The organism is Sphingobacterium thalpophilum (assembly GCF_038396785.1).
GTDB lineage: Bacteria > Bacteroidota > Bacteroidia > Sphingobacteriales > Sphingobacteriaceae > Sphingobacterium > Sphingobacterium thalpophilum_A.
Genome location: NZ_CP151087.1, coordinates 115,344 through 173,014 on the forward strand (window position 1 = coordinate 115,344; position 57,671 = coordinate 173,014).

Sequence of the window (57,671 nt, forward strand, 5' to 3'; positions counted from 1 at the left end):
ATGAAGCTTGGCGAAAGCTTCGCCATAGAAAAGCTTATTTGGTTGCCGGTGGGGTTCAAGAGCTTGCTGCGATGAATGTCGAATCAGCAATCCCCGAGATAACAGCCAAGCTTAATGATTCCCGCACTGCGGTATATCAAGAAGCACAATATGCAATCGTAACTTTTAAAGGGTATGAGGGGCTTGGTTTTTTGGATCATTTCGATCGTCCCTTATCAGACTGGCAACAATTACGTTTATTGTTTTCTATTCATGAAATACCGGAACTTTCAGAGTTACACGTTGATACCTGGCTTAAGAGTTCAAATGATTCTGTTGTCATATTTACGTTGCGCTTAATCCGAAAATTTAGATTGATGACTTTTTATACGGAAGTTTTTAACCTATTGGATCATCCATCTACGAAGGTGCGTATACAAGCCATACGAACATTGCAGGCCATTGAGAACAGTGGGACAATTCAGCAATTTATACAGAATTTTGATCTGCAACCCATCGAAGTCCAGATTGAAATCCTTAAAGCGATGAAAATTGCCAAAAGTAGAGAAAGTGAGCATTTTCTAAAGGATCAACTTTGGAACCATAGCGAAGTGTCAATTAAAATTTCTGCTGCAGAAGTACTTGTTGTGCTGGGAGAAGAACATTATCTCCGCGAAATTTCACAACGTGAAGATACATACGACGAACTTACACAAATTATTAAACACGCATTGCAAGAGAAAAAATGTTAGAGTTTTCCCATATCGTATACGAAATTATAGTTTGGTTATTTTTGCTTTATTCGGCAGCAGTATTCATTATCTATACGTGGATAGGGCTATACGCTTATGGAGCGGTGTTTCGTTACAAACACAATAATACGTTTACGGATTATAGTATTATTGCGACCAACCCCAACGCGCCTACATTCAGTCTGATTGCTCCAGCCTACAACGAGGGGATGACCATCGTTGAAAATGTACGTTCTTTATTGTCGCTATATTATCATAATCTGGAAATTATCATCGTCAATGATGGTAGTAAAGACGACTCAATTTTGAAATTGATCGCCTCTTATGAACTTGAACCAACGTCTTTTTTTGTTCAGGGAAATATTGAGACCAAGGATATAAGGGGAATCTATAAGAGCAAAAATCCAGCATTTAAGAAGCTGACTGTTGTTGACAAGGAAAATGGCGGTAAGGCTGATGCGCTCAACGTCGGCGTTAATATTTCTTCTGGAGATTATATCGTCTGTATTGATGTAGATTGTATTTTGGAACAGGATGCTATTCTAAAATTAGCAAAGCCATTTTTGGAACAGACCGACAAACGCGTTATAGCCTGCGGCGGAGTTATACGTTTGGCCAATAACTGTAATGTCGTGAATGGTTCTGTCGTGGACGTTAATCTTCCAAAATCACGGTTGGGGCGTACGCAGGCCTTAGAGTACATCCGTGCTTTTATTTTAGGTCGAATGGCTTGGTCAAGGGCTTCGGGTTTAATTCTTATTTCCGGGGCATTTGGCGCTTTTGACCGGGAGATCGTATTGGCTTGTGGGGGGTATGACCGAAATACGGTAGGAGAAGATATGGAGCTTGTTGTTCGTATGCGCCGTTATATGGAGGAGCAAAAGCAAGCCTACGAGGTGGTCAACATTCCTGATCCATTGTGCTGGACCGAAGTACCCGAGTCAAAAGAAGTATTACGTAAACAGCGTAATCGTTGGATGCGGGGCACAATGGAGACCTTATGGAAACATCGGAAGCTCATGTTCAATCCGAAATATGGCCGTTTTGGTATGGTCAGTATGCCTTATTGGTTTTTCTTTGAATTCCTGGGGCCCATTGTCGAATTTACCGGCTATATAGTTTTTATAATCTTCTTTATTCTGGGCATCATCAACTGGCCATTTTTCTTTGCGCTATTTGCATTGGTGATTGCTTCCGGAATTTTATATTCGATCTATGCAATCTTGGTTGATCTTGTTAGCCATCAGGTTTATTCTAAGAAAAGAGATCTCTCCACGCTAATTACTACGGCGATATTAGAACCTTTATACTTTCATCCCATTGTTGTTAAAGCTGGAGTACAGGGGGTTGTTGATTATTTTCGGAAGCAGCATGGCTGGGGAGAAATGACGCGACAAGGCTTTCAACAAAAAGATGCGAATGAGTCGGTTTGGAAATACCTCGGTCAGCGATTAAATCTGTCGTTACAGAGCTTAGGGCCTGTTATGTTGGTGGTCTTTGCGCTGTATATGTTATCCGTTGGAGTAGAATGGTGGTGGTACGGTCGTCGATTTGTTCAGCTTTCGGAGTCACATGCCGGGAAGTACCTGTTTTTGGATAACACCCTGTTCATCTTTCAAGCCTTGGCCTGTTTGGGAATCGGCTATTTATTGCTTCAGTTCATAAGCAGTTTTTGGACGAGACTTCTTATGGTCATATCGTTCTCGTTTATTGTCGTTATGCAATTCATCTTGTTTCTGTATTTTGGCGAATCCAGAAATTTGCTTGGAGCTGATATGTTCTATTATAGTTCGGAAGAGATGAAGCAAATTTTGGAGGCTAGCGGTATGTTGAGTTTTACCAATATTGCTTTACTTTTATTATTGATCGTAATTTCTTGGGTTCCCCTTTGGATTGCCAATAAACAGACATTCAAAAAGCCCTATGCTAGTATTGCACTGTTATCTTTGGGGATCATATCGTTTTTCATCTCCTCGGCTTCGCTTTTGGGAGGTCGCGCCGAAAAAGATGAATTCGTAGCCAATGCAAGCCGGAGTAAATGGCGTTATTTTTTCGACTCCAATTTATCCAATTACGTGGATGAACACCCGGGGATGCTCGCGATGTTCAGTAAAGACGGCGATGATGCAAAAGTATTAGATACTAAATTTCCTTTTTTGAAAAAAGAGGACACGAAAGATTTCCTGGGGACATACATGCAAAAAACAGCGAAAGTACCCAATTTGGTCATTCTTGTTATCGAGGGTTTAGGACATGCCTATAGTGCTGAAAATGGTTATATTGGCAACTTTACACCTTTTATAGGTACATTGAAGCAACAGTCTTTGTATTGGGATAATAATATGAGTTCCTCAGGTCGGACATTTTCCGTTTTACCGACCATAACAGGTTCGTTGCCTTTTGCGACACATGGATTCCTGGAACAAGACACCTTGCCAGACAACTTCAATCTCTTTAATATTCTGAAGAGCAATGGATTCAATACTGGATTTTTCTATGGTGGTCATTCTAATTTTGATTTCATGAAAAAGTTCATGGATTATAATAAAATAGATATGCTCATGGACCAAGCGGCATTTGGACCTCCCTATAAAAAATTGCCCGAAAAGGGTGGGGAGAGCTGGGGATATGAAGATCAAGCTGTCTTTAGCAAACTTCTTGAAGTGCAGAAAGTACAGGAACACCCTTATTTCCATGTGCTTTTAACGCTATCAACCCATAATCCGTTTTTGATCAATAATGCGGCTCATTATGAGCAATTGTGTGATCAACGTATAGCAACATTGAACCTTACACCGGAACAAAAAAAGTGGGCTTTGGAAAACCGTACCCAACTTGTTTCGGTACTGAATTTGGATGATGCGATGGAGCAGTTCTTTAAAGAATATAAAAAGAGACCAGATTTTGCAAATACTATTTTTGTCATAACTGGAGACCACGCGATGCCTGAGATACCCTTACAAAGCAAAATCGATCGTTATCATGTTCCCTTGTTGATTTATTCACCACTTTTAAAAGAGCCAAAGACTTTTCATAATTTTGTTAGCCATTTTGATGTCGCGCCTTCTATATTGGCCTACTATCGCGAGAATTTTGGGCTTAAAACGCCTACCCAGGTTACATGGATCGGTCAGGGGCTCGATAAGGGTGCATCGGCACAGGGTGATGGTATAGCCATGATGCAGAGTAAAAATCAATTGAATGATTTTGTGAAAGGCAGTTACCATCTTTCCGATGGACAACTGTATAAACTGGATGGTGTGCTCAATGAAGATGCCGCCGCGGATAATGCGAAAGAAGAATTGTCCAAGCGCTTTGAATTATTTAAGCGCAAGAACAAACTTTTTTATACGCAAAAGCGACTTCTTCCGGATAGTGTTTATACAAATTACTTTAGTCGAACAAAGAAGAACTAGAATTTTCGAATATAACCAAGGATGATGTCCAATTGATTTCCTCTTTCTTTTGGCCTGAATTCTTGGTTATAATAGGTGCCCGAAATTGAAAATAGGTTACTTTGCTTAACGGAGAAATTATACTCGGCACCTACTTTGAATGTTTTTAATTTATAGGAAGCGTTGTCCAATAGATTATTTCGGTTTTCCTCGGGGCTCAGACCCGTTCCGGCACTAAATCCGAAGTAATCATTTGCTCCTTTTGTATAATAGCGGACTGTTCCGGTATAGGATTGGGAAATATTCTTTTCGCCCGGTGTAAGGTAAGTCCTCAGATTGAACCAAAAGTTTTGGTAATATTTTCCGACTGAAGCCGTGTACATCCAGATGTTGTCACTAAAATAAAGCTGACGATATCCGATTTCCCCCTCAAAGCTGTTCGGAAGATTGGCATAGACAGAAACACCAGTTCTATATTTCGCAAAAATGCCCACATTATTGGAGTATCCAGCACCGACATATAGGTAGAATATCTTTGAAAGCCGCGGATAAGCCTCCATCTCAAATTGGACGCCATTTTCTGCAAATTTATTCGCATAGTTCGTTCTGAAAATAACGGATCCTATTGGTGTTGCCCGTTTATAACTTAATCCAACAATGTGCCAATTATGATCAAACTGTTTGTCAAAGTAGACAAAATTGTACGTTAGACCGATTGCATTTTTAGCCGTATATTCTTCAATATTTTTTGCCAGCGCTCTTGCTTCCGTATTTTTAGGATTTATTGCCAATAAACTATTAATTGCCTTTTCGGCAGCCTCATAATGATCATTGCCATAACTTATTTTGCCTTTTAACAGCAGTAGATCCTGAGACTGCGGATGTATACTAAGCCCTTTGTCCGTAATTGCAATAGCTTTGTCGGTCTGATCATTCCAGTATTCCAATGAGGCGTAGGCCAAAAAGAAATCTTCATCACTTGTATTCTTTTTATCCAGTTCTGTAAAGATGGTTCGTGCCGAATCAATCTTATCCGACCAGGTATAAAGGCGTCCGAGAAAAATGCTAATATCTGTGTAATCTGGTGCTTGAAGTAGGGCCTGTTTAGATAATTGAATGGCTTGCGGATAATCTTTTGAATCAAAAGCTACCTTTCGTGCTTTTACAAAGAGATCATCAGCGGTGAGTTTCGTCTCTTGCGCGATAGAAAATAAGGGTAATAAAGAGAGGGAGAGTAATGGATAAATTACTTTTTTCATTCCAGATCGTAAATTTGACATTTAAGCTTGCTAATATATAAACTAAAATTAGGAAATTTTGTTTGTCACTAGTTGTTTTAAAATAAATTTTTGAGCTCTTTTAAAGCGTTCGATCTCATTTTGTGGGACGTCTTTCGAAATCATCCTTAGAATAGGAGTTTCGAAAAACGCCAATGAAATGTGTCAACAACCGTTAACTGGTTGCTATCTACGGGTAATCCGGTTACTATTTTAAGTACCTGCATCGCCATCATGCTGCCGATAATACCGGGCAAGGGGCCCAGCACACCATTTTTATCGCAATTTGGAACCTGCTCCGGATCGGGGGGCGTTGGAAAGATATCCAATAGGTTTTTACTACCCTGATAGTTAAAGACAGCCAGCTGCCCTTCAAAACCATAGATGCTGCCGTATACCAAAGGTTTATCGAGTTGTAGGCAGGTCTGATTAAGCAGGTATCGCGTCGTAAAGTTATCACAGCAATCGACAATAATATGATAGGGAGCGAGCATTGCTAGCGCGTTGTCAGCATCTATTTTTACCTGAATGGGTTCAAAATCAATTGTGCTATTGTGCTGTCGTATATAGGCTGCGGCACTTTCTGTTTTTGCTTGGTTTATATTATTTTCGGAATGAATGATCTGTCTATTAAGATTGTGGATTTCAACCCGGTCAAAATCAACCAACCCAAGTTTGCCTATACCGGCCGCGGCTAAATATTGAACGACAGGGCTCCCGAGTCCGCCTGCACCGACGACCAATACCTTGGCATCCATAATCTTCCGTTGTCCGGCAACGCCAATCTCTTCGATAAAAATCTGTCTGCTATAGCGATCAAAAATGTTATCTTTTTTCATGTATTTAACGTACAATACCCGCGTAATTGCTTTCCCAGTCTTTCATCACTGGAGAATAGCCCATTTTTCGGATTTGATTTTTTATTGTTTCCATATCTCTTTCATCACTTACTTCAAATTGTTCCAAAGCTTGCAGATCGACAACATAGCCTCCAGGATTGGTTTTTGAAGCTGCACTCATGGTGGTTACGCCAATGGGTATGATATGATCCCTGAAGGTTTGGTTTTCTCTGGTTGAAATCGAGATTTCTAAATTTTCATTCCACAGACGATATGCACAGATCAACTGCAGCAGATCACGATCTGCCAAATGGAAATTTGGCTCAACAGAACCTGCGGCTGGTCGTAAGCGTGGAAAGGAAATGGAATAGCGTGTCTGCCAATATTGTTTTTGCAAATAGGCAATGTGTGCCGCGGTGAAAAAGCTGTCCACCCGCCAGTCCTCTAGCCCAAGTAATACCCCCAGACCGATTTTATGGATTCCGGCCCGGCCTATACGGTCAGGCGTATCTAAACGATAGTCAAAATTGGACTTCTTTCCTTTCGGATGATATTGTTTGTAAACTTCTCGATGGTAGGTTTCCTGATAGACCAAAATTGCATAAACCCCTGCGGCTTGTAGTAGTCGGTATTCGGATTCTTCCAGGGGCTGTACCTCAATGGATATCTGTGAAAAATGAGGTTTTAAAAGCCGAATAGCGTTTAGGAAATAATTGATCTCGACAGTTTTGTTGGCTTCTCCGCTAACGAGTAAAATATGGTTGATTCCCATGGATTTAAGTGCCATCGCCTCCAGTAATAGTTCGGTGTTGCTGAGGGTTTTGCGTTTAATTTTATTGTCCATGCTAAAACCGCAATATGTACAGATATTTTGGCACTCATTGCTCAGGTAAAGAGGGGCATAGAGCTGTATGGTTTTACCGAAGCGACGTTGCGTGATTTGTTGTGTTTTTTGTGCCATTTGTTCCAGATACGGTGCTGCAGCCGGTGAGATGAGCGCCCTAAAGTCAGCGAGCGTTAAATGGTCTTTTTCTAACGCATGTTGTACATCCTGATTGGTAGCGTCATAAATCTGCGTGTGGACGTCATTCCAGGAGTATTCATCGAGTATCGTTTTGAAATCTGTCATAAGTGAATCATCAATCAAATAAAAATGAAGTTAAGGGACTCGAACCGACTGCTTGTGATCCGATCTTTCCTAAACCGGCCTCATAAGCCTTTCGTCCAGCGATAACGGTCTCTTTGAATGCTTCGGCCATACGTATCGGATTATTTGAGACCGCAATTGCCGTATTGACCAAGACTGCATCCGCTCCGATTTCCATGGCTTTGGCAGCATCGGATGGAGCTCCGATCCCAGCATCTATAACCACAGGGACATTACTCTCCTCAATAATAATTTCGAGAAAGTCCAGTGTGCGAAGCCCTTTATTACTACCAATAGGAGCACCTAAAGGCATAACAACTGCTGTACCTGCATTTTCCAATCTTTTACAAAGTACTGGATCTGCGTGAATATAGGGCATGACAACGAAACCCAGTTTGGCCAGCGATTCAGTTGCACGCAGGGTTTCAATAGGATCGGGCAGTAAATAACGGGGGTCGGGATGAATTTCCAGCTTTACCCAGTTGGTTTCCAATGCCTCCCGTGCAAGTTGGGCTGCGAGCACAGCTTCTTCAGCAGTTCGTGCTCCCGAAGTATTGGGAAGCAAATGGATTGCCGCCAGATCGAGCGCACTGATGAGACTGTCGTCTGCGTTGGTCTGGTCGATTCGTTTGAGGGCAACAGTGACCAATTGGGAGGCCGAAGCCACAATGGCATCGCTCATTTCTGTGAGATTACCGAATTTGCCCGTACCCAGAAATAATCTGGATTCAAATACGCGATCGGCTATATGTAGGTTGCTCATAATAAAATTTTATTGATGGATGAAACAATGTTTGGAGTCTTGGTTACGATTCCGGAGAGTGCTACACCGTAAACTCCAATTTCTAATAGCTGTTGGATATCTTCAAGTTGGCTTATACCGCCAATTGCGAATATTGGAATAGGGGGCAAGCCTGCTAGGCGGACTTGTTGGATGATGTTCTCATATCCTGCAATCCCCAATAGGGGACTTAGTTTTTGTTTTGTTGTGGTATAGTTGAATGGTCCGAGTCCGATATAGTCACAGTTTTCACTTATTCTACGTTTTACATCCGCAAAGCTATTGGCAGTACCGCCGATTATTTTTCCTGCACCCAATAGGTGCCGGGCAGCTGTGACGCTGCAGTCATCCAATCCCAAATGTACGCCATCAGCGTCTACCGCTGCTGCAAGTGAAGGATGGTCATTGATGATACAGCTGGCACCAAATTCGGAACAGGTTTGCTTGATCTGTTCTGCAAGCGTGTAGCGGCTCTTTTCATCGGCTTCCTTCCATCGGATCTGTATCCATTTGGCCCCCGCATCCAGCGCTTTCAGTATGTTATTTTTTTGTTCAGTTAATGTTTGTCCCTGCGATATATATTGGAGTTTTTCCATAGTTTTTGTTTGCATGCTATAAAATTTTGAACTGGATCAGGGTGCTTCCATAAAGTACCATATAAGGCAATTCCATTTGCGCCTTGCTGCATCGGAATAAGGCAGTTGCCTTGGTTTATCCCTCCAAGACCGATGAGACCAACAGTAAAGTTGGAGCGTGACGGGAGCTGATCCAACCTTGCATTATACACTCCATACCCGACTTTTGAGATGCTCGGAAATAATGGACTTAGAAAAGCATAGGCCCAACATTCATCAAGGCTATTGAATTGATCGATATCATGCACAGATGTCGAACAGATTGTTGTAGAAAGCATTTGATTTGTTGATCTATCCTTTCTATTCTTTTCGTTCATATGAATACGTGCGATTCCGAGCTCAGCCGATAGGTGAGGGTGGGAATGTAGGACCAATCTGTCCAGGTACGTTGAATCTATAGATTCAACGTACCTGGACATTTGTAGGTCCGTAAAATGATACTTGCGCAAATGCAGGATATCAAGTCCTTCTTTGAACAAAGCATCTATAATCCCTTTTTCAGAAGGGATCGTTTCTGCTGCTGTCAAAGCGATGATCATAAATAAATCTCTTTTCCTTTGGCGATGAATTCCTGCGATTTTTCCCGCATCCCTTGAGCGGCACTATCTCTGATTTCCTGCGTAATTTTCATCGAGCAAAATTTGGGACCGCACATGGAGCAGAAGTGAGCCACTTTGGCCGCATCCGCAGGCAACGTTTCGTCATGATATTCCCGTGCGGTATCTGGATCCAGGGAAAGGTTGAATTGATCTTCCCATCTAAATTCAAATCTCGCTTTACTCAAGGCATTATCACGGTATTGTGCACCCGGATGTCCTTTGGCCAAATCGGCCGCATGGGCAGCTAGTTTATAGGTGATTACACCGTCTTTAACGTCTTTTTTATTTGGTAAGCCCAGATGTTCTTTTGGGGTCACATAGCAAAGCATCGCACATCCAAACCATCCGATCATAGCAGCTCCAATGGCTGATGTGATGTGGTCATAACCTGGAGCAATATCAGTTGTTAAGGGTCCTAAGGTATAAAATGGTGCTTCGTCACAACAAGCCAATTGCTTGTCCATATTCTCTTTGATCAATTGCATAGGAACATGGCCCGGACCTTCGATCATCACCTGAACATCGTGTTTCCAGGCGATCTTGGTGAGCTCGCCCAGTGTTTCTAGCTCCGCAAATTGAGCAGCATCGTTTGCATCTGCAATGGCTCCTGGACGGAGACCATCGCCAAGTGAAAAAGCAACATCATATCGCTTCATAATCTCACAGATCTCCTCAAAATGGGTATAGAGAAAGTTCTCTTTGTGGTGGAAAAGACACCATTTGGCCATGATAGACCCTCCTCTGGAGACAATTCCCGTTACTCGAGAAGCGGTGAGATGGATATAACGAAGCAGTACGCCGGCGTGTATGGTAAAGTACGAAACACCCTGTTCGGCCTGTTCAATCAAGGTATCTTTGAATATTTCCCAGGTAAGGTCCTCGGCCACCCCCTTCACTTTTTCGAGCGCCTGATAGATCGGTACTGTACCGATTGGAACGGGCGAGTTACGGATAATCCATTCGCGGGTTTCGTGAATATTTTTGCCAGTGGATAGGTCCATGATGGTATCGGCTCCCCAACGACAGGCCCATACTGCTTTCTCAACTTCTTCCTCTATACTTGAGCTTACAGCACTATTGCCAATATTGGCATTAATTTTAACAAGAAAGTTGCGCCCGATAATCATGGGTTCACTTTCAGGGTGATTGATATTATTGGGGATGATTGCTCTTCCGGCAGCGATTTCCTCACGGACAAATTCTGGTGTAATTGCTTTATCATGTGTTCTGGCACCAAAATTCTGTCCTTTATGCTGATGATCCATTCCGGGGGTACTGGTCGTGAGCTGCTCGATACGTTGGTTTTCACGGATAGCAACGTACTCCATTTCTGGGGTAATGATGCCTTGCTTAGCATAATGTAATTGGGTAACATTACTACCTGGAGAGGCTACTTTCGGTTTATGGCTATACGCGAATCGGAGTTCATCCAACGTTGAATCAGAAAGGCGTTTTTGTCCATATTCAGAGCTGATGCCAGGCAGCTGTATGACATCCTGACGATCTAAGATCCACTGTTCGCGAAGGCGCGGGAGGCCTTTTCGGATATCGATATGGATGGTGTCATCGGTATATGGTCCAGAAGTATCATAGACTGTTACCGGGGGATTAATTTCTACTTCTCCATTCGTTAATTTGGTTGGACTCAAGGAGATTTGACGCATAGCGACTTGAATAGGAAATAGTTTTCCGGATACAAAAATTTTCTTTGCATTTGGAAAGGGCGATTGCGTAATTTTTTCAGCTGTCATTTTTTTCTTATTGGGGTGAATTACTCGGTTCGATTGATTTTTGGGGAATAGCTATCCGCCCTGGGACGCGGTGATTAAAATAATCTGATCGTGCGGTTTTAGTGGTGTCGTAGCCCAGTCCTTTTTGGGTATGACTTTGTTGTTAATAGCTACAGCCACGCCCTGAGTTTGGCCGGATAATTCCAAAAGCAACAAGCCTTCCAATGAAGTAAGCGAGGGGTCGAAAAATCGAATCTGATGGTTTATTGTAAGTTCCATTCCTTAATTTTTTTGGTAAAACTTTAGGAATGGCTACACAAAGGCACAGCAATGCACCTTGTAGACAGCTCACTTTTCCCTACGCCAGTATGATCCGGATCAGGTTCTAAGGGTAAAATCTCAGCCTGCACGAGCAGACACCCCTAAAGTTGTGACTAAGATAAGGTTATTTTTATGAAAGTTGCAAGAATTTTATTTTGCAGACTTGGGTTTATTGTACAGGAAAGTACAGGTCAGTATGTGGGAAATATTTGATATATTAGTTTTTTGAATCAGCTAAAACAATTTAACAACCACCAAGAATAGTATCTTTTAATGCGTAGGATTTTATTGACAACATTGTTGTGTATCGCTAGCAACACTTATGCCCAACCTAAAAACAACTGCAGCGCCGTGCAGTTGACATGCGAACATTTGGTCAATCCATTGGGTATTGATGCAATTCACCCAAGACTTAGCTGGCGACTTGAGGACCAACGTAAAGGTGCGGTACAACAGGCTTATCAGATCTTTTTAGGGCAAGATTCGCTGGCACTGCTGCGAGAGACCAAAGATAACTGGGATAGTGGCAAACAGTTCAGCTCGGCTATGTTAGTGTCCTATAATGGCGCACAGTTAAAGCCACAGACCAAGTACTTCTGGAAGGTTAAAGTATGGGATAAGGATGGTGTATCAACACGTTCAGAAATAGCATCGTTCGAAACGGGCATGATGGGAATGGACCTTTGGAAAGGAAAATGGATCAGCGACAATAAGGATATTCATGCGCGAGAAACGCCTTATTTTAGAACAGAATTTAAGGCAAATAAGCAGATAAAATCTGCCCGCGCATATATTGCCGCAGCAGGATTATATGAACTTTCCATTAATGGCCAGCGCGTTGGCGACCATCGTCTGGATCCAATGTATACTCGATTTGACCGACGGACATTGTATGTCGTGACGGACGTAACCCAGCAGCTTCAAAAAGGAGAGAACGCCATTGGCGTTGTTTTGGGGAATGGCTGGTATAATCATCAACCACTGGCCGTTTGGAATTTTGATAAAGCACCATGGCGGGCCCGGCCAACATTCTGTTTAGAACTGAAAATCGTTTATACAGATGGAACGACGGAAACCATTGTTTCGGATAAGCAGTGGAAGACAGCGTCAGGACCAATCACCTATAATAATATTTACACTGGTGAGCATTACGATGCAAGACTGGAAATACCCAACTGGGATAAACCAAAATACGATGATTCGGCCTGGCAGGCTGTTCAGTATAGAAATGCGCCATCTGCACATATCGTTTCCCAACAGATGGTACCGATTCGGCTCGTGAAGTCCTATAAGCCGAAATCAGTGACAAAGATAGACCAACGTACCTATGTGTTTGATATGGGCCAGAATATGGCCGGGATTACAAAAATTAAGGTGAAAGGAGCTGCGGGTACTATGCTGCGTATCAAGCATGGTGAGCGGTTGTTGGCGGATGGGCATCTTGATCAGTCCAATATTGATGTTTATTATCGGGGCGATAAGGAAAAGGAGCCCTTTCAGACCGATATATTGACCTTAAGTGGTCGGGATGATGAGTTTATGGCCAAGTTCGGTTACAAAGGGTTTCGTTATGTCGAGGTTAGCAGCAGTGCGGCAATTGCATTGGATAGTTCGGCTGTGACCGCTTATTTTATGCATAGTGATGTGCCCGCCATTGGACAGCTCAAGACGTCATCAGCGTTGGTCAACAAACTATGGGAAGCGACCAACAATGCCTACTTGTCCAATTTGATGGGCTATCCTACAGACTGTCCGCAGCGCGAAAAGAACGGTTGGACAGGGGATGGGCACCTTGCGATTGAAACAGCTTTGTACAATTTTGACGGGATAACAATTTATGAAAAATGGATGGCGGATCATCGTGATGAGCAACAGGAGAACGGTGTCTTACCCGATATTATTCCAACTGGGGGATGGGGTTATGGTACAGCGAATGGTTTGGATTGGACAAGTACCATTTCCATCATTCCCTGGCAGATCTATCAGTTTTATGGAGACCCACGTGCATTAGAAGAATGCTATCTTAATATCAAACGCTATGTCGATTATGTCGACGGAATCAGCCCATCTGGGTTGACGACTTTTGGGCGTGGAGACTGGGTGCCAGTGAAGTCACAGTCGAATCTGGAGTTGACCTCCTCGGTTTATTTTTATGTGGATGCGACCATCTTGGCTGCTACGGCTAAATTGTTTGGATACACAGCAGATCAACAAAAATATGAACTGCTGAGCAGTAAAATTAAGACGGCCATCAACGCTAAATTTTTAGATGCTTCCAAGGGTATTTATAGCAATGGAACACAGACTGAACTGAGTGTTCCACTCTATTGGGGTGTGGTACCTGACGAAATGAAAGCCCGGGTTGCAGCCAACCTGAATAAGAAAGTGGAAGAGACCAACTTTCACTTAGATGTAGGGGTATTGGGTGCAAAAGCATTATTGAATGCGTTAAAAGATAACGGTTATGCAAAGACAGCCTATAAGGTTGCGGTACAAGATACCTACCCGTCTTGGGGATGGTGGATAGTAAATGGCGCGACAACATTGTTGGAGAACTGGGATTTAAAAGCAACCCGTGATATTTCAGACAACCACATGATGTTTGGCGAAATCGGTGGTTGGTTTTTTAAATCTATCGGCGGGATTCTGCCAGATCCTAAACAACCTGGATTTAAACATGTGCTCTTAAAACCCATCTTTCTCCAGGAACTGAAAGAATCTTCTATTTCTTATGATTCACCCTACGGTAAAATCGTTTCCGAATGGAAGTTAAAGGATAAAAAGATTGTTTATGATATCCAAATACCCGCAAATGCCACGGCGACATTTTATCCGCCGGATAATGTTAGCATTAGCAGTAGCGATGTCGTCCAATTGGACGCTGGTAAACATAGGCTTGAGCTGGAACTCAAGTAATCATGGGTAACTGTGTCCATTGAATTATCAAAAACTGTGACTGTGCTTAATTCTTGTAATGGACGAACTTTGTGTAAAAGATTGATACATGGCGCAATTAAGCATAAGTAAATTACAGGAAAATACAACAAGCGGTTGGTTAAATGGTTTTATTGGTGTGGTATTATTTAGTGGTTCGTTGCCGGCAACACGCATGGCCGTTTTAGCGTTTGACCCTGTATTTGTTACACTAGCAAGGGCTTCCATTGCAGGCATATTGGCACTGATAACATTGATGGTTTTTAAGGAAAAACGTCCGGAAAGAAAGCAATTGGGGTCGCTATGCATCGTGGCAATAGGATGTGTCGTTGGATTTCCCTTACTAACCGCTTTGGCTCTGCAGCACATCACGTCCGCGCATTCCATCGTTTTTATCGGTATTTTGCCCGTATCGACAGCCGTATTTGGTATTATACGAGGTGGCGAGCGTCCGAACCCAATCTTTTGGCTGTTTTCTGCTTTAGGGAGTCTACTGGTGATCGGCTATGCGCTGGCACAAGGACAAACAGCCTCACCTTTAGGCGATGTTTTAATGATTTTATCGGTCATTCTCTGTGGTTTAGGCTATGCTGAAGGTGCAAAATTGACCAAGACGCTAGGGGGCTGGCAGGTCATTTCCTGGGCTTTGGTTTTGTCGCTGCCGTTGATGTTGCCACTTACCTTTATCTATCTTCCATCGTCTTTTGACACTGTGCCTATCGGGGCCTGGGCCAGTTTAGCCTATGTGTCGATGTTCAGTATGTTTATTGGCTTTGTTTTTTGGTATAAAGGACTCGCCCAAGGTGGCACGGCGACCATCGGACAATTACAGTTACTCCAGCCTTTTTTCGGTCTGGCTTTAGCCGCCGGGCTTCTTCATGAACAAGTCGGTGTTGGCATGCTGGCCGTAACAGTTGCTGTTATTCTCTGTGTCGTAGGAACGAAGAAATTTGCCCGATAAATGCATTAGAAAAAAGAGAACTGGATTATAGGCTCTCTCGGAAAACGATAAATTTATTAACTTTAACTTTTAGGGTATCATTCGAGGCGTATTTGATCGAATGATGTGTATTTATCTTGTAGTGGCAAAGACAGCATCGTATGATTTTACCGTTTGAACCTTATAATCCGATGTGGAAAGCGAATTTCGACAGCATTCAACATGAACTTCTTACACTGTTGAAACCAATAAGGTCAAGGGTTGATCACATAGGAAGTACAGCCGTTGAGGGATTGTCTGCCAAACCAATCATTGATATATTGATCGGTTTAGAGGAAGAAAACGATCTTGATCGTATTCCGCTCCTGTTGCGAGACAAGTGCTATGTATATTATGAAAAATACAATGAGGATATGCCTTACAGACGTTTTTTTGTCGCCCTGGTTGATCGTCCTGAAGTATTGGGGTTGCCAGAGCACATCGCGCCTGGTAATGAAATTCCAGCACGATTGCATGACCATTCGTTACGAGTAGCACATATCCATACCATACCGTTGAATTCAAAACACTGGTTGCGCCATATAGCCTTTCGCGATTATCTGCGTGCACATGACGAAGTAAGAGATCAGTATCAGGCAATCAAAGGAAAGTTGGTACTCCAGCAATGGAAAGATGGTAACGAATATAATCATGCAAAAGATGAATTTTTGAAAGAGCATGAAGCAAAAGCTGTGGAATGGTACAATAGTGGAATGGTACAATAAAGGTTGCGGAACAATAGAATCGTAGTAAAGACCGTTGCAAAATAATGTTGATATTTTCTGATCGGTTATTTTTGCTTTTTTTTGCAGTTTTTTCCGATTTGGATTCGGAAATCTAGTTGCGTTTTCTTGAAAAATCCTCTTTTTGAGGCCTTTTCAACTGCTTAATTTGTGTTTTTTATTGCATTGGACACAAGTATCCCAGGTGATCTGTAAAGATTGTACGCCATGGCTTCCATTAGATTTTGTGTATGCATTTTGGCGATCCCCTTATACCTTGCACAGCTTGAGTTGAACCATCGCCGGATGCTCCCGAAGGTCCGTTCAACTTTGAACCTGATCTTGCCGATCAGTTTGTTTCTTAACTTCTCTCTTTCGGTTAACGCTGTTCCTTTCTTTGCCTTATGCAAGATCCTGCTTTTTAGCTTTCCTGATTTGATCAATTCCTCATTTTTAGAGGAACGATATCCCTTGTCAGCATAGATATGGATGCCCTTTGGAAGGTCAGCCGAAGATATTACCTGTTGAAGATTGGCAATTTCATTTACATTTGCTGGAGTGGTTACCACGCCCAGAACCAGGCCTTCTGTATCGGTGACATAATGCTTTTTATAGCCATAACGTGTTTTCCCAGCCTTCTTTATCCAACGAGCTTCATGGTCAACACCCGGGCTCTCTTGTTGGATCAATAACTGTTCACTATTCTCTTTATCCAGCTCAGAATCTTCGCGAGGATGTTCACTACGGTCACTTTCGATCTCGTAAATAACTTTGCCTTTTGGTTTTAGCGGAGAATCAACAATACTGGCATCAACGATAGCTCCACGTTTTACCAATATTTTATGTTTATTCAACTGCTTGTTCAGCTCCTTGAATAGATTCTCATAAACACCCTTTTCTGTCAGCGAGCTGCGAAAACGGCTAATAACACTGTGATCGGGAACCGAATCGTCCAAACTGATGCCAACAAAGCGACTAAAGGAGATACTGTCGTTTATACGGTCTTCTACTTCGTAGTCACTCAGACCATACCAGGTCTGTAGAAGTGTCATTTTGAAGAGGACAAGACCAGAATAACTAGGGCGTCCCATTTTGCTTTCCCCTTTGTGGTAATGCTTGTTGATAATATTTGAAATCGGACGCCAATTTACCAATGTATTGATCTGATCGAAGAATTCCTGCTTGATTTTCCGTCTTTGAACCATGTAATCAACAAAGCTAACTTTTTCTGTCTTTTCCATACCTTAAATATAACGAAAATCAACAAGAAACAAATTAAAAACTTGAATATCAATAAAATAAAAACCAAACACTTTTGCAACGGTCTTAGTACAATGAGAACCTTGGACAAAGTAGCATGGATGCATCGGATTAAATTGGTAAGAAATTAAGGTTATACTAGCTAGATTTAGGTATGAATACATTATTGGAAGAATTTGAGAATATTATCCATGAGTTTTCATCGCAAATTTTGGAAATATATGAAGACGATTTTAATCAGAAATTAGAACCAGATAAATGGAGCAAAAAAGAGATTCTAGGTCATCTAGTCGATAGCGCTTTTGTTAATTACCAACGGTTTATAAGAGCTCAATTTGAGGAAAATCCAAAAATATACTATGATCAGGTAGCCTATTGTGCATCTGCAGGTTACCAACATGCTGAGACCGAGAAATTATGCAATCTATGGCGATCGGTAAACGAACAATTGTTGTTTTTGTTTAAGCAGGTAATTGCGAACAAATTGACAAAAAGGACTTGTAATGACCATAGCCTCGAATTTTTAATGCTTGACTATGTGGTGCATTTGAAGCATCACAGAAATCAGATTTTGTCCGAATGAAAAAATTTAATCCCCGATGAGTGACGTGCTTACTTCTCAAGCACCTTTTTGATAATATCAAAAAAAAAGTAATGTATTTCATTTACGATCAATAATTGTAAAAACAAATGTTGTTGTAAAAGTGTTGTTTAACAAAAGGTTAGATAGGATGTTCTATTAAACTTTCCATTATAATTCTATTTACTGGTGTAATTTTACCTTCCCTCGGAAAAGACGCTCTTCAACAATTTAAACGACACTAATTTTTAAAACATATGAAATCGAAGTCATTTTTAACCGCAATTATCTCAAGCTTCCTATTGCTGGCTTGTAGTACCTCGACAAGGATAACAGATATCTATAAAAATAGCGATCTGACTCCAAAACAATACCAAACAATATTCATTATTGCAATGACAAACCATGCTAAAGCAAAGGAGGTCATTGAATCCAATTTGGCAGAAGCGGCTTCCATGCGTGGCTATAAGGCTATTAAAAGTACTGAGGTTTTTAAACGCACGTTCACCAAAGACGAAAGTTAAAATAAAGATTTAGTGATGAAAGCAGTACATGCTCTGAATGCGGATGCGATTTTTACAGTTACCCTGATCGACAAAACAAGCGAGACCCGATATGTACCTGGAAGTGGACCTTATATGCCTTATCCGAGATTTGGATGGTATGGTAATTTTTGGAGCTATTACTCCCATTGGTACCCAATTGCATACGATCCCGGTTATTACACGACGGATAAAATGTACTATCTGCAAAGCAATTTATATGATGTTAGCTCCGAACAACTGTTTTGGAGTGTATAGTCTGAAACGATCAACCCTTCCAGTTTAGAAGATTTTTCTAAAAGTTATACGAAGGCGCTCGTAAAAGCATTGGAAAAGGATATTGCTGCTAAATAGCCATCGGTAAAAGTATGTTTAAAAGCTAGCTTCAAATTAAATAGTTGTATTAGTGTATAATTATTCTTTATGTGACGATATAGTTTGTTAAATGTTTTTTATAGTATATTTGTAAACTAAGTTTCGGTATTGTTGTTATATTGAGAAGCAATAAAGTTAGTTCACATAAGATGAGGTACAAATTATACAGAGAACAACAATTGGCCTGCGATTTGGATACCGCTTGGTCTTTTTTTTCTTCACCCATGAATCTTTCAGAAATTACCCCAAAAGATATGGGGTTTGTTGTCACCTCAAACTGTGATCAAAAAGAAATTTTTGAAGGAATGATCATCGATTATTTGGTATCTCCGATTCTTCGGTTTCCGCTGAAGTGGAAGACCAAAATAACGCAAGTGGAAAAGAATAAAAGTTTTACTGATTTTCAACTAAAGGGACCTTATGCCTATTGGAGTCATTTTCATGAGTTTATTCCGAATGAAAAAGGAGTGCTAATGAAAGACAGGGTTGATTATGAATTGCCTTTGGGAATTCTAGGCACAATTATGCATGGAGTTTTTGTTAAAAAAAAGTTGGAGCAAATCTTCGATTACCGTTATCAGGTTTTAGAAAAATTATTTAATCAAACTAAGAATTAATGGGAACGAATCTATTGCAGTTCACATGACCGAAAAGAAAGAAGTAGAATACAATGAAGAAAATTTATCAAATAACCAATGGAGTTGCTTTGGTCATCACGGTGATTATTAATTACCTATCCAATACGGGAATTTTTAATGGGGAGACTATGGCAACGGTTTCTGCTAAATATCAAAATCTATTTACACCTGCGGGATATGCATTTTCCATATGGGGGCTCATTTACTTGGGCTTGTTTGGATTTGTAATTTATTTTGGTCCTTTTGTCAGACAGACAAATGAAAAAGAAAAAGTAGTTTTAAAAGTCGCATGGTGGTTCTTGATTTCTTGTCTAGCAAATAGTCTATGGGTTATTACTTGGTTGTATGACTATACCTTTTTAACTATTTTATTGCTGGTCTTCCTTTTTGTGTCACTATTAAAGATAATTCACCATACACAAGCTATTGCGTTTCATGATGCACGCAGCAAGCGTATATTTCTTAAGATCCCTTTTCAACTTTATGCAGGGTGGATTTCTGTCGCTTTGATTGCCAATATTGCAGCCTATCTGACGAAGATAGGCTGGGGTGGTTTTGGATTATCAGCTACCATATGGGCTATTATCATGTTTGCAATTGCATTAATCATTCACTTATTGATGATCTGGGAACGTCATTTGCCGGTATTTGGACTTGTCGCCGTATGGGCTTTAATAAGTATTTCAGCTGCTAATAAATTAGTTAATAGTCCGGTGTATACAACGGCTATAATGGCTGCTCTCATTGTTTTGCTAAACGTAATTGTATACTACTGTGTTCAATATCGTAAGCGATTGACTATCTAATGTTTACTTGGTATGATGCTAGGTCATGGTTTGACAATCGAAGTTTAAACTTTCCATAGGAATGCAGTGAAGCCAGTTATTATTTAATTGCTGATTCCGCAATTAATAGTTGTTGAAATTCTTTTCCGATAAATGGATTGATAAGGTGCTATAATCCTTTTTGCAGTGTAAAGACAGTAATAGTCGCATCAGACTCCGGCGAATAGATCACATCTGTTTTCTTTCTGACCAAAATGCTGGAGTAAGTGCATTCGGATCGTATTTGGTTGTACCTCATAAAATCGGTATAATGGCCCGGGTAACGCAGAATTTTGCAACCGAAAATAGATTTGGTGGGATTGCTTTTCAAACGGGTGTAAATTTCCTAATACTGGCAAAATAACTCAGAGGATGCTATAAAACGCGGCTTTTGTGTTTGCTTGGAGCTCCTGTAGGCGAAATTGGTTAACTATTGGTTCTCCAAAAAGAGTCGTAAAAGATTCCCCTTGTTTATTTGAAATGCCTTCAAAAATTTCAGTCCACCATAGTGGAATATCATTGATCAATGTACCGAGTACTTTTTCTGCAGGTGAATGCAGCGGTATTGTAATACTGTAATTTTCCAAATTGACGGTTTTATAATTTTTGTTGTGATAACCAAAATTAAGCGTTAGTATCCAGCCTAAGCTTGACATAGCACATGTATTAACAATTATCTTATAAGCATTTTGGTGGACGATAAATTATAGATGACGCGATAATATGAACTCATTTATATGCTAAGCACTCCTATTTCTATAACTATTAAACACTAATATATTTTTTGAGTACTTCGAGAAGGTCTGCCCGCCGTATTGGTTTAGGAAGAAAGTCATTCATTCCGGATTCAAGACATTTTTCTTTTTCTCCTAGCACATTTCCGGCTGTAACGCCTATGTGCATATACCGGAGCATGCTGCCCCCCTGATTCCGGACATAATTTAGGATATCATGTTTGTTTAAGCGCTGCTATCGCATGGCATTCCGTCAGATAATGACCCCTTTGTTGTTCAATCAGTATGATATTTGGAGGCATTTTTACCTCTCCAAGTAATATCTTTCTGTTTAACAACTTATATTCCGGAGCATATTGACCCCTCTAGCACTTTGGGAGCTCCTAGATTCCGGAAGATGTTGACCCCTTGTCTGGGTTCTGATTTTGGTTTTACTTTTGGGAAAATGATATTACCCAATGGCCGGAAAAACCAGACCCATGAGTCAGATAAAACAGATGATCAGGCTGCACCAGCAAGGCTATGCTATAAAAGCCATAGCGCGCAGCCTTAGTATAAGTAAGAATACCGTAAAGTCCTATCTCTTTAAGATAGGTGAGGCAAAGTTAAACATGACCGACCTTCTGGCTGTGGAAGATCCCGTGCTGGAAGGTCTGCTGCATTCAGGTAATCCGGCCTATCGTGACCCTAGGTTCGAGGATCTCAAAGAGCGTTTGCCACATCTGGAGAAAGAACTTAAAAGAGTTGGCGTAACGCGTAAACTGCTTTGGGAAGAATACAAAGTATCTTATGGCCAGGGGTATGGTTACTCTCAGTTCTGTTATCACTTTTCACAGCTAAGTGTTTCTTCCCGTTCAGGAACCATGGTAATGCAACATGAAGCTGCAGACAAGCTCTATATCGACTTCTCCGGCAAGAAGTTGCATTATATTGATATTGAGACAGGTGAACTTATTAATTGCGAGGTATTTGTCGCCTGTCTTCCTTATTCCAATTACTGTTATGCAAAAGCTGTGCGTAGCCAAACAATCCCTGATTTTATTGGAGCGCTGAACGATTGCCTGTGGTTCCTGGGCGGAGTTCCCAAGGCACTGGTACCGGATAATCTAAAGTCGGCTGTAACCAAGAGCGATCGTTATGAACCTGATATCAACAGAAGTATGGAAGATCTGGCCAATCACTACGATACCGTTGTGGTTCCTGCTCGGGCAGGAAAGCCAAGGGATTATGTATGTATTTTTGATATGTAAACTATCCAAAGTAACCTTTTCATTTTGAGCGGTATACTATTTGGATAGTTTACATAATTTACGATTACCTTCCGAGACTTTCCAACCAATCAAGCAATCCGTGGTTGGTTTGCCATTCCGGTAGTTCTGTTGATACCGGCAACAAACTGGTTTTTTCGAGCGCGTCCCATTTTTGCCTATTGTCTATCCGGGCATATATTTCAGTAGTCGTTACCGATGCGTGGCCAAGGAAGTCTCTTATGGCAACAATGTTCACTTCACTTTTTTGAAGGAGCATTGCTTTGGAATGACGCAGGGAGTGCGGACTTATTCCTGTCGGAATAAGCGATGCATCCACTGTCCTTGCCTTAATAGAGTACTTGCGCATAATTGCCGTTATGCCCATCCGTGACAATTTATCTCCCCGTCCATTTGCGAACAATGGATAGTCTGTAGCTTGATCCCGTAACAGTCCGTATTCCTGCATATACTTTTTTAACATGATAGATAATTTCTCGGTTAGGGGTACTATACGTGTTTTGTTGCCCTTTCCTTTAAGCGTAAGTAGCGTGGGCTTACCGAAGTTGAACCTGGCTGGCACCAGATCTATAATTTCCTGTACTCTTCCCGCACATTCGAACATCAGGGATAAAAGCATCTGATCACGCCTTCCTTTCTTTTTTGTTGTGTCGGGCTGGGCAAGCAAGAGCTTCATCCCCTCTGCGGTCAGATAAACCACCTCTGCAGCAGCACATTTTTTTATTCTCAGAGAGAGTATTGATTGCCAATGCTCCATGTGATCGGGATATCTGTAAGTAAGGAACCGGAAGAAGGAATGGAGTGCTGCCAGTCTGGCATTGCGTGTGGAGACACTACAATGTCTTTCTTTTTCCAGCCAATCAAGGAATTCGAGTATCCGTTCCCTGGTGATATCCCTAAAGTCCAGACGATCGGCTTTGATGCCATGAACATCCCGCATGAAGGTAAGTAGAAGGCTGATCGTGTCCCGATATGCACTGACCGTGTGCCTGGAGCAACCTCGCTCATCTACAAGGTACGTAACGAGGAACTGGGTCAGATATTTTGCAAAAGCTGTCTGTTTCATGACTGTTACCGATAATTGAGTTCAGAGAATATATAGCTACAGATGCTATCAGTTTTTCCTAATAATTCAGGATACATCTCGGAGGTCATACGAACATACCGATCTGTTGAAGCTAGAGACATATGTCCCATATAGGTTGACAAGATTGGCAGGATATAATAAAGATCCCGTCCCTCTGACAACGAATGAGCCAATGATCTGACACAGAAAGTGTGACGTAGATCGTGGATACGAGGCCCTATGGTTAGCCCACGGCGTCTTATGCAAGCTGTCTTGAGGATTTTGGCCCACCATAACGCAATTCCTTTGGCGGGACACGCCAGGCCATTGAGCTTCACAAAAAAGTATTCACTTGTTGCAGGCAATAGTTTCCTGTATCTCAGATATTGCTTACATACTCCGGCAAGTGAATCAGATATCGGAACCAGGCGGTCTGTTCCATTCTTGGTGTTTCGAAGCGTCAGGTAATTCTGTTCCAGATTGACATCATTTATTGCTAGGTTTACTGCCTCACCAATCCTTATTCCCGTTGAAGCAAGCAGTCGGATCAATGCAGGGAGCATCATGATACTGGTTCTGGTATGCCTGTCGTAAAGTACCAGCGTATCACACGCAATGTAAATAGCTTTGATCTCATCATCTGAAAAGATATATGGGATAAATGTATCCTGTCTCGGTACCTTCATCGCCTGTGGTATATAAGTTTCGTACCCCAGGTTAGATAAGTAGACTGCAAACTGCCGGAGGAAACAGTTCCGATGGCTCCATGTATCTGCCGCCTCGTTTGGTCGCCGGTTGCACCATTCGGTCGCCAGTTCCTGCGTGATGGTGACATCATGCAGTCCCTTGGCCATGGTGAACCTGTCGAATGCGAACAGACTGTATTTTGGCCCTTTTGATCTATAGCCGAGGTTGCTGCGCATAGCAAGGAAATCTCGGATCAGTGGTGCCAGTACTCCTCGTTTCACATATCCGCTATTCATAAAAGGCACCTCCTTTCTGGGTATAGAAAGTATCCTGGACTCCGGGGACATCCAGGGTACACTGCCTCAAACCCTCTATATCTATCCGGAGATAACACATGGATGTCTGGATACTGGAATGTCCAAGAATACTGGATATGACGGGCAATGATACCTGATTTTCTAGTAACATGCTGGCCATAGTATGTCGTAAGGCATGCGATCCGTGTTTTCTTCTCCCAATTTCCACCCCAGATTGACGGATGGCGCGATCCGCGGCGCCGGAAACACGCTTGGCATCGATCGGGCCGTGAGGAAATAGGCGCTCAAGGAAAACGAAAGCAGATTGGGAAGATGGACGGCCATAACGGATATAGTCAATAAGTGCTTCCCCAACATCAACTGTAAGTGGGAGCTTGATCGTTTCCCCGGTTTTCTTTTGACTGAAGCAAATGATATTCTGTTGCCATAGGATATGACCGAACTCTAGGCCACTGATGTCCGAAGCCCTTAAGCCCAGCCGTACGGCCAGCATAATCAGTGCGTAATCTCTTTTTCCGGTGGTCGTACTCCTGTCCATGGAATCAAGGATGACCATCACCTCCTGTTTGGTATAAACAGATGGAAGTTTAGCTTGCTTCTTATAATTGTCCCTGGGTATCAATAAGGACAGGTCTTTTACAGTTCTACCAATCCCTGTTAGAAAAGCAAGGAAGCTTCGGATGATGGATAAAGCCAGATGTTTCGCTCCAGCTGTATCCGGCAACAGTAAGGATACGTAATTTATGATGGTTAGTGGGGTCAGGGCTTGAGGCGAGCTGATACCCTGTGCATGGAGATAAATCTGGAAGCGATAAAGGTAATAGCAATAGCTTCGCAGTGTCTTTTCACTTAACCTCATCGATTTCTTTTGTTCAACATACTGTTCGATGAGGTTCCCAAATTCCCCTGTCAATACTATCGGCTCCCGCCTATTTATGACTTCGACCATCTTACCAGTTTCGGCAAACTGGGCAAGACATAGCGCGCAACGGTAACAATGTTTCTGATGGTGGGTGAGCTCTGAAACTGATTTGCTGCCATAGGTCTCACTTAAGTACGCGGTTACTGTCCCGGAAGTACAGTTGCTGATATTATTCGACACCATGTATGCCCTGATCCGGCTCCATATCCACCTGTAGATGGATATCGTCTGTTTGCTTCTGCCGATATCTCTGAGATAATCGGATGCGGAATCTGATAACTCCCCGAAGGAGGAATAACGATTGTTCATTGGATAAAAATTATCTTATGCGGAATTGCATAATGCAAGGTCAGGATATTATGTAAACTTTATTGCAGATAAAACACTTACCATCAAACATTTAAAATAAAAAACATACATATCAAAAATACATACATAATCTTTTTTATGTATAAATACACATAACAGGGACAAAAGTGCTGTTGAGAACCATGTCAAAATCGTCTATACACAGGTATTCGCACGATTGCGCAACCGTAGGTTCTTCGATCTGGAATCGCTCAATGAAGCCATTACCTCGTGCATAGACAAGCTCAACCAGACACGAATGCAAAACCGCAGTTACTGCCGTCAGGAACGCTTTATCAGCAGTGAAAAGCATCTATTGGGCAAACTTCCTGCGAGCCGCTTTGAGCTGAAGCACTATACCGAGCTTAAAGTGGCTGACAACGGCCATATTTACTTGGGCCGCGACCGTCACTCTTATAGTGTACCGCATATCTACCGCAGGAAAAAAGCGCAGGTCGTATACACTGATCGTATGGTCTACATCTTTGTGCAAGGCAATCAGGTAGCTGTACATCAGCGTAGCCTGCGTCCAAACTCATATACCACCAACCCAGAACATCTAGAGTCCAGTCATCGTGAATACATGGATATTAGTCCTGAAAAATATCGCAAGAAAGCTTCTGAGATATCCCATTCATTCGAGCAGCTTATCATAGCGATATTCAATCAAAAGGGACGTTATCCCGAGCAGCTCTACCGTACCTGTGATGGGCTGTTTCGTTTGCAACGTACTTACTCCGCAGCCATGTTCGATAAGGCCTGCAACATGGCTGTAGAAAACAGCATGTTCAGTTCTAAATCGGTTGGAAATATGCTGGCCAGCGGTATGGCGGGATGGAATGAACCTCAAGAAAATGAAATGCCAATGCCTCATCATAACAACATCAGAGGTGCAGGTTATTATAGTTAACAGAACCATTAAATGATAAAATAGATATAAAATGAACATTGAAAAACACCTAAAAATGCTTCGTCTGAATGGCATGGAGCAACATTGGAGAGCGATGAAAGAAACACGCCAACATGGCACACTGAACTTTGAGCAAGGGCTGGAGATGCTTTTGCAGTCTGAAGTCGATGATCGTGAGAGTAAACGCTATGACAGGTTGAAAAAGAATGCTGCATTCCGCTATCAGGCCTCTATTGAAGAAATCAATATGGATGCCACTCGAGGTATTGACCACTCGCTTATTACCGATCTTGCAACTGGGGGTTATATGGAGAAAGCCGAACCAATCATTATCACAGGGGCAGCTGGCTGTGGAAAATCTTTTATGGCCTCCGCTTTCGGATTGAAGGCTTGTGCACAGGGAAAAAGAGTGGCTTATTACAATCTGCAGAAGCTATTGCAACGTTCAAAAATGGCAAGATTGGAAGGAAGCCTACAAAAACTTATGGACAGACTAGCCAAAACGGACCTTCTCATCCTGGATGACTTCGGTATTGTGCGACTGGAACAACAGCAACGGTTGGATCTCATGGAGATCTTTGAGGACAGACATGGCAGAAAGGCTACCATCATAGCAAGTCAATTACCCGTGGCAAGTTGGTATGATATAATCGGTGAGGATACTATTGCCGATGCAATACTAGATAGAATTGTCCATGTGTCTCACAGGATTGAACTTAAAGGCTATGACAACAATATGGATATGTAAAGTCCATTGAAAGGTACATTGATTCACAGAGCATTGCGTTACGGCTTTACATTTGGACTTTACATAATCGTTATTTCTTACCCAGCCCTTTCAGCCAAGTTATCAAGTTACTGTTATCGATCCATTCTCCGGTAACCTGGTTAGGTGTAAGGCATTCCGATGCCTGTTCTATAGCCTCTCTTTTCTGTTTTGAGTCGGCCCTTGCATATATCTCTGTGGTCTGGACCGAGGTATGCCCCAAAAGATCCCTTATCCAAACCAGATTTACACCAGATTGCAACAGGTGGATTGCGCGACTATGCCTTAACTGATGGCAACTGGTAACCTCGGGAATAAGATTAGAATCGTATATACGGGCCATATCTGCATATTTCTTTAAGATATAGGTTATACCGGCTCTGGTGAGTTTATTCCCCGCGCTATTACAAAAGATCGGTCTTTTTATATCAATCTCGTAGTCAACATTGTACCTTTCCATATACTTCTTGAGTATTACGACGACATGCTCAGAAAGCGGTACTATTCTCACTTTTCTTCCTTTTCCATATACCTTGATCGAGTATGGCTGATACTGTATTCGCATTGACTCTACCGTCAGGTCAGCCAGTTCCTGTACCCGACAACCTGTATCATACATCAAAGCAAGGACCGTAAGGTGTCTCAGCCCTTGATAAGATGCACTATCCGGTTGTTCAAGTAGAAGCTTTATTCCTTCTTTTGTAAAGTATACCGGGGTAGGATGTGCTTTTTTCAGATTTCCAATCTTCAGGACTTTTTGCCACTGATCCAGGTATTCGATGCTATCATACTGAAGATATGCTACAAAGGAATGTATCGCTGCCAATCTATTATTGCGCGTCGCAATACTGTTTCCCTGCCGCTCAATCAGCCATCGTAGATATTCAACCACATTATCCCTATTAATATCTGACAAAATCGCATTTTCAATCTTTATCTGTTTCTCATCCCTCAAGAAGGAAAAAAAGGAGACAAAACCATCGCGGTACGCGGATATGGTATTGGGGCTGACGTTTCGCTCGTGCGGAAGATACACACCAAGGAAACCTGTGATATATTTTGCTATGTTATTCGTTGCCATCTTTTTGGGGATATATAAATTCATTGAGGGAAATACACATTTCCAATAGTTCGGGATATTCGTTGCAGGTGAGTCTCACATATTCTTCGGTGGATGTAAGAGACTTGTGTCCCAGACAAGCAGCCAGTAATGGAAGGGCAGTGTACACATCAAGCCCTTTTCTTATCATTTTTGCAAGAGAATGCGTTGCCATGGTGTGTCTTATATCATGCACCCGAGGACCAAAGCATTCACCTTTATATGCAATTCCACATTTCGTATATACCTTTTTGAACCAGTTGTATGCGTTGGCGGAAGACACGGCTGTACCATTCAATTTAATGAAGAATGGACGTTCGCTATCAGTAACGCCTTTTACGGGGAGCATGCTCCTGTAATGTAAATATTTCAGAAGGGCCTCCTTTAAAGAGCTGCATATGGGAACCAGGCGTTCTTCTCCATTTTTAGTATTGCCCCAAGTGCCAACCCTTAATACATTCCTGTCGGGATCCACATCCTTGTTTCGCAGCGAGGTTGCTTCTGTGATTCTTAGGCCTGTACTATATAAAAGTCGAAAAAGACAGGGTAGGGATATAATTGGGTCATCTTTTCGATGGCTTCCTCGCTGAAGCCCGTCAGATTCCCGGAATATGGCCAGCATCTGCTCTTCAGTGAAGATATAGGGTACAAAACCACGATCGTTCGTACATTTTGGCAAAGGCATGATATATGATTTAACCCCGTGCTCATTCATGTATTTCGCCAGTTGGGCCAGACGGGAGCATTTTCCATAGAATGTTCTACTACAATCATTTTCCCTGGACTTTGCCCAGGCACCTATCAGATCTTTCGTGATAACTGGATTTGATAAACCATATATTATGGTGAACTCGTCAAACTCTTTGTAAGTCCATTTGGTTGATAGCACGGTGGACCCACAGGATTCTTTGATCCGGATCAGGGCTTTCATATAAGGAGCCAATACTCCCCGATAGTCAAATGGATCAGTCATAGAACCACCCTCCTCTCTGCGTATAAAAGCAATCGCTGGATTCCGGAACATCTAGTACGCATCCCAGCATATGTGACAGGTCTATCCGGACATAGGTTCTTGTTGTATCTGCTTCGGAGTGACCCAGTGTTTCCGATATAATTGAGATTGGCGTGGATTTGTCCAGCATTCTTTGCGCCAGACTGAATCTCAATGCATGCCCTCCATGATGCCTGTTCCCGAATTCGATTCCAGAAGACTTAAAAACAATTAAGATGGCTCCATGAACCGCTCCTCCATTAAGTGCCCCATATGGAGGACGACAACTTAAAAACACTTTGTCTGACATGGATTTTGGGCGTGCATACCGAACATAGTCGATAATGGCATTACCAACTATAGGTAAAAGTGGAAGTGTCAATGGATTTCCGGTCTTATATTGCACAAGCGTTATTTTATTGGTTTCCCAATTTATGTCGCTAAAACTCAAATTGGCTATATCCGAGACGCGCAGCCCTAGACGGGAGCATAATAATAGCATAGCATAGTTGCGTTTTCCAATATTGCTTGAACGGGAAATCGATGTCTCTATCTTCTGTACTTCATCTGGAGCATAGAACGAAGGGGCCTTTACACGCTTGATTTTTTTACCAAGTGATTTTAGCATATAGGAATAGTCCTTTGCAATTATATTTTCGCGGAAGAGAAATAATAGAAAGCGGCGCGTAGTATCAATATACTCCTTCTGTTGATATTCGCGACTCTCAACATACCTCACTATAGCTTCTTCGGTTATTCCCGAACGATTGTCTATTCCCAGTTCGAGTAGATATTCTATAAAGTTGCTCATTGTTTTTCTGTAACGCTGAAGTGTCTTCTTCTCATTTAAGCCCAGGGATTTCAAGTATTCAAGATACTGAATAGCGGCGGCGCCGATGTCACCCCGTAAGGGATGTTGTACCACATGCTGTCTTCTCCCTCCCAGATTGCTATCCAACAAAACATGGGTCAACACTTCAATACTTTTAATAAGGTCGCGATGATGGAATGTAACGTTGAAACCATCACGGCACGTCAGCATATATTCGTTGCCGACGTTTTCGTCGTAGTCAACCAAGCCTCTTGAGTGCATATAAACAAGGATGCCTTTCTTCCACAACCAATTATAGGTGTAGATACGACTGCCTGAATATCTGGCCTCTTTTAAAAGTTGGTTAGTACGTTCAATAAGATTTTGAATTTCCATAACTTTTACTATTTATGTTGATATATTGTAATATGCAACACTAACGTTATGGAAAGCAATTATGTGTAGTCGTATTAATAATTGGCTATAAATGAATTTTGAGATGAGATCTGATAATGGACTTTACATATCCATATTGTTGTCATAGCCTTTATTATGGAAAGCTTTCCATAATAAAGGAGAAAGTCTAAGAAAAAAAAGGTAATATTGTCAGGTCATTGGTAATGATAACCCTTGAACCAAAATCAGGGGGGTCAGTATGCCCGGAATGGGGTCAACATCATCGGAATATGCACCTATGAGAGGTATGTGTTGATAACCTGACAGCATTCTAATATGTTGTGTCGCCTCAATACCACTCATTATCGGCATCTGTACATCCATAATAATAAGGGAAAACTGCTTTTTCCTGCATTCTTCCAAAGCCTGTAAACCGTTTGCAGCTTCCGTTAAATGTATATTGGGAGCAAGAGACTTCGTTATCCTATTGTTCAGGACCATATTTACTGGGTTATCATCAACCAAAAGCACATCTAATTCTTGTGCAAATGCATGCGAATCTTTCTCTGGCTGATCCTGAATAATTTCTAATACAGTACTTCTGTCTACCTTTTTTAGGGTTTTGTATAGATCATGTGATTTTATAGGCTTCAACAGTAAATGTGTATTTTCTATTTTCCTAACCGAAGTAAGTATATCGAATTCTTCCGAAGAAGAAGAAAGTACTATAAATGGAGCGATCTCTTTTCGCTGATTTAACAAGCCTTTTATTTTCTCAATTGTTTCCAATCCAGACATGATAGGCATATGATAGTCCATCAAAATCACATCAAACCGCTCACCCTTCAACATGATATCCAGTGCTTCCATGTCGTTAGAAGCCAATGTGGATTTGATATTTTTATAGGTAAGCATGTGTTCAAGGATGACCCTGTTGCTTTCATTATCATCTACCACTAATGCCGTTTTAATAGCCGTTTCTTCTTCCTTCCATTCAGACATTTCGTATGGAACCGTAAGATCGAAGAAAAATACAGATCCGCTGTCTATCTCGCTTTTTAGAGATAAACGACTCCCCATATAGCCCAGGATATTGTTTGAGATCGTTAGCCCCAGCCCCGTACCGCCAAATCGCTTGCTGATTGAACTGTTTTCCTGGATAAAGGCATCAAAAATATATTTCTGTTTCTCAATAGGAATGCCGATTCCTGTATCTCTTACCGAGAAACGCAAAGCAATCTTCTGATTATCCATGCGCAATTTCTCAACCTTTAGTTCAATCTCACCCTTTTCTGTGAATTTCACAGCATTCCCTAGTAGATTGATCAAGATCTGTTTTAACCTGGCTTCATCAATAAAAAGTGTTTTTGGGAGGCCCGGCTCAACGTTGAGAAGAAGTTCGATGTTTTTTTTCTGGGATTGATAAAGAATCACGTTGATGACTTGACTTAACATATCATATACGTCACTTTTTTCGATCAAAAGTTCCATTTTTCCGGATTCTATTTTAGAAAAATCTAGAATATCATTGATGATGCTGAGCAGGTTTTCTCCTGATTCGTTGATGTAATTCAGATATTGTGTTTGTGTTTCATTCAATGGTGTACGGAGGAGGAGGTCTGAAAATCCAATAACTCCGTTCAAAGGCGTGAGGATCTCATGACTCATATTGGCCAGAAATTCGGATTTCGCTCTGCTGGCTATATCCGTAGTTTCCTTAGCGCTTTTCAGTTCTTCGTTTATTTTAACGGCATTTGTAATATTCTGTATGGAAATAATTATACCTCCAACCTCATCTTTTGTAAGAAACCACGGTCCGACTTTAAGGTCGTAATGCTGAATTTCTTCTTTACCTTCCACCTTTACTGCAAAATCCCCATCGATGTACATTTCTCCCAAAAGCGCATTCCTGTAAATTTTCTTTCTTTCTTCTGGAATATTAGGCGATATTGTAAATAGATTATTGCCGATAAGATCGACATTATTCATACTAAATTCATCTCGCCATCGGCTACTTACAGCCACGTAGTTAAGGGCTTTATCAAACATTGCCAATGGAATAGGAACATCAGTGGCAAAGGACTGCATCATAGCCTCCTTCTCGGCAACCTCTAGAAACATTTTTTTGAAGGCATCAATGTCCTGAATAATTCCAAAAACCCTGTGGCATATTTCATTTTCAAATTCAGGAATCCCTTTTACCCTTACCCAAATCGTGACGCCGTCATTACGCAGGAGTTGCAGCACTTCATCAAAAGAAATTCCTTGTTGTACTGCTCTATCAAATAGATATTCTATTCGCTCTCTATTTTTTCCTTCGTAAAATCCAAGGGCATTTTCAATAGTTGGTTGGAAATTGATGTTAGTTTTATGAATTTCTCGCACACTTTGAGACCAAGTGAGCTTTCCGCTTTTCATATTGACTTCCCAGCCTCCCACTTGCGCAACCGCACTTGTTTCCTCGAGCATTTCCTTCGTATAAAACAGATCTTTTTCCAACTTATCCCGGCGCATTATGTCAGATTTCAGTTGAATATAGACGAAAATGGTGACACCAATTGCTGCAACTGCAGAAAATATAATGAACAAAACGGTCCGTTTGGTGGAGTTATTCAGATCTTCATTTTTTAAGGCAAGTTGAACTTCACCGTGTTTTACAAATTCCTGAACGAGCATTCGACATTTATCCATGGTCCGCTTGTTTTGCTCAAGCTCTTCTGGGGTCATTAATATACCCTTTTTACGATTATTAATCAGCGAGACATATTCTTTCATCAGCAGGTCTGAGGTGTGCCGCAGTTCATGAAAGATATTAATTTGGAGTTTATCTTTAAGATTAAACTTGTCTTGGTCAGCAATAAGCAGGGGATATTCTTTCCCGCTTTTATTCTACGGTTCAAGAAATTCTTCCTTGCCGGTAAGGGATCAGTTTCAAAACCTGTGGACTACGCAAATAATTTGGTCAATCTGAACAGGAAGAAATTGATGTCACCTACACCTCTAAACTGACTTCTGAAAGCTTTTATCTTTGCATTGAAAGATTCTGCTGAAGCATTTGTACTCTTGTTGTCGAAGTAGTTCAATATTTTTTTGTGATGGATATTTATGGTTCTGGAGACGGTGTTGAATGACTTGAAGCCGGCCTGTTCCACTTTATCCGCCCATTTTGCCAACCTTGTAAAGGCGTAGATCTTATCTATGGTGGTGTTGAATATCCAAGAGAGTTCTTGGGATAGCCTGTACGCCTTTTCAATATCGGGATATCGCTCAAAGAGTACAGCAGCCCTTTCTCTTTGCTCGTAAGTCCATTTATGTTCACTTTTATAAAGCAGGTATCGGCTTCTTGCAAGTAACTGTTTGATGGTTTCACTGTTGGATAGGACTTCCGGAAAATAGGTTTCCTTATTCTTTCGTGCTTGGTCAATTGCTTGATTTTCATCGTCAATGGCCTGCCAGCGGTGCTTTATCCTTATTTCCTGAAGCGCTTCGTTAGCAAGTTGCTGAACATGGAAACGGTCTATTACCTGAACAGCATTGGGAAAGCATCTTTTGGCTATCAATCCCATATTACCGGCTAAATCAAGCGTTATCTCTTGAACTTTATTTCGTAATCTCTGTGGGATCTTTTGAAGGATCGGGATAATGTTCTCTGATTTTGTCCCGTTCAGTATGGCTACAATGGTCCCTTTTTTGCCCCGTGCTTCTTTATTGGTGACAACGGTATAGAGCTCGCCATGGGATAGGCAGGTCTCGTCAATAGAAAGATGGCCGCTGACATTCTGTGGGAAGGTCAATCCATCTCGCGCATTTTCGCGATGCTCCCAATCCTGGAAACCGCTCAGTTTATTGCGGTAGTATCTCCTTAGTTTACTGGCTGATATCCCATAGAATGAACTGATGGTCTGAATGCTATGAGCCTGGTTGTCCGCTGATACCTTTTAAAAAAGCTGCGAAATCCTGTGTGATGCGCGTCCCTTTGGCTACTAGTTCCCAATTTCTGTAGACTACTTTATCGGTATCCTGGTTGAGCCACCTGCGGCGCTTGACATGAAGATAGACCTGCATGCCACGGATAGGAAAATCTTGAAGGGTAACGGGTTCGAAAAACCCCTTGGAAATCAACTTCTGGCCTTGATATTCTTCAGGTGTATTATTGAGTTCCTCCAGAAAGATATCCAGTCTTTTTTCTTCTTTGGAATAGTGGGTCATCTCAAAATAATCGGAAACTCCTTCGGGAATAATTAAGGGCATTAACGCGTTAAAAGATTCGTGCATCTGTATAAATATCAAAGCACAAATATCTAATTATTTTTTATCCCCTCCACAACTTTTGTACATGATCCCCGGTAAGCTGGTAGCCCCGATTGCCAGTTTCAGCATTTAACAACGTGTTTAAAATATCCTTTATTAAACTGATAGATTCCTTCGTTTTTAAGAGGCTTTCCCTGCTTTCCATCTGCTTATTTATGCTAATATAAGAGGCTATAGAACCTGTAATTAGCAGTATCATAGAGAGCATTACACCGATCTGAAGATTTCTAATAATTTTTTTGGCATAGGGTGGTTGTTTGCTGTTAAGATACGAAAAAAGTAAATAATTACCTTAGATTTCCTATTGAATACTTTGAATAATAATTCAAGGTGGGCCATGTTACTATTGGCGCCAATAGTATATTGCACTGTTAAGTTGTTATTTTCAGATATTTAATTCGATCATTACACAACTGGAAATGATATTTCAAAACAACGGGACGACCAGGAAATAAAATCATAAAACATGAGGTGATCTGGACGTTGACGGGTAAAAATTGCGTGCGATTATTTATTATTAGAAATTAAAACAATTGACTATTCAATTTGATTTATAAAAAAACGGTCGAATATAGGTTCGGCCGTTACTCAGGAAAAGCTCCCGAACATGGGCATTACTCCAATCTTTTTAATCTGAACAATAACTGTTGGACAGCTTCTTGTGCATCATCAATAATGGATTGTGAGAAGTTTTCTTTAAAAAGTCCTTCTCGTTTGTTTTCAACTTGCTTGTAAAAATCCTCAATGTATTTGATGTAATTAGCCGGTTTTGACGTTTGGGGAATCACGATATCGAGTGTACCTTCCAATGAAAAGGTGGTTTCCACCAGTCTGTCTGTAATATCAATAAGAGACTTAATCGCCTGGTCTAACGAAATATGAGCCTCATAGCTCCCTTTTCCTGTTATCGACCAATGGGTCAGCTTCAATGCGTTTCTGAATGAAATCATTTCACCTAAAAAGTTCGCAATTTCCTGTTTTGAGTGCTGTTGTTTTTTTGCCATGATATTTTACTTTTATTTAAGTCACATTTTTGGTTATTATAACAACATCCTAGCGGTCAAAGTTTTTTTTTTTATTAGAAAAACCGCTAGTGATCAAGAAATCAAGGACATCCGGATGTTCGACTGTATAGTTTTGTGTACCAAAAGGCCTACCCAACGAGGTAGGACGAAATTAGGGGATTGTACTATACTTTTAACTAGCCAATACGTCGTGAATACTGGACGTAATTTCATTTAAATCAAAAGGTTTCGCAATAAATCCGTTTGAGCCAAGTCCTTCGGCAACATCGCGACCATCTACACTTGCGGATAGAACAAGGATAGGTATATTTTTGATTTCGGGTGTATTGCGTATGATTTTAATCAGCTGGTCGCCCGAAAGCACGGGCACCCAGAGATCGAATAACAAAAGATCTGGCTGATATGCTATGAGCTGTTTGGTCAGATTTGTACTGTTTGTTTCGCATAAAACCTGGTATCCCTCCAGATCCAAGAATAAATACAACATCTCAACAATGCCTTGGTCATCGTCACAGATCATTATTTTCTTACTTTCCATCGTTTTCTGTCCTCATTATTGGTAATGTGAAATTAAAAGTAGAACCTTCTCCGGGTTCGCTTTCTACCCAAAGGGTTCCGTTGTGATGCGTTACGATCTCGTGCGATACATAAAGTCCAATACCCAATCGCGGAAATTTCTTTTGGGTATGGCCGGCGCGAAAGAAGCGCTCAAATATTTTTTGCTTGTCGACATTTGCTATTCCCATGCCATAGTCTCGTACAGAGATCTTGACAAAATTGGCAACCCTGTGAATGGCAACGTCAACTCTATTTGAACCCGTTGAATATTTGATCGCATTGGATAACAGATTATTGATTACCTGAATAATTTGCAATTCATCACCGCTAACTGTAGCATCTGTGGAGCCTAATAGGTTTATTTCGTAACCCGGTACACCTACCATTATATTGTTAATGGCCTCCCGAATTGTATGATCTATGGCAAATGGCTCCATGTGGAGATCAATATGGCCAGATTGTATTTTTGAGGTGTCTAGTAGTTTAACGATCAATATATTAAGTCGATCTATATAGGCCGAAATTTTATCCAATGTACTGATAAATTTGCTGTCAGAATGTTCTATACTCAGTCGTTGTAGAATTTGTATAAGCCCCTTAATGGTCGTTAGGGACGTCTTTAGTTCATGACTTGCGACGGACAAAAAATCGTCTTTACGTAGATCCTGTTCTTTTTTCTCGGTTATGTCTTCAATGGCGATCAGGATACGGTCTTTATATTGCCCTTCAAACTCTATGCGATAGGCATTTAATAGCATCACTTTGCGACCGATATGCGGAAATACATGTTCTACTTCGTAGTCAATTACGGGATTGCTGGTTGGTAAAATATGCGTAAGAAGTTCCTTTAACGAGGGGATATCCCATTGCTTATTGCCCAGATCAAATAGTAATTTTCCTACAGTCTCTTCTAAGGAGACATGAAATGATGTCAAAAAATGTTTATTTGCAATCAGCACAGTATAATTGCCATCGAGTACTAGAAGACTTTCGCGAGCCGTTTCAATCATGCTCGAGAGGAAGCTTTCTTTATCTTGCAATTCTTTGGTCCGTTGCTGTATTTTGATCTCAACATTGTTTTTTTTCTCCCGGAGTTCATGTTCGGCCTTTTTACGCGAGGTAATATCATTTTGAACACCAATAAAGTGTGTCACTTGGCCGGCCTCATTCTTCACAGGCGAAATGAAAAGCTCATTCCAAAAAAGCGTTCCGTCGGGATTATTGACCATCGGATTTGTATTTAAATATGGGAAGGCTTTAATTGAAGACAAGGCAAAAGCGATAGTGCAAATGTAAATAACTGCCAAACCTTTCAGACTTTGGCTTTGTTTACTTTATGGATGAATCGGTTAAACTCTTTCGCAAAATGCCGATTACCTCCATTTATCAATAAAGGTTATAAAAGATTACCGAAACTTTAGGACTTTGCCATTTGCACTGACCCTTACACATTTTGGAAATCAGCTATTATCTCTCATTATTTTAAAAAATGGTATGAAAAAAGCAGCAAGTAAAAAGATTCGACCGTTGCAAAAGCAAAAGCGCCCCGGATTAGAAATAAATATGACACCAGTTCCTGACACTTCGCCGTTAAAGTATCCTGCAGAAGGAAAATTGAAAAATAAGGTAGCATTAATTACGGGAGGAGATAGCGGCATTGGGAAAGCTGTAGCTTTGTTATTTGCGAAGGAGGGAGCTGAAATTGTTATTGCCTATCTTAGTGAAACAAAAGATGCAAAACAAACCCAGAAAGAGGTTGAATCCTTCTCAAGAAAATGTACGCTGATTAAAGGTGATTTGGGAAAAGAAAATCACTGTAAAAAAGTAATTGAATTTACAATAAAAACGCATAAGAAAGTTGATATTATCGTTAATAACGCGGGGCTGCATTGGGAAACAGAATCAATTGAAAAAATTACCACTGAACAGCTACATAAGACTTTTCAGAATAATTTCTATTCCTATTTCTGGATTACGAAGTATGCCATGCCTTATCTTAAGAAGGGGGCAAGTATCATTAATACATCCTCGGTGACTGCATATCGAGGCAGTCCAAAGTTGATCGATTATTCTGCAACAAAAGGTGCAATAATTTCTTTTACACGAAGTTTGTCAGCAAATCTTATCGCTAAAGGAATTAGGGTCAATGCTGTTGCGCCCGGTCCGGTATGGACTCCATTGATAGCGTCTTCATTTGATCCTAAAAAGAATTCCGAATTTGGAAGCGACTCCCCAATGGGAAGGGCAGGAATGCCAAATGAAATTGCGCCAAGCTTTCTATTTCTAGCTAGCAAAGATTCACATTTTATGAGCGGTCAGGTTTTACATCCCAATGGCGGAGAAGTCGTCAACGGTTAGCCAATGAATAAGTCACAATCAGATCTGCAAGTCGTCAATCTAATAAGGCTTTCAGTTTTTCAAAATCTTCTCTAATATGGGGTGATTGTCCCGCCAATGGATGAATGACTAAAGAGCCAATTAAATTTGTTGACAAAGGTTAAGTTGCAGTCTTATCTATTTTGGTAATTAATAAGTGGTTTATTTGCAAGTGATTATTGTGTTTTGTCTCAACTTTTATCACCAAACTATCATCCTTTGCTAGACGTTCTTCGTGGGGGAGGGTTTAACAGAACGACAATAATGGCGATAACTAGTAAAACGTTTATATTCCCTGTAGCATAACCTCCAAAGAAACTAAACGCCCAAATAATGACTAAAATAACAGCAATGATATATAATAAATTTCCCATAATATATTTGTTTTTGCAGTAGAACAGCCTTCGATGGATTATGGTTTGAATGGATATAATTTTAACGTTAGTTATTCGTTATCAATCATTAGTTGTTCGTTATCAATAAAGTGTACAGTTTTCAGTGACCAACTACCAAACTGGTTTGCAAATTACACTTTAGAATAAACGTATTTATAACTTTTCCCGTATATAAATACCCTATTGTCTTTTTTTATTATTTGCTTATTTTTTTATCTGTATTTAAAATTAAGCGCAAAAATCCATTAAAATTTGCTTAATAGGCTTTGTAAATAAGGACAACGTATTTTTACCACTAACAATGCTATTTATTTTACATGCAAATTGGCCCTCAAAATTAGCACTCTTCTTGTTATCCTTTTCTTGTAAAATCATTTTAAACAATCAGTTGAATAAAGAAAGAGGATAAGTTATGAACAACCACAATTTAAATGTACTCATCAACGAAAAAAGAAGTTTACTTCATCATTTTGCTGCTAAATTTACTGCTGATCCGGATGAAAAGGAAGACCTGATCCAAGAAACGTGGATACGCGCATTGAAGTCCATAGACAATTTTGTTCAGCATCCGAAGCTAATGAGCTGGTTATATGTAATTATGAAACATACTTACATCAATAAGTATAGAAAAGCAAAGCGCACCACCGAGATTCAAGATCAATATGTGGTCTTGGAAAGTACAAATAAAACTGAACTCAACAAAGGGATCAATAAGTTTATGGCCGAAGATATCGAACGTGCGATGAACAGCTTAACGGCAGAAAACTATGAAATTTTCCGTTTGTTTTTAGATGGTTATAAATACCATGAAATTGCATCCTATTTTGATATGCCAGAAGGTACAATAAAAACTCGAATCCATATGGTAAGAAAAAAGCTGCAAAAACAGCTTAAGGTCTACCGGTTAAATTGAAATCCCAATAAATAAAAACAAGCGCTAACGTTTCAGTTTAGTTTGATTTTTGCAAAAGGCTGACTTTTTAAGGTCAGCCTTTCTTTAGTATACTTTCAAAACAATAGTTCCTTTGCGGAAATCGTATGGTCATCAACTGAACATGATTGCACTCCGACGAAGGTTCATCCCGGCTGCAGCTTTTCAACTATTTTCCAATAGTCCTCTTTTTTATCATAGCGAAGTAGCCAGGTTTCCTGGGGCACTTTCTCTTCCTTATCGGTTGAATGTTCACCCACTGTAATCGTGATCTCTGAAGGAAGAGCGTGGATAATTTCGGCGTAGGCTTTTTCGCCACCGAGGAATTCGATAATCGCTGGCATCGCATTATAACCAATTTCCGGGCTGAATAAGAACTCAGCTATGCCGCCATAATGAATCTCAGTACCATGAAAAATAATACCATTCATAATCTTACAAATTGAAAGTTAAAGTTATAGTGATCTTATCTCAGATCATAAATTTTGGAATTTTGATCTGCGATAATTCTAACAGTCGTATGCCATTTTTGTTTTTTTGGCGATCCAATAATTTATTTTGCAAAAGCAATCTATTTGTTTTTGAGACGTGTTATATCAGTAATTAGAAAGCAGGAGCTTGAGGGTGAAATAGAAAAATTTTCAGACAAAAAGGATTCAAAAAAATAATATATTCATCATGAACGTAAAAAGAATATTTGGAACTCTTCTCACAGTATTGGGTATTGTAGGACTAATCTATACCGGCTATGAATTGATCATGAAAAGTAATGCCTATACGAATTTGGCAGTAGTCGGCATTTTGGCGCTTATTTTCTTCTCATCAGGAATAAGTCTTGTGAAGAACACTAAAGACGAGTCATAAAGGCGGTTCATTTTTGGAAGTCTAATTTTCGGCTTTTGCTAAAAATTAATGAAGGTCGGATTATCTAGTCCGACCTTCGTACATGAATTTTACTTAATATAGTTGAGAATATAAATAACAACTATATACCTCGCATTGTTTTCGTAAAAAGCCTTTTGCTGGTGGCCAAGGTTTTTGTTGTATTTCAACTATTTTTGGGCAGCCTTATCGTTTATGAAACCGCCTGCTATCCCTGTTAATACTTCGTCGGTATCCTTCTCATTGTCTAAGGTTTTTTGGAGCAGTGAAGCTACATCGTCGTGTCCCATCGTTTCTGCAAATGTGCGAAGAGTGCCGTAAGTAGCGATCTCGTAGTGTTCTACTTTCTGTGCTGCAAGGATGAGGCCTGCATCTCTGGTAAAAGTATCCTTTTCTGTGTCAGAAATGATCGAATCGGCTTCATCAAGCAGACCCTGCATAGCGTCACATTTTTTAGCAACAGCTTTTTCTCCCAATTGCTCAAATACCTGTTCAAGAGTTTCTATATGTTTCTGAGTTTCCTTGGTATGCTTTTCAAAAGCAGCAGCGAGTTTTTCGCTAGTTGCCGCTTTCTGCATTTTGGGTAAAGCTTTCACTAAGTGTTTCTCGGCCCAATAAATGTCTTTTAGTTCATCGACGAAAAACTCGTGGAATTCACTGTCTTTCATTTTTCCGGTATTACCAGAAAGTTTTTTTGTGGCATTTTTTGCCGTTACAGATTTTGTAGTTGCTATAATAAAAATTTTAAGTGTTATTGCATAGATAACCCAGCCCAAACCACTTTAGTTCAATAAAAGATATTTAACTGTTACCATATAAAAGCGAAAGCGATATTCTCTTCTTAGGTTTGGTACAATCCTGTTAGCGAAACCTTTCGCACAACAATATTGTTCAGATTAATATTTATCAGGCCATAAAAAGCAATTTGCTAAATCAGAGAAAACCATTTCATATTGAGTTTTGTGCTATATCAAAATCGAATTAACTGGTAGCGTAATATGCATTTTATTATTTACCAATATATTAATTTTTAAAATACCGATCATGGCCGATAATAAATCAAAAAAAGGAAAAACAGCTAGAAATAGATCACCTAAAGATACAGCTATGGGATTAGCTAAATATCGGCAAAAGCGTGCCGAAGAGAAAACACCGGAACCCTTTGGCGGTAAACCAAGTGGAACAGAATTGCGCTTTGTGGTTCAGAAACACGACGCTTCACACCTGCATTATGACTTTCGTCTTGAGATGGATGGTGTTCTGAAAAGCTGGGCGGTACCTAAGGGGCCTTCAGTCGATCCAGGTGTAAAACGTCTTGCTATGATGGTTGAAGACCATCCCTATGATTATCGGAATTTTGAAGGAATCATCCCAAAAGGGCAATACGGCGGCGGTACAGTTATTGTCTGGGACGAAGGAACCTATGCACCTGCTGAAGGCGATTTTAAGGATGTTCCGAAACAAGAAAAAGAACTTTCACATCAGCTGTATTCTGGTAAGCTAAAATTGAAACTCAATGGCAAAAAACTCAAAGGCGAATTTGCTCTTGTTAAAGCCCAGGGCAGGGGAGATAACGGTTGGTTGCTGATGAAACTGGATGATAAATATGCCAGCGAAAAAGACATAACGACGAAAGATAAGTCGGTGCTATCTGGCAAATCCATTGCGCAGATGGAGCAATCTCCATATCATGTATATGGAGAACGTATCATTAAAAAAGACAGTACCGTTAAAGATAAACGCTCTGTAAAAGCCAAAGCATCTGAGCTTATCAATGATCAACTTGATGCAGTTCCTAAAAATAAATCTTCGAAGAAAACAGATCTGCAAGATTTATTGAAAAATACAGCAAAGCAAAAATTCTATTCCCACATTGAGCCCATGCTTGCCACATTGGTCGATAAGCCTTTTGATGATGATGACTGGATCTATGAAGTAAAATGGGATGGGTATCGGGCGGTAGCTTTTATAAACAAAGGGGAAGTGGAATTGAAGTCCCGCAACGATAAAAGCTTTAATGAAAAATTCTATCCCATTTATGACAATTTAAAGGAGCTTGGATTAAATGCCATATTGGATGGGGAAGTAGTGGTGCTTGGTGAAAACGGAAAGGCCAATTTCGGCTCTTTACAAAACTGGCGCAGTGAAGCAGATGGCGATCTGGTTTATTACGTATTTGATATCCTCTGGTACAATGGGCAAGATTTAAAAGATCTTACGCTGTTTGAACGTAAAACTATATTACAGGAAATCTTACCAGAACGGAAAAGCATTCTAGTCAGTGAACATTTTGAAACTTCGGGAACCCAGTTCCTTGAAGAAGCCAGGAAACTGGGCCTTGAAGGAATTATGGCCAAACGAAAAGATAGTATATATCATGTCCATAACCGTTCAAAGGACTGGCTAAAGATCAAGGCGAATAAAAGACAGGAGGTCGTGATAGGGGGATACACGCTGAATGATGACTCCAGTAAATTATTCAGTAGTATTCTTGTAGGTGTCTATGATGGAAAAAAATTAGTCTATACAGGTAAAGTCGGTACAGGTTTCAATGAAAAACTACAGAAGCAGATGATGCAGCTTTTTAAACCGCTTATCATTTCTAAAACGCCTTTCGGGGAAGAACCAGATGTAAACAAACCATCACGCTTTAGACCCAATCCACCACACGCCACGGTGACCTGGCTCAAACCCGAACTCGTCTGTGAGGTTAGTTTTACGGAATTGACAAGTGATGGCGTGATGCGGCATCCTTCTTTTAATGGAATGCGCGAGGACAAAAGTCCTAAGAAAGTTATTTTGGAGGAGGCAGCTCCTATAGCAGAAATATTTAATGACATGGAAGATAAAATAATTGCTCCACGAAGTAAAGGTGAGCGTAAAACGCTATTGAATCCGAAAGATAACACGCAGGTCAAAAAGATCAATGGGCATGAGTTAAAATTCACGAACCTAGATAAGATCTTTTGGCCAAAAGAGGGAATAACAAAAAGAGATCTTATCAATTATTATTATCAGGCAGCTCCATTTATATTGCCTTATTTAAAAGATCGTCCCCAAAGCATGAACAGATTTCCCGATGGTATTGAAGGTGAAGGTTTCTATTTCAAGAACGTAACGGATACTGCTCCAGACTGGGCGGAGACATATTTTTACCATAGCGATACAGATAACAAGGATAAGCATTATCTGGTCGGAAAAGATGAAGCGACACTGCTTTACATGGTCAATCTTGGCTGCATTGAGATGAACCCCTGGAGTAGTACGGTCAAAAAGCCCGAAAATCCATCATTCTGTATTATCGATTTAGACCCGGATAAAAATTCCTTTAATCAGGTCGTTGAGGCAGCACAGGTAACGAAGAGCATCCTAGATGATATGGGCGTTCCAAGTTATTGTAAGACCAGCGGTTCTACTGGCCTTCATATCTATATTCCGCTCGGGGGGAAATACAGCTATGATCAGTCCAAGGAATTTGCCAGGGTGGTTGTCACATTAGTACATAATGAGTTGCCCAAGTTCACCAGTTTAGAACGGTCCATTAAGGATCGGAAAGGAAAAATGTATCTGGATTTTTTACAGAATAGACCCCATGCAACCATTGCTGCGGCCTACGCTGTCCGTCCTAAACCCGGAGCAACGGTATCTATGCCGCTTCATTGGGATGAAGTTAAGAAGGGGCTGAAAATAAGCGATTTTCATCTATTGAATGCCATAGAAAGAATGAATAGCGAAGGTGATATTTTTAAGCCTGTCCTTGGTAAAGGTATTGATCTTAAAAAAGTAATTGAAAAATATACTAAATAAATGCATTTAAACCTCCATGGATAATCCGGAATTAAAAACCAGTAGTAAAAAATCAATTGACCTATTCCTTTAAGCAATAATCATATTATATTGTTCTGGTTTATGGCAGATCATCCGATATACTAGGTTGTCAAAAATATTCCCTTTCATAAAACTTCTGTTGAATCGATAGGTATATTCATTAATATATTCCTGTAGATCTCCAACGTGATGGTACATTCCTCTCAACCAGCTTTTAAAGGTCATGATAACCCTGTGTAGTTCTGGGAAGTTCTCACCTTTCTTACCAGATTTGACACGCTCCATATTTTCGAAATCTTTCAATATCGGCTTATAACCTGTCCATTTGTCGGTGGTCACCTTAGCCTGTGGCTCTATGTTTTGCTTCATGAAGCTACCTAAGTTGATCGCATCGGCTTTGTCTATCACCTTGGCGTAAAAGCGCGAAACTCCGTTGCCTTTCTTTTCTATAGCAACCACCACAAGCTTCTTCTTTCCTTTTTTACGTCCTTTGGAATTTTCATCCTGACCGCCAACAAATGTTTCGTCAACTTCCACAACTCCACGCAAAGGAAATTTACCGCTGCTCTCCATCGCTTTCATCACTTTGCGTTTGAATAACCATGCTACTTTTTGCTTGATCCCTAACTTCCTGCCAAGCTCGGTACTGGCAATACCCTTTTTGTTTGTACTTATGAAGTATACTGCGTAAAAGGCTTTAACTAAAGGAAACTTAACCTTATGGAATAGGGTGCCCGCTGTAGGAGATTCCAAATAACGGCAGCGATTGCACTGACGGTCATGCTCTTTTATTCCCTTGCAAAAACTCCCGTAACCACATTTCTTACATTTGTAACCATCTTGCCATTTCAAAGCCGATAAATAAGCTAAACAATCAGCATCACTGCTAAATTGCGACTGAAAATCGAACAAACTCAACTCTTTTTCTTTATTGCCTACCATACCTAAATTTAATCACCTAAAGATAAGAAAACTAAATTATTTAGCAAAAGGATAGGTCAAAAAATCAATATACAGTGCACTCGCGGCGAATGTATTAATTGCATTAACAAAATTCATTGCGGGATCATTTACAAATAGTTCCTCCATGATTTCAGAGGGTATTCACTCAACGGTAGATACTGCCAATCAATTGCTCATACTTTATGGCTTAAAAAGAAGTAAGAGGCCACCCGACCAGTCTCATCCTTTTGGTTATGGTAAAGAACTATACTTTTGGTCTTTTGTTGTTTCCATTCTGATCTTTGGGCTTGGTGGGGCATTATCCATTTACCAGGGTATAGCTCATATTATGGAACCCGAATTAATGAGCGATCCTTTTTGGAATTATATTGTACTCATACTCTCCTTAATTTTTGAGGGAACTTCTTTTTTTATTGCTTTAAAAGAATTCAATAAAACCCGCAATGGCATGGGTTGGTGGGATGCAATTATTAAGAGTAAAGATCCTTCCAGTTTCCTTGTGGTCTTTGAAGATGGTGCAGCTGTGGCAGGGCTAATAATCGTTATGGTACTCATGGGACTAAGTCATTACTTGCAGATCCCTGAATTAGATGGCCTAGCTTCAGTAATCGTAGGCTTGTTGTTGGTTTTTGTATCCTTTATATTGGCTAGAGAAAGCAGAAGCTTATTAATGGGAGAGGGAATTGCTTCAGAAACAAGATTGAAAATTGCCCAGCTTGCAGAAAAGGATTCGGCTGTTGTAAAAACTAAAAACATACTATCCACTTATCAATCGCCAGAGTACGTTGTATTGATGCTTATTATTGATTTTGAAGATCATCTTGAAACAGAGGAAATCACCGAGGCTATACGTCGGATTCGTGAGGATATAAAAAATGAATTTGAGTTTGTACACTTTGTGATTATTCAACCAGAATGATCCTATACAAGCCCTTTTAACACGCTATCAAAACATCATCTTCAAGCCCATAGCGTCAGAAATGGTGGTAATCCTGACAAATGTAAATACCTGCCAAACCTTCCTGACTTTGGCTTTGTTCACTACGGACCAATCAGTGAGAACTCTTACGCGAAATGCCGAGCCTAATGAAATTGCACCAAGCTTTCTATTTCTAGCTAGCGAAGATTCACATTTTATGAGCGGTCAAGTTTTATATCCCAATGGAGGAGAAGTTGTAAATGGTTAGCGAACGAATCACTCATCATCAGATGGCAAGTCGTTATCTAGCGATCTTTGAAAACCGAGAGGTAACACGCTGCGGCTTCCTGCGCATTTTTGTCAAACTAAAGGTTTCATACCAATCAATAATTTATTCACTTGCGTCCTAAACGTTTAAAAAATGGCGGTGTTTTGATATAGCGAGATCGCTATATTTAAATCACAAAATTATAACACACCACCATGATAAATTTAAATGTTTTTAGTCAGATTTTATCTCTTATCGACCGCGAATTATTCAAAGATTTGGTTTCAAAGCACAAAAGTGACAAACATCAGAAAGGGATCAACAGCTGGACGCATCTAGTCAGTATGCTTTTCTGTCATTTTTCCTCGGCAGATTCGGTTCGTGATATTAGTAACGGTCTACGCAGTACCACTGGTAATCTGAACCACTTAGGTGTAGTAAGAGCTCCAAGTAAGTCTAATATATCCTATATCAACACACACCGTACCCATGAACTTTTCAAAGATCTTTACTATTCTGTTTTGGATAGGCTTTGGCAAAAGGACACCCATTTTCGCAAAGATCTTGTTCAGCTAAAGCGTAAAGTATATCTGATGGATGCAAGCATCATCCCCTTATGTCTATCTGTATTTGACTGGGCAAAGTTTCGCAGCACCAAAGGTGCCGTAAAGCTGCACACTGTCTTGGATTATGATGGCTGCCTACCTGTTTTTATGCAGATTACCGATGGAAAAGTACATGAGAGCCAGCGAGCCGGTAGTTACAGTTTTTCCAAGGGAAGCGTGGTGGTAGTGGACCGTGGCTACGTGGATTACAGCTGGCTTGGGGATTTGGACAGCAGGGGGTGTTACTTCGTTACCAGGAGTAAAGTTAATATGAAGTACAAGGTTATCAAGTCCTATCAGAGTGAAGCACTCATGGAAAAGGGGATCCTTAAGGATGAGCTCATTGAGCTATCCGGTGCTGCCTGCAATAAATACAACGGCAAGCCGCTACGCCTAGTCCACTTTTGGGACAGCACCACTGGCAATGAGTACCACTTTTTGACCAATAATACGAAGTGGAAGGCTTCTTTGGTGGCAAACATCTATAAACAACGCTGGCATATCGAAGTCTTCTTCAAGCATCTAAAGCAGCGCTTAAAAGTATCGACATTCATAGGGACTTCTGAAAATGCAGTGATGATCCAGATCTGGACTTCACTCATTGGCATATTACTGTTAAAATACTTACAAAAAAAGGCCAAATATGACTGGAACCTGTCCAATCTGGTCGCATTCATCAGAATGAATATCTTCGTGAAGATAAACATCTGGCAATGGATAGATGATCCCTTTCTCAGGCCGCCTATAAAAGGAAAAAAGGGACAGCTAAAGATCTTCGCAGATTGAAAAATAGGGGTCAATATCGAAATGATGAAAAAAGCTATGCCTGTACCACAGAAATCCAATCCTAAAATTTATTTAGGACAGATGTGATATGATATAAAACATGAAAATGATAATAACTTTTCACATATGGAATTTTTTTCTGAACTGAGAAATTTAAATGTCGAACATTTGGGACAGGTTAAGGAAGGGATTCTAGAAGTCGATGGAACCTTAAGCGTTTTATTTTATGCGGATAATGATGTGAGATATGGGCTACCATTATTCCCATCATCTTACAAAATGATTGATGTATCCAGTTCCGAAGGGCCATTTGCATGCATGTATTGCGGTCATGTTTTATTTAGTTTTGAGAATGATTCCCAGTCATGTCCAAGATGCAATAAAATACAATGGAGCATAGCCTTGAATTCACGAAGAGTTTAGAGTAAATAATACCATGTATTATTTGAACAGATCATAGGGTGATACAGTGCGACCGTTTTTATTCGAAGCATTCTTTGGATAGATAGTCGTAAGATTTGGCAGCATAGCATACTCAAAAGCTATTCACCTTTGAATAGTATGCATATGGTAGACGTATTTTAGTCTTTATTCATTTTGACAATCGACTGGATTTAATAATATTATATAAATTGTAAAGTCTTTGAGAGGATGTCCTTGGCTCCGTAATTTTTATTTAACCGCCTGGTTTAGATTATTGAACGTACGATTTATTTATAAGATCTTGTTTTCAAAAAAATAGAGACTAGATTTTTAATAATCTGCCATCTATCTATCTTAGCATTATAAAGCAATTGCCAAGAGCTGTCCAAAATCTTGCTTCCTTTATGACAGTGGTATTCGCCAATGTGAACTCTAAGCCAAGAGGTGCTATCCCTTATAATCTCTGCATAGGCTTTTTCTCCCGTATCAAAAACTGCGATTGCCTGGGTGGGTACTTCGGTCACTTCGGGTTCAAACAGAAATTCCGCGCGGCAACCTAGATCGGCGAAATTTCCATGAAAGATTATTCCATTCATATAGCAAGGGCTTAAAAGAAAAAACTGTTGAGAGCACAATCATTGGATAAAAGCTCATCTATTAACAACGTCTAAATTAGCTATTTGTTTTTTTTGCCTAAAAGTATGCACTTTATGCAATGCATTTTCATCGCATCCTGAACGTGTTTTTACTTTTTATACTGTATATATGCGTGTTTTGGCGATTTCGGAGCTGTCGGATGAACGAATAAACTTTTGCCGCTGTTTATTTAACGAGCAATGTGATGAAGATGTGACAGCACTACTTTCTATGGGCATATGATAGCTGGGCTCAACCAAGTTGAGCCTATTTTTTTAAAAACGATGAAATTATGGAAAATTTTAAAAAGATCAATCGGCGCCGGGCAATCGGCGCTTTAGGGACCGGAATTTTTGCATTTAGCCTTACCGGCAATTGGAGTAATGCAGCCACTCCGCAGATAGCTTATAAGGAAGATGATCCCATAAATAAAAATCCTAAACCTCCTTTCAAAGCGCAGTCACAGCCCTGGCCCGGGCTCTGCAGTAAAATTGATCCGAGGCCAGATCATGGCGAAAAATCCTACAAAGGATCAGGAAGGCTCAACGGGCGAAAAGCCTTAATAACGGGTGGTGACTCAGGTATGGGACGTGCAGCTGCCATCGCATACGCTCGGGAAGGGGCCGATGTGGCAATTAATTACCTCCCCGAGGAGGAAGCAGATGCACAAGAAGTCATTGCGCTGATCAAAGAAGCTGGTCGCAAGGCTGTGGCGATTCCTGGCGATCTTCGAAAAGAGGAGTTTTGTGGGCAACTTATTGAAGATGCTGTTCAGCATCTTGGTGGACTGGATATTCTCATAAGTAATGCCGCAAGGCAGCAAACAAAAGCTTCGATAGCCGATATTACAACCGAAGAGTTTGACGCAACGATGAAAACAAATATTTATGCGCCTTTTTGGTTAATCAAAGCAGCACTTCCTCATTTAAAGGCCGGCGCCGTTATTATTGGGACCACATCTGTTCAAGCGGCAGATCCTTCAGCGGATCTCTACGACTATGCGCAGACGAAAGCGGCAACAACCAATTATATACGTTCTCTGGCCAAACAATTGGGACCGCGAGGCATCCGGGTCAACGGGGTCGCGCCAGGCCCAATTTGGACAGCGCTACAGGTGAGTGGTGGAGCGACCCAAGAGAAGCTCGTTAACTTCGGAGGCGATACGCCATTGGGCAGACCCGGGCAGCCAGCAGAGCTAGCATCAATCTATGTGCAGCTGGCAGCTGCCGACGCTAGTTATGCAAATGGTCAGATTTATGGGGCTGCTGGTGGCGGTGGTCAACCTTAGCGGGAATATTCCCAGATCATGGGGATTTTTATGGGCTATGATAGGCTTAATACATCCAATTGCATATAAAAAATGAGCAGCCCTATAAATCTATACCGTATATAATATTACTAATATTATTAGTAATATTGTAAAATGAAACCGCTAGAAATCTTTTGCCGAAATCGGGTAATGTACGCTCAAATTACCGTGCATGATAAAAGCATGGGCATGAAAGATTATCATCTTCACAACAAAAATGGTCTTGCTTTTTATGTTTTCAGGAAATCTCAGGGAGAGTGGCAATTGGCATTCGGTGTACTCGCCGATGACATCAAGGAAGCGTGCATTGATGCCCTTATACTTCGCTTTGATACGGATGTGCCTGAGTTGTTTTATCATCATGGAAAACGCCAGGTCGTGGAAGTTCGGGCCAAGAAATACAGCCTTTGGCATATTTATCTCAACAATGCTTATGTAGGAAGTATTCAATATTATACGTTCACTAAGCAGTTCAATTACCACCTTGATGACAATTGCTTATTGACCGATGATCATGTGCAAAAGTATATAGTCCTGATACAACGTGGGGAATTAAAGTGGATAAAGGACGATATTCGATGAAAAAGGATATAAAAGGAATAAAAAACCTTGAGTCTGGGAGGGGCGAATCCTGTTTGGTTTTAAAAAAATATTTATCGGAGAAATGTTTTGTTATATCCAAAAATACTTCTCGATCGGCAATTGAGAATAAGAGCATTTCGGTAAAAAAAGTTGGTCGCATTTCTCCTTTTGTCCAACCCAAAGTCTTTTTGCTATCTCTTTAATGAGGCAATTGAGTGTTTGGTATGCTCGTTCTTTACTGATATATAACTCGGTATCTATTTTGCTAATATACTTTTTGTTGCTTAGCGATGTTTTATCTGGAGCAACATATTTATGTACATATTTTAGTCGGATAAGCGTATCCATATTGAAAGCGGAAATTTTAGAATTGCGGCCGTCTGGGATTGGGAAAAATTTATGACCCGCATTTTGAGAGAGTAATATCCAATTTAGGGAGTAAGCAACACGAGAATCATAAATAATGCATTCTTCGGGGAACGTATATGCCGCAACTTTTGAGATACTCGCAATACGCTCAAATTTGGCTACTCGACTTTTGAGAAATTCCTGTATTAATAGTTTGGTACTTTCTTCATTTGCGGCTTTAATACCACCCCATTCTTTAATAATCCACATTGTCAACTTTTCAAACAATATGGAGTCATTAGTATGAGCATCAATTAAATGCGGACGCAAGATAGCTTTTAGTGTTACTTATTTTTCATAGAAACTTTTACTATTTAGTTCATCTACCATTTCTTGCGCCAGGATTTGCAGTGGAATTAGTGCTGCCATTCACAAACCGGATAAGTGCATCAAAATTGGCGAAGAGCCACTCCAAATTACCATTTACACCTCCGCACTTTTGTGCAATGCAACAAGGATTGCTGTAGCGCAGAATCATCCATCTGGAACATTGAGACCAAGCACACCAGATAGAACATTAACCTGTTTTGTAAACAAAGGAAGCCTGTCCAAATTCATTTACAGAACTTTGACAGACTTCCATTTTAGAATAATTGTAGTATGTTTATTTAGCAGCTAAAACGTCCAATTTCTCAATAGATGGCGGATTAGCTAACAATTCTGGTGCATTTTCCATAAGTGCCTTTGCTATCTTACCACCAAGATGTGCTTGTCTGCCTTCTTCATCTGAAAATGTGTCATAAATGCCAAATGTAGAAGAGTCAAGACGAAACGCATACCAAGTAATAGTGCCGACTTCTTCATTAGCAAGTGGCAACGCACTTGTAATAAACTCTTCAACGTTTTTTTCTTTTCCAGCTTTTGCTTCTAGTCGAACTAATAATCCTAATTTTTTCATATATGTTTATCTTTTTTAAATTACACATTTTTATAACAAATGTAGCTCATTTAAGTTTTTCAGGATTTTTTATTTGGTTCAAAAACTTATGAAAAAAGGTCAACTAGCGTTATAACGTAGCCTTTGGGGATATCAATAAACCCATCTTAACTTACTGTATTAGAATGTTAGAATCCCTGCATCAAACTGCCTAAAATAACGCTATTGTATGGACCCTTTTTAATTCACCCCAAGATTCTTTATCAAATTCTTCGCTATCTTACCATTGTTGTTGATTAAACGTTCTAACATAGGCTTGGTTTAGTATGTTAAAAATGTGGAAAAGATCTAACCTAAACTATCGTCAAGCAATACATATTTGTAACCTCTCAGACATTAAAACGGAGGTTTATTGAGATTATTCGATATCCTTGTCTATTTCGGAGATGCTGGGGCAGGGATTTCGGAGTCATTGGGCCAATTATTTCGCTAGTCATTGGGGCACTTTCCGATTACAATAATATACAATTTGATTAAGATTCCAATTTCTTTTTTCTACGATAGGATTCACCTGTCAATTCTACTCTATGTGAGGAGAATGTTACCCTGTCAAGTATAGCATCAGCAATCGTACTTTCACCGATTAGTCCATGCCATTTTTCTACGGGGATCTGAGTAGCTATTATTAATGAGGCGCTATTATAACGATCTTCTATGATATCCAAAAGTGCTGTCCTTGCGTGCTGATCTATGGAAGTAAGTCCAAAGTCATCGAGTATTAGTAATTCTGCTCTTTCGATCTTTTTGAGTAACTTATGGTATGTGCCATCCAATCTGGCGATTTTCACCATATCAAAGAACCTGCCTGTATTGAGATAGAGCGTCTTATACAACATCTGACAGGCTTTAACTCCGATACACTGCGCAAGGAAGCTTTTTCCTGAACCGGCAGAGCCTGTTAATATTATGTTTTCTTTACGGTTTATAAACCCCAGAGAAAGGAGTCTCTCAAACATATTTCTGTCAAGGTTTCTGGAAGGGTTGTAATCAATGTCAGTGGCAGCAGCTTTTTCCTTGAATGAAGCCCTGTAGATCAGATTATCAATATTCTTATTCTGTCTAGCTTCCCATTCTGCATCGATAATGGTCGCTAGGAAGTCATCCAGGCTCATTTCACGATAAAGATTATCACTCAGACTACTTCGATAAAGCTCGGCCATGGTGATCATACGCATCTTGCGCATTTTTTCGATTGTTGTGTTCTCATTCATATTATCATTTTTAATGTTGTTTACTATCTGTAAATCGAGGTGTCCCGTAGATTTTCATGCTCAGGGATATGGAAGGTCTGTTGTACTTCCTCTTCTAGAGTGTCAAGTTTATTTTTAAGGATATTGACTATCGTTTGGTAAGATGATTTATGATGGAAAAGACCTCTCTTACAGGCGTTTTCAACGCGGGAAACGCTATGGGTTTTCACAAGAGCAAGTATTCCCTGTGCCTGTTTATACCCTAGTTCAGGGTAGCTATACTGTGCAATTAGTTGGCGGATATATTGTTGTGCAGATGGTCCAACAGCTTCGGCCCGCTGTTCAAAGTACATCGGACTCCAGTGGTTATAAACCTGATGTGAAGAAGGCATATGATCTGCGATGGTGGCATAGTTACCCGGTCGAAAGCACCGCTGATGCTTTGCTATACGCTGAAAGTTATAAAAGACCTCAACAGTGTCATTGTTATATTGAACTTCTACATGATGGCCAATATAACGGTGAGGTACACTATAGTAGTTTCTATCAGCATTGAGATATATATGCGATATCTTCTGCACTTTTGCTCGTCTAAAGTACCGCAAGTTATAGGTTGATAAAGGTAACGGGGTTAGGTGTTCTTTTTCCATATCAATAAATTGGCTCCTCCTAGTGGAGCCTCCATGTGAGAACAAATAATCATTATATAACACCAACTGTTCTGCTATGGCTACATTAAGTTCTTTCAAACTAAAGAAGGTCTGTTTGTCCAGTGGGTAAAAGATACGCTGGTAGACCAATGTTACACTACGTTCTACAAGAGCTTTATCTTGTGGGTGATATGGGCGGGCAGGATCTACTACACAACTATGAAAGAGTGCAAAGTCGGCAAGTGTTTTATTGATTTCTGGGGCATATTTGGAGCCTTTACTCACGGCTGATTTAAGATTGTCAGATACAATAGCCTGCGGCACGCCACCAGACCACTGCAAACAGCTATTAAGGCAATCGATAAAATCTTCACGTTTTTGGCTTGCAACGGCTTTTACAAACGTATATTGACTGCAGGGATAGACGGCAACGAAGATTTCGACAGGGATAACCTCTCCTGTACCTCTATCAACATAGGACATCTTTTTGCCTGTAAAGTCTACGAAAAGTTTTTCACCCGCTTTATGATCCAGTTTCCCCGAAGCTTTGATCTTGCCTCTCCACTTTCTGTAATGGGTGGTAAATTGGGTATAGCGGTAACCATCAGGATATTCAAGTAGGTAATTTTGCCATAACGTCTGCAAGGTGGCCCCAGGGCGCTTAAGCTCTTGCTGTATCTTACTGAACTGAGATGACAGGTGTTCATATCGCATCTTTTCGGTTTGGTCATCCTGGGTAAAAAGATCATGAAGATTTGCATCATCCATAGCTAGAAGTTCAGCATGATCTAATTCTAGTACTTTAAACCGCTTAATATAGCTGTCCACCGTTTTACGGTTGATGTTCATTATCTGGGCAACCTTACGGTTACTAAGTCCTTTTTTCTTTAGAAGGATAAGTGTTCTGAGTTCCATTTTGTCTTTCCGTTGTCCTGCCATGCTGTGATCATATGATTATACAACAGCAACTTAAGCAGTTTAATGGAAAGTGGCCCAACGACCTCCGAATTTAAGAAGATTATTTGGCCCATTGACCTCCGAAATAATTGGCAAATCAAACCGAATCAACTGGCCCATTGACCTCCGTTATAGACAATCCTTAATTAGCATGATTAATTTTAAAAGATGTTGTATCAAAAACTTGTATCAATAAACAAAGTTTCATGAATTTATATCACATGAGTTTAATGTAACTAAATATGAAAATTGGGTATGCAACTGGAAAACCACTTGAACGAAGAGAAAGCTTCGGGCAATAGCAATCGTCGAAATGGCAAGACAAAAAAGACAGTCCGAGGTCTCAATACCGAAACTTTTGAGCTGGAGACAGGTCGGGATAGATCGGTAAGGTTCGAGCCTAAAGTAGTACCTAACAGACAATTAATTATCACTGAACAGCTTGAGGGACACGTGTTGAGCATGTATGCCCATCTCCCGCTAGTTGAACTGAATTAGGAAAAAACTCTTCAAATCCGAATTGACCTACTCCGTCAAATGTGATTTCTTCAATTCCAAAAAATTCAAAGCCGCTAGCAAATTGTAGCAATTCTCTTATCTCTGGCGGAATTTGTCCTGTTGGCAATCTTTGGCTAATTCGTCAATTTGTTGATTTGTCAAACCTTCTTTTAATTCTACTTTATATTCGTCTCCATCTTCTTAAATATATTGTTCGGTCGAAATGGAAGTTAGTTTTTCCGTAGGTGTCATAAATGCAATTGTGTTTTCTTGATGTGTCGTGTTATGCTTGTAGGTAACTGGCGCGGCGACTTGTCGTAGCTGTATCGAAGATACGAAAGTGGAGCTGTTTTGCCAAGTCACTTGTTATAATTTAGTGTATGCGCCATTAAATGAGGAATCTGAAGCTATCGGAATTTTTATGGAGATACCGCTAGCTATTGACAAGGAATTGAGATTTTTTGAACTTGAGAAAGCCTTGAATACAATTGCTTATTGACTTATGATCACGTGCAAAAGTATATAGCCCTGATACAACGTGGGGAATTAAAGTGGATAAAGGACGATATTCGATGAAAGAGGATAGAAAGTTCGAATGTGACGTGTGTGGTCAAAAGTTACCCCAAATTACGAAGCATGGTGGTGCATTGAAAACTTTATCGATTTACCACAGGGACGGAATAGCGCTTTAGATTTCGAGGTACATGCAGGCGAAGTCAAAGTCCGACTGGAATTTTTGCCAAGGAATAGATGGTCTATCTAAAAGCAGTGAAGCATGAAGCCACTCGGTATGATATATCAGATATTTATATGTAGTGGTAAGGCTATTTTAATCAAGAGACAGAAGAGAAACTCCAGATAATAAATATACGCGTTAAGGAATTAAAGATTTTTTGGCGTATAGCCGGGGGCCTAGTTAAATAGTTTACAGAAGAAACTATTTTGGTAAATTCATAAGTAGTTCCTTTGCAGGTACTTCTTGTATTTTTCCGTCAACTTTTACCACCAAACTCTCACCCTTTGCTGCACTTTCTTCGGCTAGTTTTCGTAAAGCCTTTTGCACTCCTAAACGAATTCGTTCAGCAAGATTAATATTTTCAATATTTACCTTATCGTTCATTATAGTATTTCGATTTTAGTGTTGACCAAATTTCGCTATTTGAAACGAATTCTCCAAATTTATCACCCTGAGCAATAATTTCGGGGATTAAATCCATGTTATCAAACACCAACCAGCGATCACATATTGGAATATAAATGTTAAACAAATTTTCTAAACCACGATGATAACGTCTTTCTATCACATCAGATGGAATATTGTGTCCTCCGTTTTCTACTCTTTTCTTTACACGTTGTATGGCTAGTGCAGGGGAGTCGAGCCAAAAATAGAGCACAGTTACTGAATAGCCTATTTTTTGAGCTTCGATTACTGAATTTTTATAGCTTCGAGTCGAAAGCGTTGTTTCAAATGCAAAATCAGCTCTAGTCTTCATTAACTCCGTAATACGCTCTAACATAATTCGACCAGCTGATACAGCTACGCTCTGTGGATTGAAAGGAGAAATACCTGCTGCTATATTGTCGGCATTTACAAACTATCTGCAATCTAA

Annotated in this window: 58 protein-coding genes and 1 riboswitch (1 of these 59 only partly in view); of the genes, 25 read left to right on the top strand and 33 right to left on the bottom strand. The window is 40.4% G+C overall.

Annotation, left to right across the window (positions count from 1 at the left end):
- On the top strand, window positions 1-731 hold the 3' portion of the coding sequence (locus AACH28_RS00475) for a hypothetical protein (RefSeq protein ID WP_341831914.1). Its footprint begins 337 nt before the window's first position; the window shows 731 of its 1,068 coding nt (coding positions 338-1,068); the start codon falls outside the window, past its left edge; its stop codon occupies window positions 729-731.
- Window positions 725-4,147, top strand: coding sequence for a sulfatase-like hydrolase/transferase (locus AACH28_RS00480; protein WP_341831915.1), 3,423 nt, complete (start codon window positions 725-727; stop codon window positions 4,145-4,147). The genes AACH28_RS00475 and AACH28_RS00480 overlap by 7 nt, the downstream gene beginning before the upstream one ends.
- Here the strand turns inward: AACH28_RS00480 and AACH28_RS00485 are convergent.
- The 8 genes from AACH28_RS00485 to thiS form a co-directional block, all read right to left on the bottom strand.
- Window positions 4,144-5,385, bottom strand: a complete 1,242-nt coding sequence (locus AACH28_RS00485) for a YaiO family outer membrane beta-barrel protein (protein ID WP_341831916.1) — start codon at window positions 5,383-5,385, stop codon at window positions 4,144-4,146. The two genes, AACH28_RS00480 and AACH28_RS00485, sit on opposite strands and share 4 nt — an antisense overlap.
- A 146-nt stretch (window positions 5,386-5,531) precedes the next feature.
- On the bottom strand, window positions 5,532-6,242 hold the full coding sequence (locus tag AACH28_RS00490; RefSeq protein ID WP_341831917.1) for a HesA/MoeB/ThiF family protein: 711 nt from the start codon (window positions 6,240-6,242) through the stop codon (window positions 5,532-5,534).
- A gap of 4 nt (window positions 6,243-6,246) precedes the next feature.
- On the bottom strand, window positions 6,247-7,371 hold the full coding sequence (gene thiH, locus AACH28_RS00495) for a 2-iminoacetate synthase ThiH (RefSeq protein ID WP_341831918.1): 1,125 nt from the start codon (window positions 7,369-7,371) through the stop codon (window positions 6,247-6,249).
- Window positions 7,372-7,381: 10 nt separating this feature from the next.
- Window positions 7,382-8,152, bottom strand: coding sequence for a thiazole synthase (locus AACH28_RS00500; RefSeq protein ID WP_341831919.1), 771 nt, complete (start codon window positions 8,150-8,152; stop codon window positions 7,382-7,384).
- Window positions 8,149-8,781, bottom strand: a complete 633-nt coding sequence (thiE, locus tag AACH28_RS00505) for a thiamine phosphate synthase (protein WP_317665937.1) — start codon at window positions 8,779-8,781, stop codon at window positions 8,149-8,151. The genes AACH28_RS00500 and thiE overlap by 4 nt, the downstream gene beginning before the upstream one ends.
- Entirely contained in the window at window positions 8,727-9,344 is a 618-nt protein-coding gene (locus tag AACH28_RS00510; protein ID WP_341831920.1) for a thiamine phosphate synthase, read from the bottom strand. The genes thiE and AACH28_RS00510 overlap by 55 nt, the downstream gene beginning before the upstream one ends.
- Window positions 9,341-11,155 (bottom strand): phosphomethylpyrimidine synthase ThiC, encoded by a 1,815-nt coding sequence (gene thiC, locus AACH28_RS00515; RefSeq protein ID WP_341831921.1) that lies wholly within the window; start codon window positions 11,153-11,155, stop codon window positions 9,341-9,343. Before thiC ends, AACH28_RS00510 begins: the two co-directional genes overlap by 4 nt.
- 51 nt (window positions 11,156-11,206) lie before the next feature.
- Window positions 11,207-11,413: a sulfur carrier protein ThiS gene (thiS, locus tag AACH28_RS00520; protein WP_075993149.1), complete on the bottom strand. Its 207-nt coding sequence runs from the start codon at window positions 11,411-11,413 to the stop codon at window positions 11,207-11,209.
- 59 nt (window positions 11,414-11,472) lie between these two features.
- Window positions 11,473-11,568, bottom strand: a riboswitch (TPP riboswitch).
- Between the two features lie 160 nt (window positions 11,569-11,728).
- Between thiS and AACH28_RS00525 the strand changes: the two genes are divergently transcribed.
- The 3 genes from AACH28_RS00525 (at window position 11,729) to AACH28_RS00535 (ending at window position 16,093) form a co-directional block, all read left to right on the top strand.
- Entirely contained in the window at window positions 11,729-14,371 is a 2,643-nt protein-coding gene (locus AACH28_RS00525) for a family 78 glycoside hydrolase catalytic domain (protein ID WP_341831922.1), read from the top strand.
- 88 nt (window positions 14,372-14,459) lie between these two features.
- Window positions 14,460-15,350, top strand: a complete 891-nt coding sequence (locus AACH28_RS00530) for a DMT family transporter (protein ID WP_341831923.1) — start codon at window positions 14,460-14,462, stop codon at window positions 15,348-15,350.
- Between the two features lie 140 nt (window positions 15,351-15,490).
- Window positions 15,491-16,093 (top strand): GrpB family protein, encoded by a 603-nt coding sequence (locus tag AACH28_RS00535; RefSeq protein WP_341831924.1) that lies wholly within the window; start codon window positions 15,491-15,493, stop codon window positions 16,091-16,093.
- Window positions 16,094-16,254: 161 nt separating this feature from the next.
- Here AACH28_RS00535 and AACH28_RS00540 read toward each other — a convergent pair whose 3' ends face one another.
- Window positions 16,255-17,277, bottom strand: coding sequence for an IS5 family transposase (locus AACH28_RS00540; RefSeq protein ID WP_112374319.1), 1,023 nt, complete (start codon window positions 17,275-17,277; stop codon window positions 16,255-16,257).
- Between the two features lie 227 nt (window positions 17,278-17,504).
- Between AACH28_RS00540 and AACH28_RS00545 the strand changes: the two genes are divergently transcribed.
- The 5 genes from AACH28_RS00545 (at window position 17,505) to AACH28_RS00565 (ending at window position 20,291) form a co-directional block, all read left to right on the top strand.
- The gene (locus AACH28_RS00545; protein ID WP_341831925.1) at window positions 17,505-17,933 is read left to right on the top strand and encodes a DinB family protein; all 429 of its coding nucleotides are present in this window, start codon (window positions 17,505-17,507) and stop codon (window positions 17,931-17,933) included.
- A gap of 254 nt (window positions 17,934-18,187) precedes the next feature.
- Window positions 18,188-18,454, top strand: coding sequence for a hypothetical protein (locus tag AACH28_RS00550; RefSeq protein WP_341831926.1), 267 nt, complete (start codon window positions 18,188-18,190; stop codon window positions 18,452-18,454).
- 15 nt (window positions 18,455-18,469) lie between these two features.
- On the top strand, window positions 18,470-18,730 hold the full coding sequence (locus AACH28_RS00555) for a hypothetical protein (protein WP_341831927.1): 261 nt from the start codon (window positions 18,470-18,472) through the stop codon (window positions 18,728-18,730).
- 266 nt (window positions 18,731-18,996) lie between these two features.
- Complete coding sequence (locus tag AACH28_RS00560; protein WP_341831928.1) at window positions 18,997-19,464, top strand: SRPBCC family protein; 468 nt, start codon at window positions 18,997-18,999, stop codon at window positions 19,462-19,464.
- Between the two features lie 53 nt (window positions 19,465-19,517).
- Window positions 19,518-20,291, top strand: coding sequence for a hypothetical protein (locus AACH28_RS00565; protein ID WP_341831929.1), 774 nt, complete (start codon window positions 19,518-19,520; stop codon window positions 20,289-20,291).
- Window positions 20,292-20,674: 383 nt separating this feature from the next.
- Here the strand turns inward: AACH28_RS00565 and AACH28_RS00570 are convergent, their stop codons facing one another.
- On the bottom strand, window positions 20,675-20,965 hold the full coding sequence (locus tag AACH28_RS00570; protein WP_341831930.1) for a hypothetical protein: 291 nt from the start codon (window positions 20,963-20,965) through the stop codon (window positions 20,675-20,677).
- A gap of 557 nt (window positions 20,966-21,522) precedes the next feature.
- Here AACH28_RS00570 and istA (AACH28_RS00575) point away from each other — a divergent pair.
- Window positions 21,523-22,293, top strand: coding sequence for an IS21 family transposase (gene istA, locus AACH28_RS00575; protein ID WP_341831931.1), 771 nt, complete (start codon window positions 21,523-21,525; stop codon window positions 22,291-22,293).
- Between the two features lie 64 nt (window positions 22,294-22,357).
- Here istA (AACH28_RS00575) and AACH28_RS00580 read toward each other — a convergent pair whose 3' ends face one another.
- The 3 genes from AACH28_RS00580 to AACH28_RS00590 are packed head-to-tail and all read right to left on the bottom strand — an operon-like array spanning window position 22,358 to window position 25,612.
- Entirely contained in the window at window positions 22,358-23,377 is a 1,020-nt protein-coding gene (locus AACH28_RS00580; RefSeq protein WP_286732657.1) for a tyrosine-type recombinase/integrase, read from the bottom strand.
- Between the two features lie 5 nt (window positions 23,378-23,382).
- Window positions 23,383-24,360: a tyrosine-type recombinase/integrase gene (locus tag AACH28_RS00585; protein WP_286732659.1), complete on the bottom strand. Its 978-nt coding sequence runs from the start codon at window positions 24,358-24,360 to the stop codon at window positions 23,383-23,385.
- A complete protein-coding gene (locus AACH28_RS00590) occupies window positions 24,353-25,612 on the bottom strand; it encodes a site-specific integrase (RefSeq protein WP_286732661.1) in 1,260 nt (419 codons plus the stop codon). Before AACH28_RS00590 ends, AACH28_RS00585 begins: the two co-directional genes overlap by 8 nt.
- Window positions 25,613-25,829: 217 nt before the next feature.
- Between AACH28_RS00590 and AACH28_RS00595 the strand changes: the two genes are divergently transcribed.
- Window positions 25,830-26,561, top strand: a complete 732-nt coding sequence (locus AACH28_RS00595; protein WP_341831932.1) for a Mu transposase domain-containing protein — start codon at window positions 25,830-25,832, stop codon at window positions 26,559-26,561.
- 31 nt (window positions 26,562-26,592) lie between these two features.
- Window positions 26,593-27,309, top strand: coding sequence for an IS21-like element helper ATPase IstB (gene istB / locus AACH28_RS00600; RefSeq protein WP_313269545.1), 717 nt, complete (start codon window positions 26,593-26,595; stop codon window positions 27,307-27,309).
- A 70-nt stretch (window positions 27,310-27,379) separates the two neighbouring features.
- Here the strand turns inward: istB (AACH28_RS00600) and AACH28_RS00605 are convergent, their stop codons facing one another.
- The 9 genes from AACH28_RS00605 to AACH28_RS00645 all read right to left on the bottom strand — a co-directional run bounded on the left by AACH28_RS00605 (window position 27,380) and on the right by AACH28_RS00645 (window position 37,747).
- Window positions 27,380-28,408: a tyrosine-type recombinase/integrase gene (locus tag AACH28_RS00605; RefSeq protein WP_070568781.1), complete on the bottom strand. Its 1,029-nt coding sequence runs from the start codon at window positions 28,406-28,408 to the stop codon at window positions 27,380-27,382.
- Window positions 28,395-29,399: a tyrosine-type recombinase/integrase gene (locus AACH28_RS00610; RefSeq protein ID WP_070568342.1), complete on the bottom strand. Its 1,005-nt coding sequence runs from the start codon at window positions 29,397-29,399 to the stop codon at window positions 28,395-28,397. The genes AACH28_RS00605 and AACH28_RS00610 overlap by 14 nt, the downstream gene beginning before the upstream one ends.
- Window positions 29,392-30,624, bottom strand: coding sequence for a tyrosine-type recombinase/integrase (locus tag AACH28_RS00615; protein ID WP_312339883.1), 1,233 nt, complete (start codon window positions 30,622-30,624; stop codon window positions 29,392-29,394). Before AACH28_RS00615 ends, AACH28_RS00610 begins: the two co-directional genes overlap by 8 nt.
- 210 nt (window positions 30,625-30,834) lie before the next feature.
- Window positions 30,835-33,351 (bottom strand): response regulator, encoded by a 2,517-nt coding sequence (locus tag AACH28_RS00620; protein ID WP_341831933.1) that lies wholly within the window; start codon window positions 33,349-33,351, stop codon window positions 30,835-30,837.
- 218 nt (window positions 33,352-33,569) lie between these two features.
- A complete protein-coding gene (locus AACH28_RS00625; protein ID WP_341831486.1) occupies window positions 33,570-34,418 on the bottom strand; it encodes a transposase in 849 nt (282 codons plus the stop codon).
- A gap of 115 nt (window positions 34,419-34,533) precedes the next feature.
- Complete coding sequence (locus AACH28_RS00630) at window positions 34,534-34,899, bottom strand: transposase (protein WP_149525777.1); 366 nt, start codon at window positions 34,897-34,899, stop codon at window positions 34,534-34,536.
- Between the two features lie 650 nt (window positions 34,900-35,549).
- The gene (locus AACH28_RS00635) at window positions 35,550-35,939 is read right to left on the bottom strand and encodes a DUF5856 family protein (RefSeq protein ID WP_341831934.1); all 390 of its coding nucleotides are present in this window, start codon (window positions 35,937-35,939) and stop codon (window positions 35,550-35,552) included.
- 193 nt (window positions 35,940-36,132) lie between these two features.
- Complete coding sequence (locus tag AACH28_RS00640) at window positions 36,133-36,498, bottom strand: response regulator (RefSeq protein WP_341831935.1); 366 nt, start codon at window positions 36,496-36,498, stop codon at window positions 36,133-36,135.
- A complete protein-coding gene (locus tag AACH28_RS00645) occupies window positions 36,488-37,747 on the bottom strand; it encodes an ATP-binding protein (protein WP_341831936.1) in 1,260 nt (419 codons plus the stop codon). Before AACH28_RS00645 ends, AACH28_RS00640 begins: the two co-directional genes overlap by 11 nt.
- Window positions 37,748-38,012: 265 nt before the next feature.
- On the opposite strand from AACH28_RS00645, the gene AACH28_RS00650 reads away from it, so the two are divergent.
- Complete coding sequence (locus AACH28_RS00650; protein ID WP_341831937.1) at window positions 38,013-38,876, top strand: SDR family oxidoreductase; 864 nt, start codon at window positions 38,013-38,015, stop codon at window positions 38,874-38,876.
- Between the two features lie 230 nt (window positions 38,877-39,106).
- Here AACH28_RS00650 and AACH28_RS00655 read toward each other — a convergent pair whose 3' ends face one another.
- Entirely contained in the window at window positions 39,107-39,268 is a 162-nt protein-coding gene (locus tag AACH28_RS00655) for a lmo0937 family membrane protein (RefSeq protein WP_341831938.1), read from the bottom strand.
- Between the two features lie 433 nt (window positions 39,269-39,701).
- Here AACH28_RS00655 and AACH28_RS00660 point away from each other — a divergent pair, with 433 nt between their 5' ends.
- Window positions 39,702-40,202 (top strand): RNA polymerase sigma factor, encoded by a 501-nt coding sequence (locus tag AACH28_RS00660; RefSeq protein WP_341831939.1) that lies wholly within the window; start codon window positions 39,702-39,704, stop codon window positions 40,200-40,202.
- A 164-nt stretch (window positions 40,203-40,366) separates the two neighbouring features.
- Here AACH28_RS00660 and AACH28_RS00665 read toward each other — a convergent pair whose 3' ends face one another.
- A complete protein-coding gene (locus AACH28_RS00665; RefSeq protein WP_341831940.1) occupies window positions 40,367-40,651 on the bottom strand; it encodes a hypothetical protein in 285 nt (94 codons plus the stop codon).
- A gap of 247 nt (window positions 40,652-40,898) precedes the next feature.
- Here AACH28_RS00665 and AACH28_RS00670 point away from each other — a divergent pair, with 247 nt between their 5' ends.
- A complete protein-coding gene (locus tag AACH28_RS00670; protein WP_341831941.1) occupies window positions 40,899-41,084 on the top strand; it encodes a hypothetical protein in 186 nt (61 codons plus the stop codon).
- A 188-nt stretch (window positions 41,085-41,272) separates the two neighbouring features.
- Here the strand turns inward: AACH28_RS00670 and AACH28_RS00675 are convergent, their stop codons facing one another.
- The gene (locus AACH28_RS00675) at window positions 41,273-41,836 is read right to left on the bottom strand and encodes a ferritin-like domain-containing protein (RefSeq protein ID WP_341833092.1); all 564 of its coding nucleotides are present in this window, start codon (window positions 41,834-41,836) and stop codon (window positions 41,273-41,275) included.
- A 310-nt stretch (window positions 41,837-42,146) separates the two neighbouring features.
- Between AACH28_RS00675 and ligD the strand changes: the two genes are divergently transcribed.
- Window positions 42,147-44,909, top strand: a complete 2,763-nt coding sequence (gene ligD / locus AACH28_RS00680; protein WP_341831942.1) for a DNA ligase D — start codon at window positions 42,147-42,149, stop codon at window positions 44,907-44,909.
- A gap of 69 nt (window positions 44,910-44,978) precedes the next feature.
- Here the strand turns inward: ligD and AACH28_RS00685 are convergent, their stop codons facing one another.
- On the bottom strand, window positions 44,979-45,872 hold the full coding sequence (locus AACH28_RS00685) for an IS1595 family transposase (protein ID WP_286736520.1): 894 nt from the start codon (window positions 45,870-45,872) through the stop codon (window positions 44,979-44,981).
- Window positions 45,873-45,939: 67 nt separating this feature from the next.
- Here AACH28_RS00685 and AACH28_RS00690 point away from each other — a divergent pair, with 67 nt between their 5' ends.
- The 4 genes from AACH28_RS00690 (at window position 45,940) to AACH28_RS25455 (ending at window position 48,894) form a co-directional block, all read left to right on the top strand.
- A complete protein-coding gene (locus AACH28_RS00690) occupies window positions 45,940-46,812 on the top strand; it encodes a cation diffusion facilitator family transporter (RefSeq protein WP_341833093.1) in 873 nt (290 codons plus the stop codon).
- Window positions 46,813-46,873: 61 nt separating this feature from the next.
- On the top strand, window positions 46,874-47,080 hold the full coding sequence (locus AACH28_RS00695; protein ID WP_341831943.1) for an SDR family oxidoreductase: 207 nt from the start codon (window positions 46,874-46,876) through the stop codon (window positions 47,078-47,080).
- Between the two features lie 215 nt (window positions 47,081-47,295).
- Window positions 47,296-48,471: an IS4 family transposase gene (locus AACH28_RS00700; RefSeq protein ID WP_341830984.1), complete on the top strand. Its 1,176-nt coding sequence runs from the start codon at window positions 47,296-47,298 to the stop codon at window positions 48,469-48,471.
- A 93-nt stretch (window positions 48,472-48,564) separates the two neighbouring features.
- The gene (locus AACH28_RS25455) at window positions 48,565-48,894 is read left to right on the top strand and encodes a YetF domain-containing protein (RefSeq protein ID WP_407073637.1); all 330 of its coding nucleotides are present in this window, start codon (window positions 48,565-48,567) and stop codon (window positions 48,892-48,894) included.
- Window positions 48,895-49,181: 287 nt separating this feature from the next.
- Here AACH28_RS25455 and AACH28_RS00705 read toward each other — a convergent pair whose 3' ends face one another.
- Window positions 49,182-49,490 carry a hypothetical protein gene (locus AACH28_RS00705; RefSeq protein WP_341831944.1) on the bottom strand — a complete coding sequence of 103 codons (309 nt, stop codon included), beginning with the start codon at window positions 49,488-49,490 and terminating at the stop codon, window positions 49,182-49,184.
- A gap of 332 nt (window positions 49,491-49,822) precedes the next feature.
- Between AACH28_RS00705 and AACH28_RS00710 the strand changes: the two genes are divergently transcribed.
- Complete coding sequence (locus AACH28_RS00710) at window positions 49,823-50,818, top strand: SDR family oxidoreductase (RefSeq protein ID WP_341831945.1); 996 nt, start codon at window positions 49,823-49,825, stop codon at window positions 50,816-50,818.
- Window positions 50,819-50,953: 135 nt separating this feature from the next.
- The gene (locus tag AACH28_RS00715) at window positions 50,954-51,421 is read left to right on the top strand and encodes a hypothetical protein (protein ID WP_341831946.1); all 468 of its coding nucleotides are present in this window, start codon (window positions 50,954-50,956) and stop codon (window positions 51,419-51,421) included.
- Window positions 51,422-51,511: 90 nt separating this feature from the next.
- Here AACH28_RS00715 and AACH28_RS00720 read toward each other — a convergent pair whose 3' ends face one another.
- A complete protein-coding gene (locus AACH28_RS00720; protein WP_341831947.1) occupies window positions 51,512-52,039 on the bottom strand; it encodes a hypothetical protein in 528 nt (175 codons plus the stop codon).
- 211 nt (window positions 52,040-52,250) lie between these two features.
- Here AACH28_RS00720 and AACH28_RS00725 point away from each other — a divergent pair, with 211 nt between their 5' ends.
- Window positions 52,251-52,448: a JAB domain-containing protein gene (locus AACH28_RS00725; protein ID WP_341833094.1), complete on the top strand. Its 198-nt coding sequence runs from the start codon at window positions 52,251-52,253 to the stop codon at window positions 52,446-52,448.
- Here AACH28_RS00725 and AACH28_RS00730 read toward each other — a convergent pair.
- The 3 genes from AACH28_RS00730 to istA (AACH28_RS00740) form a co-directional block, all read right to left on the bottom strand.
- Window positions 52,434-52,727, bottom strand: a complete 294-nt coding sequence (locus AACH28_RS00730) for an antibiotic biosynthesis monooxygenase (RefSeq protein WP_341831948.1) — start codon at window positions 52,725-52,727, stop codon at window positions 52,434-52,436. The genes AACH28_RS00725 and AACH28_RS00730 overlap by 15 nt on opposite strands.
- A gap of 512 nt (window positions 52,728-53,239) precedes the next feature.
- A complete protein-coding gene (istB, locus tag AACH28_RS00735) occupies window positions 53,240-53,977 on the bottom strand; it encodes an IS21-like element helper ATPase IstB (RefSeq protein WP_034737329.1) in 738 nt (245 codons plus the stop codon).
- A gap of 23 nt (window positions 53,978-54,000) precedes the next feature.
- The gene (istA, locus tag AACH28_RS00740) at window positions 54,001-55,545 is read right to left on the bottom strand and encodes an IS21 family transposase (protein WP_034737327.1); all 1,545 of its coding nucleotides are present in this window, start codon (window positions 55,543-55,545) and stop codon (window positions 54,001-54,003) included.
- Between the two features lie 273 nt (window positions 55,546-55,818).
- Between istA (AACH28_RS00740) and AACH28_RS00745 the strand changes: the two genes are divergently transcribed.
- Window positions 55,819-56,061, top strand: a complete 243-nt coding sequence (locus tag AACH28_RS00745; protein ID WP_341831949.1) for a transposase — start codon at window positions 55,819-55,821, stop codon at window positions 56,059-56,061.
- 937 nt (window positions 56,062-56,998) lie between these two features.
- Here AACH28_RS00745 and AACH28_RS00750 read toward each other — a convergent pair.
- Together AACH28_RS00750 and AACH28_RS00755 are read right to left on the bottom strand one after the other, a co-directional pair.
- Window positions 56,999-57,181 (bottom strand): hypothetical protein, encoded by a 183-nt coding sequence (locus AACH28_RS00750; RefSeq protein ID WP_028069684.1) that lies wholly within the window; start codon window positions 57,179-57,181, stop codon window positions 56,999-57,001.
- On the bottom strand, window positions 57,171-57,578 hold the full coding sequence (locus tag AACH28_RS00755; protein ID WP_407073629.1) for a zeta toxin family protein: 408 nt from the start codon (window positions 57,576-57,578) through the stop codon (window positions 57,171-57,173). Before AACH28_RS00755 ends, AACH28_RS00750 begins: the two co-directional genes overlap by 11 nt.
- Window positions 57,579-57,671: the final 93 nt, after the last annotated feature.

Bases quoted from the DNA above. Each gene is read 5' to 3' on its own strand.
- AACH28_RS00480 (WP_341831915.1), top strand. From the start codon at position 725: ATGTTAGAGTTTTCCCATATCGTATACGAAATTATAGTTTGGTTATTT.
- AACH28_RS00485 (WP_341831916.1), bottom strand. From the start codon at position 5,385: ATGAAAAAAGTAATTTATCCATTACTCTCCCTCTCTTTATTACCCTTA.
- AACH28_RS00490 (WP_341831917.1), bottom strand. From the start codon at position 6,242: ATGAAAAAAGATAACATTTTTGATCGCTATAGCAGACAGATTTTTATC.
- thiH (WP_341831918.1), bottom strand. From the start codon at position 7,371: ATGACAGATTTCAAAACGATACTCGATGAATACTCCTGGAATGACGTC.
- AACH28_RS00500 (WP_341831919.1), bottom strand. From the start codon at position 8,152: ATGAGCAACCTACATATAGCCGATCGCGTATTTGAATCCAGATTATTT.
- thiE (WP_317665937.1), bottom strand. From the start codon at position 8,781: ATGCAAACAAAAACTATGGAAAAACTCCAATATATATCGCAGGGACAA.
- AACH28_RS00510 (WP_341831920.1), bottom strand. From the start codon at position 9,344: ATGATCATCGCTTTGACAGCAGCAGAAACGATCCCTTCTGAAAAAGGG.
- thiC (WP_341831921.1), bottom strand. From the start codon at position 11,155: ATGACAGCTGAAAAAATTACGCAATCGCCCTTTCCAAATGCAAAGAAA.
- thiS (WP_075993149.1), bottom strand. From the start codon at position 11,413: ATGGAACTTACAATAAACCATCAGATTCGATTTTTCGACCCCTCGCTT.
- AACH28_RS00525 (WP_341831922.1), top strand. From the start codon at position 11,729: ATGCGTAGGATTTTATTGACAACATTGTTGTGTATCGCTAGCAACACT.
- AACH28_RS00530 (WP_341831923.1), top strand. From the start codon at position 14,460: ATGGCGCAATTAAGCATAAGTAAATTACAGGAAAATACAACAAGCGGT.
- AACH28_RS00535 (WP_341831924.1), top strand. From the start codon at position 15,491: ATGATTTTACCGTTTGAACCTTATAATCCGATGTGGAAAGCGAATTTC.
- AACH28_RS00545 (WP_341831925.1), top strand. From the start codon at position 17,505: ATGAATACATTATTGGAAGAATTTGAGAATATTATCCATGAGTTTTCA.
- AACH28_RS00550 (WP_341831926.1), top strand. From the start codon at position 18,188: ATGAAATCGAAGTCATTTTTAACCGCAATTATCTCAAGCTTCCTATTG.
- AACH28_RS00555 (WP_341831927.1), top strand. From the start codon at position 18,470: ATGAAAGCAGTACATGCTCTGAATGCGGATGCGATTTTTACAGTTACC.
- AACH28_RS00560 (WP_341831928.1), top strand. From the start codon at position 18,997: ATGAGGTACAAATTATACAGAGAACAACAATTGGCCTGCGATTTGGAT.
- AACH28_RS00565 (WP_341831929.1), top strand. From the start codon at position 19,518: ATGAAGAAAATTTATCAAATAACCAATGGAGTTGCTTTGGTCATCACG.
- AACH28_RS00570 (WP_341831930.1), bottom strand. From the start codon at position 20,965: ATGTCAAGCTTAGGCTGGATACTAACGCTTAATTTTGGTTATCACAAC.
- istA (WP_341831931.1), top strand. From the start codon at position 21,523: ATGAGTCAGATAAAACAGATGATCAGGCTGCACCAGCAAGGCTATGCT.
- AACH28_RS00580 (WP_286732657.1), bottom strand. From the start codon at position 23,377: ATGAAACAGACAGCTTTTGCAAAATATCTGACCCAGTTCCTCGTTACG.
- AACH28_RS00585 (WP_286732659.1), bottom strand. From the start codon at position 24,360: ATGAATAGCGGATATGTGAAACGAGGAGTACTGGCACCACTGATCCGA.
- AACH28_RS00590 (WP_286732661.1), bottom strand. From the start codon at position 25,612: ATGAACAATCGTTATTCCTCCTTCGGGGAGTTATCAGATTCCGCATCC.
- istB (WP_313269545.1), top strand. From the start codon at position 26,593: ATGAACATTGAAAAACACCTAAAAATGCTTCGTCTGAATGGCATGGAG.
- AACH28_RS00605 (WP_070568781.1), bottom strand. From the start codon at position 28,408: ATGGCAACGAATAACATAGCAAAATATATCACAGGTTTCCTTGGTGTG.
- AACH28_RS00610 (WP_070568342.1), bottom strand. From the start codon at position 29,399: ATGACTGATCCATTTGACTATCGGGGAGTATTGGCTCCTTATATGAAA.
- AACH28_RS00615 (WP_312339883.1), bottom strand. From the start codon at position 30,624: ATGGAAATTCAAAATCTTATTGAACGTACTAACCAACTTTTAAAAGAG.
- AACH28_RS00620 (WP_341831933.1), bottom strand. From the start codon at position 33,351: ATGACCCCAGAAGAGCTTGAGCAAAACAAGCGGACCATGGATAAATGT.
- AACH28_RS00630 (WP_149525777.1), bottom strand. From the start codon at position 34,899: ATGCACGAATCTTTTAACGCGTTAATGCCCTTAATTATTCCCGAAGGA.
- AACH28_RS00635 (WP_341831934.1), bottom strand. From the start codon at position 35,939: ATGGCAAAAAAACAACAGCACTCAAAACAGGAAATTGCGAACTTTTTA.
- AACH28_RS00640 (WP_341831935.1), bottom strand. From the start codon at position 36,498: ATGGAAAGTAAGAAAATAATGATCTGTGACGATGACCAAGGCATTGTT.
- AACH28_RS00645 (WP_341831936.1), bottom strand. From the start codon at position 37,747: ATGGTCAATAATCCCGACGGAACGCTTTTTTGGAATGAGCTTTTCATT.
- AACH28_RS00650 (WP_341831937.1), top strand. From the start codon at position 38,013: ATGAAAAAAGCAGCAAGTAAAAAGATTCGACCGTTGCAAAAGCAAAAG.
- AACH28_RS00655 (WP_341831938.1), bottom strand. From the start codon at position 39,268: ATGGGAAATTTATTATATATCATTGCTGTTATTTTAGTCATTATTTGG.
- AACH28_RS00660 (WP_341831939.1), top strand. From the start codon at position 39,702: ATGAACAACCACAATTTAAATGTACTCATCAACGAAAAAAGAAGTTTA.
- AACH28_RS00665 (WP_341831940.1), bottom strand. From the start codon at position 40,651: ATGAATGGTATTATTTTTCATGGTACTGAGATTCATTATGGCGGCATA.
- AACH28_RS00670 (WP_341831941.1), top strand. From the start codon at position 40,899: ATGAACGTAAAAAGAATATTTGGAACTCTTCTCACAGTATTGGGTATT.
- ligD (WP_341831942.1), top strand. From the start codon at position 42,147: ATGGCCGATAATAAATCAAAAAAAGGAAAAACAGCTAGAAATAGATCA.
- AACH28_RS00685 (WP_286736520.1), bottom strand. From the start codon at position 45,872: ATGGTAGGCAATAAAGAAAAAGAGTTGAGTTTGTTCGATTTTCAGTCG.
- AACH28_RS00695 (WP_341831943.1), top strand. From the start codon at position 46,874: ATGGTGGTAATCCTGACAAATGTAAATACCTGCCAAACCTTCCTGACT.
- AACH28_RS00700 (WP_341830984.1), top strand. From the start codon at position 47,296: ATGATAAATTTAAATGTTTTTAGTCAGATTTTATCTCTTATCGACCGC.
- AACH28_RS00705 (WP_341831944.1), bottom strand. From the start codon at position 49,490: ATGAATGGAATAATCTTTCATGGAAATTTCGCCGATCTAGGTTGCCGC.
- AACH28_RS00710 (WP_341831945.1), top strand. From the start codon at position 49,823: ATGGAAAATTTTAAAAAGATCAATCGGCGCCGGGCAATCGGCGCTTTA.
- AACH28_RS00715 (WP_341831946.1), top strand. From the start codon at position 50,954: ATGAAACCGCTAGAAATCTTTTGCCGAAATCGGGTAATGTACGCTCAA.
- AACH28_RS00720 (WP_341831947.1), bottom strand. From the start codon at position 52,039: ATGTGGATTATTAAAGAATGGGGTGGTATTAAAGCCGCAAATGAAGAA.
- AACH28_RS00730 (WP_341831948.1), bottom strand. From the start codon at position 52,727: ATGAAAAAATTAGGATTATTAGTTCGACTAGAAGCAAAAGCTGGAAAA.
- istB (WP_034737329.1), bottom strand. From the start codon at position 53,977: ATGAATGAGAACACAACAATCGAAAAAATGCGCAAGATGCGTATGATC.
- istA (WP_034737327.1), bottom strand. From the start codon at position 55,545: ATGGCAGGACAACGGAAAGACAAAATGGAACTCAGAACACTTATCCTT.
- AACH28_RS00745 (WP_341831949.1), top strand. From the start codon at position 55,819: ATGCAACTGGAAAACCACTTGAACGAAGAGAAAGCTTCGGGCAATAGC.
- AACH28_RS00750 (WP_028069684.1), bottom strand. From the start codon at position 57,181: ATGAACGATAAGGTAAATATTGAAAATATTAATCTTGCTGAACGAATT.
- AACH28_RS00755 (WP_407073629.1), bottom strand. From the start codon at position 57,578: ATGTTAGAGCGTATTACGGAGTTAATGAAGACTAGAGCTGATTTTGCA.